Consider the following 44010-nt stretch of genomic DNA (forward strand, 5'->3'; position numbering starts at 1 on the left):
CGCCCAGACGGAGCAGTGGGGCGTGGCCCGGGGTGGCGGTGGCGATGACGAAGGCGTCCACGCCGGAGTCGAGCAGAGCCTGGGGCGTCTCGGCGAAGCCGACCCCGAGCCGGTCCGCCACGCTGTGGGCCGCCTCGGGGAACGCGTCGGTGACGACGAGCTCGTCGACGAAGTCGAGACCCGTCAGCGTCTCCGCATGGAAGGCGCCGATCCGTCCGACGCCCGCAAGCCCGATGCGCATACCCACTCCCTCGTGTCGACGCCGATCGCCGTGCGTCCGATCGTTCTGCCCGTGCGAACAAATGTCAAGCAAATGTCAGGACATTATGATGTCGCTCTGACATGGCCCGGGACGGTGCCCACGATCTGGACGAGGTCGGTCTGACGATTTGCGTCTCGTCGGGACCGCGGCGGTCCGAGAATGCTCTCGAGGAGGCGATGTCGTTGACCTCGGACCCGCTGACCGGCATCTCTGGAGTACTCGCCCGGATGAATGTGCTGCTCGACACCCTGCCGCCCGAGCTCGACTCCCAGGCCACCTTCCTCGCCACGTACCGCCGCACCACCGTCGCCGTCGGTGAGCAGGTGGAGCAGGGCCGGTTCGAGGACCCGGGCTGGGTGGACCGGTGGGACGTCGCGTTCGCCGACCTCTACGTCAGCGCGCTCGAGGCCCGGGTGGCGGGCGCCGAGGTGGCCCGGCCGTGGCGGTTGGCGTTCGCGGCGCCGAGGGACCTGCCGCCGCTGCGCCGGCTGCTGCTGGGGATCAACGCGCACATTAACGACGACCTGCCGCAGTCGCTCATCGCGGTGATCAGTCCCGAGGAGTTCGACCGGGCTGCGATCCTGGCCCGGCGGCAGCGAGACCACGAGCGGATCGACGCGATCCTGTCCGGCCGGGTGTCGGCCGAGGACGCCGAGCTCTCCTCGGCGTCGAGGCGGTCCGTCCTCGACCGGGTGCTGCAGCCCCTCAACCGAGCCGGCTCGAAGCGGTTCCTGCGCGAGGCCCGCCAGAAGGTCTGGCACAACACCCGCGAGCTGAACGCGGCCCGGCTGGGCGGACCCGAGGCGTACGCGACCCGGCTGGCCGAGCTCGAGATTCTCAGTGCCGCCAAGATCGGCGACCTGCTCGCGCCGGGGCAGGTGGTGCTCCGGCTGGCCGTTGGCGGCTTCGGGGTGACCCTGCCCCCGCCGGGCTGAGCTCTCGGTGGAGCAAAGTCAGCGTCAGAGCACCAACTTCGCTCCACCCTGAGTGTTCGCTCGTGATCGTGGTGACGAGCTGACCCCAGAGGGTCGACAATGCACCACGATCCTGACGGACGTTGCCTGGGAGCGTCAGTCGGCGGTCGTGGGGCAGCACCAGCGGTAGACCTGGCCCTCGCGCAGCTCGACCTCGGTCGGCGGGTCGAGGGTCTCGCACATCCGGAGCAGCGCGATCACCTTGGTCCGCCCGCGCGTGGTGCGCCCGTACTCGTCGGTGAAGCGCAGGTAGGGGTGCAGGACGCGCCGCAGCGCGACCCAGTCATCGCCCGCGACGGCGCCGATCACCGTCGTCACGTAGCGCTCGACGGCGATCTCAGACAGCGGCGTTGTCCTTCGCCCACATCTCGAGCAAGCCGCGGAAGTGGGCCATGAACTGCTCCCGCTCGTGCTCGGGGTAGGTCGCGTCCACCGTCTCGCGCAGGATCCGGTCGAAGTCGGGGGACGTGACCCAGTCGTGGACCTGCTCCGGCAGGTGAGGGAGGTACTCCTCGCAGAACTGCCAGTAGCGGTCCGTCGAGTAGTGCTCGTTGGCCAGTGCGAGGTAGGCGGCGATCTTGCTGTCGTAGGACAGCGACTCGTCGTCGGCGATGGCAAAGTACCGCTCGGTGTGCAGGTCGACCGACATTGTCCGGCCGGTGACCAGGGAGTAGACCGACCAGCGCACCAGGGCGGTGATGGCCCAGGGGAAGTAGTAGTGCAGCGAGGTGACCGCCACATCGGGACAGGCGTTGGCGTAGTCGATGGGGTAGACCTCGTCCCCGGTGACGAGCATCTCGGCGGAGTTGAACTCCCAGCCGAAGAAGGCGTTGATGATCTTGCTGATCGCCGCGCACTCCGAGCCCGCCTTGGGCGACAGGAAGCCGTGCGAGACCGCATACCGGTTGTGCATCGGCTCATCCGGCCGGAAGTCCATGACCATCGTCTCGGGCCCGATCGAGAGGGCCCGGGCGAACTTGTCGTAGTCGACGGTCGCCTGCAGGTGCATGAGCATCTCGCCGGACTCGTCGTAGGCCTGGTGCAGGTCGTCCTGGTTGTTGATCCGCGAGACGCCCCGCCAGCCGCCGCCGTCGAACGGCTTCATGTAGAGCGGGTACCCGAGGTCGGCGGCGATGGTGTCGAGGTCGAACGACTGGTTGTACTTCGCCGCCGTATAGGCCCACCGGGTGTTGTCGACCGGGTTCTTGTACGGGACCAGCACGGTGCGAGGGATCTTCAGTCCGAGCCGCACCATCGCGCAGTAGGCCGAGTGCTTCTCCATGGACTGGAACGTGAACGGGCTGTTGAGCAGGTAGGTGCCGTCCATCAGCGCGGCCTTCTTGAGCCACTCGCGGGGGTGGTAGTACCAGTACGCGAGGCGGTCGATCACCAGGCCCGGGCGCACCGGGTCGGTCAGCTCGAACGGCTCGATGGTGAGCCGCTCGGACTCGACGTCGTGGACGACTCCCGAGGCGTCGGTGACCGGGCCGACCCGTCGGAGGATCGCCTCGAACGCCTGCGGCCAGTCCTCCTCGGCGCCGAGGAGCAGTCCGATGAGGTGACGTTGGTGGTCCGGCACGGGAGACCTCCTGGGGCGGAGCGGGCTCGACGAGACGACCGTATCGGGGTCCGGGCGGCGCGGGTAGCGCGGGTTTCGGGCCGTCCACTGTTTACACGCTGGACGCGTGTTGGTCACACACCACGGCACGATCGGCCGGTAGACATGAGGCGAACCCGCAGGCCTTGGGCGACAAGCGCGCAGACAAGGTGAGACCCGGCCAAGTATGAGTTGGCCGGGTCTCGGTGTGTCCGGGTCTGACGGCCCCCGAACGTCGGTCAGCGCGCCTGGTCCCCCCGCGTCGTCCCGCGAGTCCAGCAGATTGCTCCGCTGGTGTGGACCTCGATTGCCGTCCGACCGCCCCTCCTTGCGGAAGGGCGTAGGGAGATTTCTACGCCTCGCCCCTGCCGGTTGGCAAGGGCTGGATCGGACGATTTTCCAACGGGTTTCGGCGAGAGCGGCGTGTCGGCTCGACACGCCGGGTCGCTGGTGTGCGAGTGACGGGAGGTATGACCCGATGGCGTGGGTCCAAGGTCGCTGACGCTGCCGCCCCGGTCAGCCAAGGGGCTCCACGGGGTCGCTGACGTGGATCGAGTGGCCGCCACCGGTCCGCACCAAGCGAGTGCCGAACCAGGTCTTGCGCTCCCACCGTCGGTGCCGCGCCATGGTGCGGATCGGCTCCTTGCCACCCTCGAGGGTGACCGGGTCGAGCGTCGTCATCACGCACCGGTCGCAGGTCTCTGTGGTCCGAAACTCGACATCGCCGATCCGTACCCCAGGCCACCCGTCCTCGGCGAACGGCTGGTCGCCGTCGATGACGATGTTGCCGCGGAACCGGAGGATGTCGAGTGGCTCGCTCACCGGCGAGGCGGCGACATCGCTGATGTCGGCCGGGTCGAGGTCGGCGAGATCCGGTACATCGGACTCCGCCCGGATCCACGCGTTGAGCTGGGCCATCGACGCTTCGCTGACGAGCAGGACCGGCCCGGCGTCGGCGAGATTCATGACGTCACCGGGTCGGCCGCCGTGGGCGCCGGAGATCGGCCGCGAGGTCGGGTCCTCCTGCCAGACCAGCCGCACCCGCGTCCCGACCCGGTCGCTGAGCCAGCGGTTCACGTCCTCGTCCGCGGGTGCGAGGAACGGCTGCCGGGAGAGGCCGACGGGGACCGGCCCGAGCCCCAGCGGGGTGTCGACGAGGATGGACGCGCCGTCGGCCCGGTCCGTGAGCCGGATGGTGTCCTCGTCGACGACCTGCGCCGTGACCCGGAGCAGCTGGTGCACCTCGCGGGCCGTGACCTGGTCGCCCGCATCGTCGACGAGCGCCCAGCGGCGGTCCCCCGCGATCCCGGACGCTTCCACGACCGCGGACTCCACCTCTACGCCGCCGAGGGACTTGACGGGGTAGAGGCGGAGTCCGGTCACGCGCATACGCGCGATGTTGTCACGCGGGGTACGCGCTCACTCGCCGGCGGGCGCCGTTGCCGGCCCGTTCGGAAGGAGCCGGGCCACGACGGCGGACACGACCATGAGGACGACGAGCACGCCGAGGACGATCTCGAAGGCCGGCCCGAACATCTCGCTCGGGACCCCACCCGCGTTGCGCTCGACCACCGAGAAGAAGACGGTGCCCACGACGGCGACGCCCACGGCGCTGCCGAGCTGGCCGGTCGTGCTGAGCAGGCCCGACGCCGACCCCGCGTGGGCGACCGGCACGTCGGTGATCGTGAACATGCCGATCGGGGCGACCATCAGCCCGAACCCGGCGCCGGACACGACGAACCCGGGCACGAACGCCCACGTCGAGGTATCGGCCGTCGCGCCGTGAACCGCGACGAGCAGCAGCAGCGCGCCGACCGCCCAGACGATCGCGCCGACCGGCAGGACGCGCGTGCCGATCCGCGGGACCAGGACTCCCATGCCGACGCCGGCGAAGATCGAGGTCGCGACCGCGAACGGCAGACCGGCGAGGCCGGCGTGGAGGACGGTCCAGCCGAGCCCGGCTTGGAGGTAGACGGTCTGGCAGAGGAACGTGGCGCCCATCGCGACGAACAGCAGCCCGTGTACGCCCGAGCCGGCGCCGAACGACCGCAGCCGGTAGAGGCTCAGGGTGACCAGCGGTTCGCGACCGTCGCGCTCGGTGCGCTGCTGGTGGCGGACGAACGCGACCAGCGTGACGATGCCGGCGGCGATGAGCGCGTAGCCCCAGCCCGGCCAGCCGAGCTCGCGACCCATGGTCAGCGGGTAGAGGACCGCGAGCAGACCGGCCGCCAGGACGAGGACGCCGCGAACGTCGATGCCGGGACGGCGTTCGGAGACCGAGTTCGGCACCCACGTGACAGCGGCGACGATCGCGACGATGCCGACCGGCACGTTGACGAGGAAGATCGAGCGCCAGCCGGTGCCGGCGATGTTCGCGTTGATGAGGACCGCACCCAGCACCGGCCCGAGGACGGCGGTCACGCCGGCCAGCGCCGTGAACAGGCCCATGGCGGCGGCCCGCTCGTTCGGCGCATACATGACCTGGATGCTGGTGAGAACCTGGGGGATCATCGCCGCGGCGGCGAGCCCCTGCAGGGCACGGAACCCGATGAGCGCCTCGGCGCTCGGGGCCAGCCCGCAGGCCGCGGACATCACGGTGAACGCGACCAGGCCGACGACGAACAGCCGCTTGCGGCCCCAGAGGTCGCCGAGCCGCGAACCGGTGATGAGGGCGACGGCAAAGGCCAGCGGGTATGCGGCGACCATCCACTGCAGCTGGGCGGCGGTCGCGCCGAGTCCGGTCGCGATGCTGGGGAGGGCGACGTTGACGATCGTCGTGTCGAGCAGCTCCATGGTCGAGGCGAGAAACAGGCTGAACAGGGCGATCGTGCGCGCGCGGCCGGTCGGCAGGGCGGTGAGGGGGCGGTTCTCGATGGGCGGTGCGTCGGTGAGAGCGGTCATGCGGTGCTCCTTGGTCCGTCGGTGGTCCGGTGGCTTTCCACTCACCACGCTAGGGAGCATTGCGGCCACTTTTTGACCTGATGGTGAGGCATTCTGGAGGCATGGCGAACACCAGCTCGCGGACCCTTCGGCTGCTCTCGTTGCTGCAGACGCACCGGTTCTGGCCGGGACCCGAACTGGCCGACCGGCTGGAGGTGTCGGAGCGGACCCTGCGGCGCGACATCGAGCGGCTGCGTGAGCTGGGGTACCCGGTGGACGCGGCGCGGGGTTCGGAGGGCGGGTACCAGCTGGGGGCGGGCGCGACCATGCCGCCGCTCACCGTCGACGAGGACGAGGCGATCGCCATGGCCGTAGCGCTGAACGGCGCGGCCCAGATGAGCTCCGGGGCCCTGTCGGAGGCGTCGGTCTCGGCGCTGTCCAAGGTGGTCCAGGTGCTGCCGCCACGGCTCCGCCGACGGGCGGAGGCGTTGCGCGCCGTGACGGTGGACTCGCCGTTCTCGTCGGCGCCGCCGGTCCGGGCGGACGTGCTGGCGACCGTGGCCCAGTCGGCCCGGGACACCGAGCGGCTGCGGTTCACGTACCGCGCGGCGGGTGGGGCGTCGGCGGGTTCGGACCTGGGTCGCCACGTGGAGCCGCACCGGCTGGTGACGGTCGGGCGGCGCTGGTACCTCGTGGCGTACGACCTGGACCGGCAGGACTGGCGGTCGTTCCGGCTGGACCGGTTGCGCGAGCCCGTCGGGACTCGGGCGCGGTTCCGGCCGCGTTCGGTGCCGGGCGGGGATGCGGCGGCGTTCGTCCGCGACGGGATGTCGCGCGGGGAGCAGGAGCTGCACGTCGTGGCGCTCGTGTCGGCACGGTCCGACGTGGTGGGGCGGCGGATCGGGCGATGGGGTCAGGTTTCCGTGGTGTCCGACGAGTCGTGCCGGCTGGAGATGTCGGCGCGTGATGCCCGCTGGATCGTCTTCGGCCTGGCGATCGTCGACGCCCCGTTCGAGCTGGTCGAGGCTCCGGAGGCGGTTCGCCACGAGATGGCCGCGTGGGCCGGCCGCTTCGCGGCAGCAGGGAGGTGGACGTCGGGGGGCGGTGCGAGGATTCCGGGATGCTGCTGAGCGAGGTCGTCGCGGCCGCCGCCACGGTCACGGCCACGTCGTCGCGGCTGGCCAAGGTCGAGGCTCTCGCCGACCTGCTCCGCCGGCTCCCTCCCGAGGAGGTCGCGCCGACCGTCGGCTTCCTCATCGGTCGCGCCCGTCAGGGGCGGGTCGGCGTGGGGTACCGGACCGTCTCCGGCCTCATGGGCGAACCGGCCGAGGCGCCGAGCCTCACCGTGGCTGACCTCGACCATCTGCTCGACGACCTCCTCGCCGCCACCGGGACCGGGTCGGCCGCCCTGCGCCAGGACACCCTCCAGACCCTCGGCCGGCGGGCCACCGCCGGCGAGCAACAGTTCGTGACCCGCGTCCTCATCGGCGAGATGCGGACCGGCGCGCTCGAGGGGGTCCTCGTCGACGCGGTCGCCAAGGCCTCCGAGGTCCCCGGTGCCACCGTCCGTCGCGCGGTCATGCTGAGCGGCGACCTCGGCGAGACCGCGCGCCTCGCGCTGACCGGCGGGGCCGACGCGCTGGAGCAGGTCGGCCTCGCGGTCGGCACTCCGGTCCTCCCGATGCTCGCCTCTACCGCCGCCGCCCCCGCGGCCGCGCTCGCCATCACGGGGGAGGCCTCGGTCGAGTACAAGCTCGACGGCGCCCGCATCCAGGTCCATCGCGACGGCGACGACGTCCACGTCTACACGCGCAGCCTCGCCGAGATCACCCATCGGGTGCCGGAGGTCGTCGAGGTGGTGAGGACCTTCCCGGCCACGCAGCTCATCCTCGACGGCGAGACGCTCTCGCTCGACGAGGACGGCGGCCCGCGCCCCTTCCAGGACACGATGTCGCGGTTCGGAGCGGAGGCGCAGCGCAGCACGGTGCTCAAACCCTGGTTCTTCGACATCCTCCACGTCGACGGCGAGGACCTCATCGACCGGCCGCTCAGCGAGCGGCTGCCGATCCTCGAGAAGGTCGTCGGCGCATACCGGATCCCCGGCGAGGTCACCGCCGACCCGGCCACCGCCGAGCGCGTCTCGCGTGACGCGCTCGCGGCGGGCCACGAGGGCATCGTCGTCAAGGGTGTGGACTCCGTGTATGCGGCCGGTCGCCGCGGCAAGAGCTGGGTCAAGGTCAAGCCGGTGCACACCTACGACCTCGTCGTGCTCGGGGTCGAGTGGGGGTCCGGCCGTCGGACGGGATGGCTGTCGAACCTGCACCTCGGCGCCTACGACCCGACGGGCGAGTTCGGCGAACCGGGGGAGTTCGTCATGGTCGGCAAGACGTTCAAGGGCCTCACCGACGCGCTGTTGCGCTGGCAGACCGAGCACTTCCCGACCATCGAGACCCGGTCGACCAAGCACGTCGTGTTCGTCGAACCGGTCACCGTCGTCGAGATCGCCATCGACGGCGTCCAGCGGTCCAGCCGATACCCCGGCGGGATCGCACTCCGGTTCGCCCGCGTCAAGCAGTACCGCGAGGACAAGCGCCCCGACGACGCCGACACCATCCAGACCCTCCGGGCGATGCTGCCCAGCGGCTAGGAATGCGGGTCAGCGCGGCGGCATCCGCAGGGCGCCGTCGAGCCGGATCACCTCGCCGTTGAGCATCCCGTTGTCGACGACGTGCCGCACCAGCGCCGCGTACTCCTCGGGTCTGCCCAACCGCGACGGGTGCGGGATTCCGGCCTCGAGCGCCGCAGTGGCCTCGTCCGGGAGGCCGGCCAGCATCGGCGTCGCGAAGGTGCCCGGGGCGATGGTGACCACGCGGACGAGCTTGTCGGCGAGATCCCGCGCCGCGGACAGAGTGAGCGCGACGATGCCGCCCTTGCTGGCCGCATACGCCGCCTGGCCGATCTGCCCGTCGTAGGCCGCGATGCTGGCGGTCATGACGATGACGCCGCGGTCGTCGTCGACCGGCTCGTTACCGAGCATCGCCGCCGCGGCCAGGCGCATGACGTTGAACGTGCCGACGAGGTTGATGTCGATGGTCCGCTGGAAGTCGGCCAGTGCCAGCGGCCCGTTGCGACCGACGACCCGCCCGGCGGTCCCGATGCCCGCGCAGTTGACGGTGATCCGCAGCTCGCCCATCGACTGCGCGGTATCCACGGCCGCCTCCACGGAGGCCTCGTCCCGGACGTCGGCCGGTACGAACCGGACCCGCTCGCCCAGCTCCTCGGCCAGCGCCGCGCCCGGCGAGGACGCGAGGTCGACGATGACGACCTGCGCACCGTCGGCGGCGAGCCGGCGGGTGGTCGCGCCGCCCAGGCCGGACGCACCGCCGGTGACGAGCGCGACGGTGGTGTCGGTGATCCGCAAGAGCGTGCTCCTCAGGTGTTCTTCAGCAGCTGGCGCGAGATGACCAGGCGCTGGATCTGGTTGGTCCCCTCGAAGATCTGGGTGACCTTCGCCTCGCGGAAGTACCGCTCCAGTGGGAAGTCCTGGGTGTAGCCCGCGCCGCCCAGCACCTGGATCGCGTCGGTGGTGACCCGCATCGCGTTGTCGGTGCACACCAGCTTGGCCACGGCCGCCTGGGTCGAGAACGCCCGCCCGGCGTCGCGCAGCCGGGCCGCGTGCAGGTAGGTCGCCCGGGCGCTGGTCACGGCGGCCTCCATGTCGGCCAGCATGAACGCGATCCCCTGGAAGTCGCCGATCGGCCGCCCGAACTGCTCGCGCTCCTTGGCGTATGCGGTCGCCGCGTCGAGCGCGGCCTGCGCGAGTCCCGTTGCGGCGGCAGCGATCCCGAGCCGTCCGGAGTCGAGCGCGGCCAGCGCGATGGCCATCCCCTGACCCTCCTCACCGACGCGCCGGTCGGCGTCGACTGGCGTGCCGTCGAAGACCACCTGTCGCACCGTGTCGGAGGCGAGGCCCATCTTGCGCTCGGCCGGCGCGAACTCGATCCCCGCCGCGTCCGCCGGCACGACGAAGCAGGACAGCCCGCGGCTGCCGTCGTCGGAGGTCCGCACGAACGATGTGTAGAAGTCCGCGTGACCGGCGTGCGAGATCCAGGCCTTGGTCCCCCTGATCCGGTATGCGTCGCCGCTCGGCTCGAGGGTCGCGCGGGTGGTCATCGACCCGACGTCGGAGCCGGACATCGGCTCGCTGAGGCAGTACGCCCCGAGCTGGTCGCCGCCGAGCATGCCGGGCAGGAGCGCCTCGCGCTGGGCGACGGTAGCCCAGGAGGCGACCGGGTAGCAGGTCAGCGAGTGGACGCTCACGCCGACGGCGACGCTCATCCAGACCGTGGCGATCTCCTCGACGACCTGGAGGTAGACCTCGTAGGGCTGGCCTCCTCCGCCGTACTCCTCGGGGTACGGCAGCGACAGCAGCCCGGTCTTGCCGAGCAACCGGAACGCGTCGCGCGGGAACTCCGCTGCCCGCTCCATCTCGTCGACCTGCGGTGCGAGGTCCTTCGCGCAGATCTCACGCGTCAGGTCGATGAGGTCCTGCGCGTCCTCGGTCGGCAGCAGACGGACGGCGGGCATGTCGGCATGCTACCGAGGTCGTCCCACATGCTGGACCACGCCGGGTCAGGCGAACGGGGACCGGGTCGTATCGGTCGGAATTCCGGCCGCTCGTGCCCGCTCCCACTCGTGCCCGCGCCCACTCGTGACCGCTCCACTCGTGGCGTGGCCAACCGGCAGGGTCAGGGCCGCGGGGGCTGGTCCTGGGGCCAGCCGGTTCCGGAGTGGGGTTCGTCGATGGGCTCGGGCCGGTCGATGGGGTCCGGACGGTACGGCTCGGGCCGGTAGGTCCCCGCCGCCGTGCCACCAGCCGCCGGGCCTGACGCATACCCGCTGCCGGCGGGGCTGCCAGGGGGCGTCGCGCCGGGCGGAGTCGGACCGCCGGGCCGCTGCTCGGCGAGCTTGTCGACGCCGCCGGCCACCGTTTCCTTGGCCTTGGCGACCTTGTCGGCGTACTTGCCCTCGGTGCGCTCGTCGATCTTGGCGCCGGCCTTGTCGAGGTTCTCGCGGATCTTGCCGCGGTTGTCGTCGGCCAGCTCGGCCGCCTTGTCCTTGGCGTCGTGGGCGACCTTGTCGAGCTCGGCGGCGACCTTCTCCGCCTTACCCTGGACGTCCCATTCCACGGCCTTGTGTTTCACCCGGCGAGACACGTCGTCGAAGAAGCCCATGGCTGCTGCCTTCCTGGTCGGCACCGTTGTCGTCCGAACCAACGCTTCTTCGCGGATCGGAGGTTCCCGGACTTGATCCTCACGCCCCGGAAGGTTCTAGCGTGCAGGACGTGGGCGACCAGCGCGAGACGCACGAGGTGCGTGAACAGGTCCGAATCGGGGACGTGGCCCGACGCACCGGGCTGACCGTCCGCACGCTGCGCTACTACGAGGAGATCGGCCTGCTCCAGCCGTCCGAACGACTGGCCGGCGGTCACCGCGTCTACGGCGAGGACGACATCCGCCGTCTGCACCGCGTCAACCTGCTTCGCCACGTCGGCGTCCCGCTGGCGCAGATCCCGGAGGCCCTCGATGCGCCGCTGGAGCAGCTCGCCGACGCGGTCGAGCGCCACCTCGCCGTCCTCGACGGGCGGCTCGCGGCGATGGGCCGGCTGCGCGAACGGGTTCGGACGGTGGGCGAGAGCCTGCGGGTCGCACCGGACGGACCGGACGAACGCGAGCTGGTCGAGGTCATGGAGGGACTGGGCGAGATGGACCCGAGCGTCACGCAGCGGCTGACCCTGCTGGTCTACGACGACATCGAGGCCGTCCACGACCATCTCGTGACGGTGTTCGGCTTCGGACCGGGCCGGCTGTCCCGAGACGAGACCGGTCGCGTCGTGCACGGCGAGCTCCACGTCGGCGACGGCCTCGTCTGGCTGCACCCGTCCTCGGAGGAGCACGGTCTGGCCTCGCCGGCGAGTCTCGGCGTAGCGACGCACTGCATGGCCGTGATGGTCGACGACGTGGACGCCCACCACGCCCGGGCGGTCGCGGCCGGTGCCGAGGTGGTCGGCGAACCACGCGACGAGAGCTACGGCTACCGCGAGTACGACGCCCGCGACCTCGAAGGCGGGCTGTGGTCGTTCATGTCACCACTGGAAGGAGCAGGCGATGGGTGAGATCCGCCCGTACGTGTGCACGAAGGACGCCCGAGCGGCGATCGACTGGTACGTCGCGTCGATGGGAGCGGAGGTCACCGAGGGCCCGATCGTCATGGACGACGGGCGGATCGGCCACGTCGAGCTGTCGTTCGGCGGTGCGCCGCTGATGATGTCCGACGCCTATCCCGCTCTCCACGTCGAGGCACCGGCCGAGGGTCGCGGCGCCGCGGTCACGCTCTACCTCACGGCCGACGACGTCGACGCGCTCACCTCCCGTGCGGTCGACGGCGGAGCCACGCTGGACCGCGGACCCGAGGACAGCGACCACGGACGGACCGCGGTGTTCCGCGACCCGTTCGGCCACCGCTGGATGCTCGGCAGCGCCGGCTGAGGTCACCCGCTGGGTCGTATGCTGACCGGAGGCGTCCAGGTCGCCCCCGGTCTGCGGGAAGGGGCTCAGCCTCCCTGGAGCACGGCAGTGACCGAGCAGGACCGACCTCCTTTCGGCCCGACAGAGCAGACAGCGGGTGAGTGAGAGGAGGCCGTCATGGCCGCGTCCCTGCCCAACAACCCGTCGCTCGACCGGTTCCGTCGCGACGCCCGCCGGCTGCAGCGCGCCGTCCGGGCCGGCGTCCCCCACGCGGTCTCGCTCGTCGAGCGCCACCACCCGGACGGTATGCGGGTCGACCGGTCGGCGTTCACGCTCACCGACGCCCAGCTGGTCGTGGCTCGGGGGTACGGGTTCGCCAGCTGGCCGAGGCTCAAGCGCTACCTCGAGATCGCCGCCGAGCTCCGCCGCGACCCGGTCGACGCCCGGCCTCGCGACGACGCCGAGCGGTTCTGCGCCCTCGCCTGCCTCCAGTACTCCGCGGCGGACGAGCCCGCCCGCTGGGCCGAAGCCGCTGATCTCCTTACCGTACAACCGGATCTGCCGGCGCGGAGCATCTATGCCGCCGCGGTCGTGGGTGACCCGGAGGCGGTTCGGGCGCACCTCGCCGCCGACCGGTCAGCCGCCACGCGTGACGGCGGTCCGTTCCGCTGGGTGCCGTTGGTCTACCTCGTCTACTCCCGGGTCGCGCAGAGCGACGCCGTCGCCACCGCCCGGGTGCTCCTCGACTCGGGTGCCGACCCGGCCTCGGGGTACCTCTGGCAGGGGCTGCCCACGCCGTTCACCGCCCTGACCGGCTGCTTCGGCGAGGGGGAGCAGGGACCCGGACGCCAACCGCGCCACCCGCAATGGGAGCCGCTGGCCCGGCTGCTCCTCGAGCGCGGCGCCGACCCGAACGACGGCCAGACGCTCTACAACCGGATGTTCGGACGCGACGACAGCCACCTCGAGCTGCTGTTCGACTACGGCCTCGGGACCGGTGACGGCGGCGCCTGGCGGCAGCGGCTCGGCGACGCCACCGAGTCGCCGGCCGAGATGATGCGGCGCCAGGTCGACTGGGCGCAGGCGCACGGGTTCGACCGACGGCTGGCGCTGCTGGCGCGGCACGGCTTCGCCCCGGACACCGCTCCATCGTCGACGGCTGCGCCGCGACCCCCGAGCGTTCACGCCGCCGGCTCTCCGGAGGCCGTCGCCGCGGCGGTCCGCGCCGGAGCCCACGTCGACGCCTACGAGGACGGTCACTCCGCCCTGCACCAGCAGGCGTGGATCGGTGACGTCGAGATGGTCCGCGCGCTGCTGGCCGCCGGAGCGAACCCGGACCTGCTCGACGACATGTTTGGGATGACGCCGCTCGCCTGGGCCGAGTACGCCCGTCAGCCGGGGACGGCCGCGATCCTCAGGTCCGTGACTGGCTCCACTCGGTGACCGGCCGTGCGATCCGTTCGCCGTCGACGATGTAGTCGGTGTGCTCGGCGTAGAACGACAGCATTCCGCGGACCGGCGCGGCCTCGTGGCGCGGGTCGTCGTAGGTCCACACGATGTCCTCCACGTCGCCGTAGGACCAGTAGGACGCCTGTCCCTTGTAGGCGCAGATGGTGTGCGAGTCGGAGGGTGCGAGGAGGTCCATCCGGACGTCCTCGCGCGGGATGTACCACCGGGCGGGCAGCGTGGTCTCGACCAGCATCACCGCGCGGGTCGTGTCGGCGAGGACCTGCCCGTCGACCTCGACGACCACGTGCCGGTCCGATGGTAGGCACCGGATCGAGTGGAACGGCTCGCGCGGATGCCCCCGGACCTCCTCGCCCTCCTCGAACCAGCGGGTGAACGCGTCCCAGTTGAGCACCGCGTAGCCCTCGAGGTCGGGGTCGTCGAGCACGAAGGCCGCGTCGTGCACGGTCCCGGCCGCCGTCTCGACGTCGTATGCGGTACCGGCCGCCGAGTGCACGGCGAACCCCTGGCGCGGGCTGAGCACCGGTGGCAGCGAACGCACCTCGGGCGAGACCGTTCGGGGGTTCACGAGCGTCCCGCCGATGTCGGCGACCGGAACCGCATACGCGGAGACGATCCGGCGCGGCTCCCAGACCAGGCGCGCGGCGAACGTGTCGACCACGGTGGTCCCGTCCTTCTCGGCCCGCACCCGGACGGCGGCGGGGTGCTGGCGCAGGTCTCGCATCGCGCCGGCGAGGACTGACATCATCTGAACGGACATGCCCTCCAGGATACGAGCCCGCGTAGGGCATCCTCGGATGCGTGACCGAACCCCGGGAGTGGCTGCTCACTCGGACCGAGCGCGGGAACCTGAGCACGCGGCTGGACGACCGCCACGAGGGTGACCACGCCTGGTCGGAGGGGAACCTCGTCACCCCGCTCGTGCACGGGTCGGCCTACTTCGGAGCGCTCCACGCGGTGCTGTCGGCGACCCGCGAGGGCGACCTCGTGCTCTTCACCGACTGGCAGGGCGACGCGGACGAACGACTGACGGGAGAGCCGGGCTCGGAGGTGCTCGAGGTGCTGGGCGCCGCGGACGAGCGCGGCGTCGACGTCCGGGGCCTGGTGTGGCGTTCGCACCTCGACCAGACCGGCTTCTTCGCCACCGAGAACCGGCACCTGGGCGAGCAGCTCCAGCGCCGGGGGGCCGAAGTGCTGCTGGACATGCGGGTTCGGGCCGGCGGCTCGCACCACCAGAAGTTCGTGGTCGTCCGGCACCGCGACGACCCCTCCCGCGATGTGGCCTTCGTCGGCGGCATCGACCTGGCCCACAACCGCCGCGACGACGCCGACCACCGCGGCGACCCGCAGGCCCAGCCGCTCACCGACGAGTACGGGCCGAACCCGCCCTGGCACGACCTCCAGGTGCGGATCCAGGGCCCGGCGGTCCACGACGTCGAGACCGTGTTCCGGGAGCGGTGGGAGGACCCCACCCCGCTCAGCCGAAGCCCGCTGCGCCGGCTCTCCGACCGGGTTCGTGGCCTGGACGTCCGGCCCGGCCCGCTGCCGGCGCAACAGCCACCACCGCCGCGGGCCGGTGCGCATACGGTCCAGCTGCTGCGGACCTATCCGAACCTGCGGCACGGCCGCGACTTCCCGTTCGCCCGCCGCGGCGAGCGCAGCGTGGCGCGGGGCTACACCAAGGCGATCGCACGGGCCAGCGGCCTGGTCTACGTCGAGGACCAGTACTTCTGGGGGCACGACGTCGCCGAACCGTTCCTCACCGCGCTGCGGAACCATCCCGACCTGCGCCTCGTCGTGGTGATCCCGCTGGTCCCGGACGTCGACGGCCTCGCCCGGGTCCCCGAGCTGCTCGGGCGCCACCGGGCGTTCCGGGCCGTCCGGTCGGTGGCACCAGGTCGGGTGGCGGCCTACGGCATCGAGAACCATGACGGCACACCGGTGTACGTACACGCCAAGGTCTGCGTCATCGACGACGTCTGGGCCAGCGTCGGGTCCGACAACTTCAACCGGCGCTCGTGGACGCACGACTCCGAGCTGTCCTGCGTGGTTCTTGATGCGGACTACGCGCGGTCCCTCCGGCTCACCCTGGCCGCCGAGCATCTCGACCGCCTCGACGACGCGGCGACCAACGGCCTGGACGGGGCGATGGCCGACTGCGTCGAGCCCGCCGGTCTGTTCGACGCCTACGCCGCCAGTGCCGGTCGGCTGGATGCCTGGCACGCCTCTGGTCGGGTGGGGGAGCGGCCGCCGGGACGGCTGCGGCGCCTGCCGCTGCCGGAGCTGACCGCGTGGCAGCGAGGGTGGGCCAAGGTGCCGCTGGAGGTGCTGCACGACCCCGACGGACGCCCCGGCCCCATCCGCGGCGGCCAGGACTACTGAGTTCACCCCACGAAGTTCTCCGCTCCGCTCCGATACTTCGCGGGGACCCCGAGGAGCATCGCTCGCGTCAGCTGAAGGCGTTCTCGCCGGTCAGCGCCTTGCCGACCACGAGGGTGTGGACCTCCGTGGTGCCCTCGTAGGTCAGGACGCTCTCGAGGTTGGCCGCGTGGCGGATCGGGCTGTACTCCAAGGAGATCCCGTTGGCGCCGAGGATCGTCCGGGCCTCCCGAGCGATCGCCAGGGACTTCCGGACGTTGTTGAGCTTGCCCACGCTGACCTGCTCCGGCGTGATCGTCCCCGCCTCCTTGAGCCGGCCGAGGTGCATCGCCAGCAGCATGCCGTTGCCCAGCTCGACGGCCATGTCGGCGAGCTTCTGCTGCGTGAGCTGGTACGCGGCGAGGGGCTTGTCGAACACCTCACGGGTCTTTGCATAGTCCAGGGCGGTTTCGAGGCTGTCGCGGGCGGCGCCCAGCGAGCCGAAGATGATCCCGAACCGCGCCTCGTTGAGACACCCGAGCGGGCCGCCCAGACCCGCGGCGCCCGGCAGCACGGCGTCCGCGGGCAGCCGGAGGTCGTCGAGGACCAGCTCACTGGAGACGCTGGCGCGCAGAGACAGCTTCTGGTGGATCTCGTTGGCCGAGAACCCGTTCGAGTCGGTCGGGACGACGAACCCGCGGATCCGGTCGTCGGTGCGGGCCCACACGATGGCGACGTCGGCGACCGACCCGTTGGTGATCCAGAGCTTCGTGCCGTTGAGCACCCAGTCACCGGAGGCGTCGCGCTTCGCGGACGTGCGCATACCCGCGGGGTTGGAGCCGGCGTCCGGCTCGGTGAGCCCGAAGCAGCCGAGCTTCTCACCCGCGGCCATGCCCGGGAGCCACTCCTGCTTCTGCTCCTCGCTGCCGTAGGCGTGGATGGCGTACATCGCCAGCGAGCCCTGCACCGAGACGAGGGAGCGCAGCCCGGAGTCGACGGCCTCCATCTCCTGACAGGCCAGCCCGTAGGCAACGGCACCGGTTCCCGCGCAGCCGTACCCCTTGAGGTGCATCCCGAGGATGCCGAGGGCGCCGAGCTGCTTCGCGAGGTCGCGGGCCGGGACCCGACCCTCGTCGAACCAGGTCGCGATGTGGGGCCGCAGCTCCTTGGCGCCGAAGTCGCGGACGGTGTCGCGGATCGCGCGCTCCTCGTCGGTGAGCAGCCCGTCGATGGCGTACAGCTCGAAGGGGTCCATCATGCGTCCTTCCGTTCGAGTGGGGTGACCTCAGGGCGCTTCGCGGTGAGCAGGTCGCCCGAGGACTCGCCGCGCAGCCGGCGCTGGACCCAGGGGGCGAGGTACTCGCGGGCCCAGCGGGCGTTGCCGGCCATGGCTTCTCGGCGCGGCACCGGCGCGGCCGCCGGCAGCGGCGTACGCCAGTCCGACTCGTCGGTGGCGTGCCCGAGCGTCCAGAGGGCCGCGAGGGCGACCCGCCGATGGCCCTCGGCGGTCATGTGGATGCGGTCGTCAGCCCACATCCGCCAGTCGCGGAGGGCGACCAGGCTCCACTGGTCGAGGACGCGCGCGCCGTGCCGCTGGGCGATCCCCCACACCAGCGCGGCGAAGGCTCCGGCCCGTCCGCGGGTGGCTCGCACCAGCGGCGCGCCGACGGGGTCGAACGGCGTGACCATGAGCACGTCGGCGCCGGTGGCCCGGATGCGCATGACGGCGTCCTCCAGCTTGCCGGCGAGCCCGTCGACGTCGGCGCTGGGGCGCAGGATGTCGTTACCACCGCCGACGATGCTGACGAGGTCCGGCTCCAGGGCCAGGGCCGCGTCCAGCTGTGGACCGACGATGTCGGCGAGCAGCCGCCCGCGGACGGCAAGGTTGGCGTAGCCGAACTGCTGCCCGGAGTCCGCCGCATACCGGGCCAGGTCGACCGCGAGGCGGTCGGCCCACCCGACGTAGCGGTCCGGGATCTCCGGGTCCGGGTCGGACATCCCCTCGGTGAACGAGTCCCCGACGGCCACGTAGCGGGTCCAGATGCGGGGTTCCGGTTGCGGGTCGGTCACGTCAACCTCCAGTCGACGGGCTGGCCACCGGCGGCGACCAGCAGCGAGTTGGCCCGGCTGAACGGGCGCGAGCCGAAGAACCCCGAATGGGCCGACAGCGGTGAGGGGTGGGCCGACTCGACGCGGGGGACGCCGCCGAGCATGGGGGCGAGCGACTGGGCCTGGCGACCCCAGAGGACCGCGACGAGCGGGCCGCCCCGCGCCACCAGCGCCTCGATGGCGGCCGTCGTGACCGTCTCCCAGCCCTTCCCCTGGTGGCTGCCCGACTTTCCCGGGCTGACGGTGAGGACGCGGTTCAGCAGCAGCACGCCCTGCTCGGTCCACGGCGTGAGGTCGCCGCTCACGGGTGGCGTCTCGCCGAGGTCGCTGCGCATCTCCGTGTAGATGTTCACCAGGCTGCGCGGCAGCGGCCGGACATCGGGAGCGACCGAGAAGCAGAGGCCGACCGGGTGCCCGGGCGTGGGGTACGGGTCCTGGCCGACGATGAGGACGCGCACGTCGTCGAGCGGCTGCCGGAACGCCCGCAGGATGTTGTCGCCGCTCGGCAGGTACCCGCGCCCGGCCGCGACCTCCGCCCGGAGGAAGTCACCGAGCTCGGCGATGACCGTTGCGACCGGGGCCAGTGCGGGAACCCAGGTGACGTCGACGAGCTCCTCCAGCGGTCGTGCGGCCACGGGGGTCACGCTATCCGGCCGCGAAATGGGCTGGACGTCGGCTGCGGTATGCCGGTCGACTTGCTTCTCGTGGACCCTGACGCGCATCCGCGCATGCACGATGACGAGCTGGCGATCGACGCCGATCTCGTGCGGCGGCTGGTGGCGGAGCAGCTGCCGGCGTGGGCGGAGCTGCCGGTTCGCCCGGTCGGTCGGGGAACCGTAAACGCGATGTTCCGCCTCGGCGACGACCTGGCCGTCCGGCTGCCGAGGACCGCCGAGTGGGCAGGCGACCTGGAACGGGAACGCGTCTGGTTGCCCCGGCTGGGCGAGCGGATCTCGTTGCGGGTGCCGGAACCGGTGGCCGAAGGGCGGCCGACCGACGCCTACCCGCTGCCGTGGGCGGTCTACCGGTGGGTCGACGGCCACCAGTACGACGACGGCCTGGTGGACGACGAGGTGTCGGCAGCCCTCGACCTGGCGCGGTTCGTGCGCGAGCTGCGTGCAGGCTCGGTCGATGGCGCGCCCGCAACCGGACGCCGACCACTGGCCGAGCTCGACGGTGCGACCCGGGCGGCGATCGTCGAGGCCGGGGACCTGCTCGACCGTTCTGCCGTCCTCGCCGCGTGGGACCGCGCCCTCGAGGCGCCCACCTTCACCGGCGAGAAGGTCTGGATCCACACCGACCTGCTCCGTCCGAACCTGCTGGTCCGCGGCGGTGCGCTCGCCGCGGTGATCGACTTCGGCGCGGTCGGCGTGGGCGACCCGGCGGCCGACGTGATCCCGGCGTGGACGGTGTTCGGGGCCGCCGGGCGGCCCCGCTACCGGGAGGCGCTCGACGTCGACGACGGCACCTGGGAGCGGGCCCGGGGCTACGCGCTGACCCAGGCGGCCCTGATCGTGCCGTACTACCGCGAGACCAACCCGGCGTTCACGGCGTCGGCTCTACGGACCATCGGCGAGGTGCTGGCCGACCGGGAGCGGCCGCATACCTAGGCTGGGCGCTCGTGCCCCCCACCCCCCGCTGGCCCTACGTCGTCTTCGACCTCGACGGGACACTGGTCGACACGATCGGCCTGATCGTCGACTCGTACCAGCACGCCTTCACCACCGTGCTCGGGGCGCCGGAGGACGAGGTCGTGATCCGCTCGTGGATCGGGCAGCCGCTGATCCGCGCCTTCCGCGAGCGCTCGCCGGAGCGGGCCGACGACCTGTTCGCGACGTACATCGCGTGGAACCACGCCAACACCGAGCGGCTGATCCGCCGGTATGCCGGTGTCGATGGCCTGCTCGCCGATCTCGTTGTTGCGGGCGTCCGGTGCGCGGCGGCGACGTCCAAGCTACGTGGACCCGCGGAGGCCGCCCTGCGGCTGACCGGACTCGACGCCTACCTGAGCGGACCGCAGGCCCTGGTCACCCTGGAGGACACCGCTGAGCACAAGCCCGACCCGGCGCCGCTGCTGCTCGCGGTCGAGCGGATGGGCGGCACGCCGGGCGAGGCGGTCTACGTCGGCGACGCCGTCGTCGACGTGCAGGCGGCGCGGGCCGCGGGGATGGCCGCCGTCGGAGTCACGTGGGGTGCCGGGTCGCGGTCCGACGTCGTTGCGGCGGGGCCCGACGTCGTGGCCGACACGGTCGACGACCTGCGTACCGCCCTCCTCGGCTGAGGTCGTTCCGGGTCGACGTATCGCCGAGGAGCACTGCGGGCTCTTGCTGGGGCATGAGCCCCCTCTCTCCCACCCCTGCTCCCGACACCCACTACGACGCGATCGTCTACGGCTCCGGCGCGGCCGGACTGACCTGCGCCCTGACCCTCGCCCAGCAGGGCGCCAAGGTCGCCCTCCTCGAGAAGAACGCCTACGTCGGCGGCTACGCCCACGGCGACGGGGAGCAGGGCTTCTACTGGGACCACGGCGGGCACATCCTGCTGGCCTACCGGCTCGGTATGCAGCCGCGTGAGGTGTTCGAGCGGCTGGGCATCCCGCGCCGGATCGCCATGGTCCCGGACCGCCAGGACTTCCAGTGCGTCTTCCCCGACGAGCGCCTCGAGCTGCCCGCCGACCTGACCGAGGCCGCGGACGTGCTCGCCGACCGGTTCCCCCATGAGCGGCGCGGCATCGCGAAGGTGTTCCTCGCCATGGAGCAGATGGTCGCGGACCTCGACAAGGTGGTGCCGTCGTTCCGGGTTGCCGACCGCCCCGGTCGCGGCAAGGCGATCGACAAGCTGCTGGTCCAGTTCCAGAAGCCGTGGCTCAGCGACCTGATGAACCCGATGGCCCAGGCCCTGAAGTTCCCCGGCCACACGCTGCTGAAGTACCAGAACCTCACCCTCAAGGACCTGCTCGACGAGCACCTGACCGACCCGCTGGCCAAGGCGTACCTCGCGCAGCTGGCCGTCGGGATCGGCACGCCTCCTGGCCAGCTGTCGGCGGCCATCGCCGGTGTCTTCCTCACCCACGCGCTGCGCACCATGTGGATGCCGGCCGGCGGGTTCGGGCGGCTGGCCGAGACGCTGCGCGAGATGTACCTCGAGGCCGGCGGCACCGTCATCACCAGCGCCGAGGTCTCACGGGTCGTGGTGCGGGGCGGCAAGGCGCGTGGCGTCGAGACCGTCGACGGGCGGGTCTTCTCCGCCAAGGCCGTGGTCTGCGCGTCGGACGCGCGGCGGCTCTACCTCGACCAGCTCCCGGCGTCGGTCGTGCCGGGCAAGCTCCGGGAGCGGTTGCCGCAGCTGCCCACCACGCCGTCGTTCTTCCAGGTCCAGCTCGGCGTCGACATGGACCTCACGCCCTACCGCGACCAGATCAAGCGGCTCAACTTCGTCTACGACGGACACGACCTCGACGAGGCGATGGCCCAGTTCCCCAGCGGGAACGTCGAGAAGGCCGCCTTCTACGTCTACGTCGCGACGTTCCACCAGCCCGACCTGGCGCCCCCCGGCATGGCGTCGGTCAAGCTCGAGTGCCCGACGACACTGGTCTCCGGCGACCTCGACTGGGAGCGTGACAAGGAGTGGATCGCCGACACCTTCATCCGTCGCGCCGAGCAGGTCATCCCCGGTCTGCGCGACCACATCGTCGTGCGCCGGGTCCGGACCCCGCTGGACATGGTCCGCGACACCGGCAACTCCGACGGCGCCTTCGCCGGCTGGGCGCTCGTGCCCCAGATGCTCTCGCGCCAGCGGCCGCCGCAGCGCACGGTCGTCCCCGGCCTGTACGCCGCGGGACAGTGGACCACGCCGAACGCCGGGCTGCCATGGGTCATGGTGTCCGGGTACAACACGGCCGGCATGGTGCTGCGGGACGCGCTCGGTCGCGAGGAGTGGCAGGAGTACGCCGCGCCGGTTCCGGCCGTCGCGGCCGTGGAAGCCGCCGAGGTGTCAGAGTCGGTGAGCGCGGCCGCCTGACCGCCTACGGCAGGTCGACGGGGCTACGCAGAGCGTGGACGGTTTCTGACCCACTTGGGTCCTTGGAAACCGTCCACGGTCACGTCGAGCCGCCGAACGAGAAGCTCTCGCCCGACTCGTCCACGCCGAACACGACCATGCTCGACGGCAGCTCCCGCTCCCGCAGGATGCCGGCCGGGTGGACACCGTGCTCCATCGCCCGCCGGACCAGGTGCGCCGTGGCGGCCCGACCCCGGTCGCCGGGTCGAAGGACGGTGCCCGTCGGGTGCTCGCGGCGGTCGACGTCCTCTCCCGCAGCGCGCCGTCTCGCGATGTCGGCGGTGACCGCGTCGATACGGTGCTGCCACTCGCGCTCGTTGTCGTAGACGCCGACGACGACGTGCCGTCGCTCGTGACGCTCGGGGTCGAACCGGTAGTGGCGCGCGACCCAGCGGGTGATCGAGTCGTCGTCCTCGTCCACCTCGGCCATCTCGGGACGGTAGCGCCGGTCGACCTTCGGCAGCACCCGGTTTGCGGGGTCGGGGCTGGTCGGGACGCACCGTGGACGGTTCTCAACCCCAGGCGGTCGAGAACCGTCCACGCTGTCGAACGCGAACCGCCCGGGGCGGTGAGGCGACCCGCATACGATCGGCCGGTGCACCGCTTCGACCAGCCGCTCGCGCCGGCCGACGTGGACGCGATCCTCGCCTACGCGGCCGACCGGCTCAGCCTCGACCCCGTTCCGTTGGACGGGCCTCTGGACGAGCAGGAGCTGCGGGACGAGGCCGGGGTCACGGTGACCCCCGCCGGACTCGGGGCGGCCCGCGCCCTCGACGTCTTCGCCGACGTCCTGGCGCCGTCCTGCCTGTCGACCGACCATCCTCGGTACCTGTCGTTCATCCCGTGCGCCCCGACCCAGGAGGCCGCGGCGTTCGACGTCGTCGTCGGCGCCTCGTCGATCTACGGGGGCTCGTGGCTCGAGGGCTCGGGTGCCGTCCACGCGGAGAACGAGACGCTCCGCTGGATCGCCGACCTCGCCGGGCTGCCACCGGAAGCCGGCGGCGCGTTCGTGCCCGGTGGCACCATCGGGAACCTGTCCGCGCTCGTCGCCGCCCGGCATACTGCCCGGCACCACGCGCTGGAGGCCGGTTCGGACGTCCGGCCCTGGCGGGTCGCCACGACCTACGGCGCGCACTCGTCGATCCAGTCCGCCTGCGACGTCATGGACGCCCAGCTGATGACCGTGTACGCCGACGACCACTGGCGGCTGACCGGTGCCCACCTCCGACGGACCCTCGAGGACAACGACCCCAGGACGTTCTTCGCCGTCGTCGCCACGGCCGGGACCACGAACTTCGGCATCGTCGACGACCTGGCGTCGGTGGCCGAGGTCTGCGCGGAGTTCGGCATCTGGTTCCACGTGGACGGGGCCTACGGCGGCGCGGCGCTCGCGGCCCCCTCGGCCCGGTCGCTCTTCGACGGCGTGGAACGGGCGGACTCGTTCATCGTGGACCCGCACAAGTGGCTCTTCGCGCCGTTCGACTGCTGCGCCCTGATCTACCGCGAACCCGCCCTGGCCCGTGCGGCGCATACCCAGCACGCGGGGTACCTGGACGTCCTCACCGAGGCCCCCGACTGGAACCCCACCGACTACTCCGTCGGCCTCACCCGCCGGGCCCGCGGGCTGCCGCTGTGGTTCTCGCTCGCGGTCCACGGGACCGAGGCGTACAGCCGAGCGGTGGAGCGGACCCTGGAGGTCGCGCGCTTCGCCGAGGCCGAGATTCGCCGCCGAGAGCGCCTGGAGCTGCTGCGCGACCGCGACCTGTCGGTGATGGTGTTCCGCCGGGTCGGCTGGGCGCGCGAGGACTACCAGGCGTGGTCCGACCGGCTGCTGGCCGACGAGTTCGCGTTCGTCGTCCCCACGACGCACGAGGGGGAGACGGTGACCCGGTTCGCGATCGTCAACCCGACGACCACCGAGGACGACATCCTGGCGATCCTCGACACGATGTCCTGACCCGCCCGTAGGCGAATGACACGCCTGTCATTTCCCCCTATAGTGTCGCCATCATGGACGCGCAGCGACACGAGGAGCAAGGCCGTTCGACCGACGGTGTCCTCGCGACCCGTGACCGGGAGATCCTCGCCTTCGAGCGCCAGTGGTGGAAGTACGCCGGGGCCAAGGAGCAGGCGATCAAGGAGCTCTTCGACATGAGCGCCACCCGCTACTACCAGGTGCTCAACGCGCTGATCGACACGCAGGAGGCCCTCGAGGCCGACCCGATGCTGGTCAAGCGGCTGCGCCGGCTGCGCGCCTCGCGGCAGCGGGCCCGGAGCGCCCGCCGCCTCGGCATCAACGTCTGAGCTCGCCGCCCAAGGCTGAGGCTCTAGCCTGCGGAGCGTGACGCTCCAGCCCGGCCCCACGAACTCGCTCACCGACGTCGCCGGCCTCAAGGTCGGCCACTCGACCCGCCGCGACCCGGGCTGGCTCACCGGGACCACCGTGATCCTGGCCCCTCACGGCGGCGCCGTCTGCGGCGTGGACGTGCGGGGCGGGGGGCCGGGCACGCGGGAGACCGACCTGCTCGACCCGCGCAACCTCGTCGACCGCGTCAACGCCGTCATGCTCGGCGGAGGTTCGGCCCTGGGCCTCGCGGCCGCCGACGGCATCGTCCAGAGCCTGCTCGCGGACGGTCACGGCTGGCAGATCGGCGGGCCCGGGCAGGTCGTCCCGATCGTCCCCGGCGCGATCCTGTTCGACCTCGGCCGCGGGGGTGCGTTCCACCACCACCCCACCCGCAAGGACGGCAAGGTCGCGTACGCGTCGGCGTCCGACGGTCCGGTCGAGCAGGGGGTCGTCGGGGCGGCCACGGGTTCGTCCTCGGGCGGCTTCAAGGGGGGCATCGGGTCGGCCAGCGTGGTGCTCCCGTCGGGCACGACGGTCGCGGCTATCGTCGCCGTCAACTCGGTCGGCTCGCCCGTCGACCCGAGGACTGGGCAGCTGTATGCGGTCCGGCACGGCCTGGACGGGGAGTTCGACCACATCGGGATGCCCAGCGCCGCCGAGGTGGCGGCCGCGCAGGCCTACGCCGAGGCGGCCGCTGCCCGGGGGATGCGGCCGGCGCAGGCCACGACGATCGGCCTTATCGCCACCGATGCGACGCTGACCAAGGCGCAGTGCCAGAAGGTCGCCGGGATGGGGCACGACGGCATGGCGCGGGCGATCAACCCGGTCCACACGCTCTACGACGGCGACACGCTGTTCACCATGGCGACCGGCGCCCGCCCGGAGCCCGACCTCACCGAGCTGTTCCTCCTGATGATGGCCGCCGGGGACTGTGTGACCCGGGCCATCGCGCACGGCCTGCTCGCCGCCGAGTCCGTCGACGAGACGGAGTCAGGGGGCGTCGCGATCCGCTCGTGGCGGGACGCCTTCCCGTCGGCGAACCGCTGACGGGGGTCGCGCCACGGTGTCAGGCCGCGAGAGGTCAACTTCGGTTGGTAAACGCGGCTGTTGACGACAGAAGTTGGCCTCTCGGCGGGTGAGGCGGGTCGTCGGCGGGTGGCCGGGTCGTCGGGTGGGGCGCAGCACGCCCCAGGTCTCACCCAGTCGGTCAGGATGTGGGCGTGATCAGCCCGGCCCATAGGTAGCGGCGCAGGATGGACGGGTGACCCGGCAGGACACCTACACCCACGGCCACCACGAGTCGGTGCTGCGCTCGCACCAGTGGCGGTCGGCGGCCAACTCCGCCGCATACCTCCTGCCGCACCTGGCCCCCGGCATGAGCCTGCTCGACATCGGGTGCGGACCGGGGACCATCACCCTCGACCTGGCCGAGGTCGTGGCGCCGGGCCGGGTCGTCGGCCTCGACGTCGTCGCGGACCCGCTGGACGTCGCCCGGGTCAACGCCGAGGCGCGGGGCGACACGACGACCGAGTTCGGGATCGGCGACGTCTACGACCTCGACCTGCCCGACGACTCGGTCGACGTCGTCCACGCGCACCAGGTGCTCCAGCATCTCAGCGACCCGGTGGCCGCCCTGCGGGAGATGCGTCGGGTATGCCGGCCGGGCGGGCTCGTCGCCGTGCGTGACGCCGACTACGCGGCGATGGTCTGGTACCCCGCCTCAGCGCGCCTCGACGACTGGCTCACCGTCTACGAGGACGTCGCCCGCAGCAACGACGCCGAACCGTCGGCCGCCCGGCACCTGCTGGCCTGGGCGCATACCGCGGGGTTCGAGGACGTCACGTCGTCGGCGACCACCTGGTGCTACGCCACTCCGGAGGAGCGGGACTGGTGGGGTGGCCTGTGGGCCGACCGGATCACCCAGTCGGCACTCGCGCAGCAGGCGCTCGAGCGGGGGCTCGCCACGCCCGAGCTGCTCGACGAGCTGGCCCGCGCCTGGCGCGAGTGGGCGGCGCACCCCGACGGCTGGTTCGTCGTCGTCAACGGGGAGATTCTCGCTCGCGCCTGACCGCGCCGGGACGTACCGAGACGTGACGTGGGACAGTGCTGACCATGTCCCATGGACGCATCCGTACGAGGTGGGAGCGGCTGGACGAGCGGTTCGCGCCGATCGGTGGCGACCGCTTCGTGGAGGTTCTGTTCGAGGACGGCCGCTGGCTGGAGGGACCGGCGTACTCCCCGCTCTGGCGCAGCGTGCTGTTCAGCGACATCCCCAACGACCGCGTCATGCGCTGGGACGAGACCACCGGCGTCGTCGGCGTCTGGCGCTCGCCCGCCGGCTACGCGAACGGCCGGATCGTCGACCGGCAGGGCCGCGTCGTCCACTGCCACCACGGCAGCCGTTCGGTCTCCCGGGTGGAACCGGACGGCAGCGTGACGACGCTGGCCGACGCGTACGAGGGTCGCCGGCTCAACAGCCCGAACGACCTCGTCGAGCGCGCGGACGGCTCGGTCTGGTTCACCGACCCCAGCTACGGCATCCACAGCGACTACGAGGGCCATCAGGGCGAGAGCGAGACCGACGGCTGCCACGTCTACCGGGTCGACGCCGACGGCTCGGTCTCTCGGGTGGCCGACGACTTCGCGCAGCCGAACGGGCTGGCCTTCTCGGCGGACGAGCGGGAGCTGTACGTCGTCGACTCCGAGAGGAACCATGTGCGGCGGTTCGACGTGGCCGGCGAGGGGGCGCTCTCGGGTGGCGAGGTGCTGGTGACCGCGGACACCGGCGGCTACGACGGGGTACGGGTCGACGACGCCGGCCGGCTCTGGCTGGCCGGGCACGACGGGCTGCACTGCGTCCACCCCGACGGGACGCTGCTCGGCAAGCTGCTCCTGCCCGAGGTATGCAGCAACCTCACGTTCGGCGGTGCGCAGGGAAACGTCCTGTTCGTCACCGCGACCACCCTGCTGCTGTCGATCCGGGTCACCTGCCGCGGGGCGTCCTACCCCGGCTGAGCCGAGTACCGAGCCGTGTCAGGCTCTGGACGTGTCCGTCCCTCCCGCCGCGCTGCTGGTCCCGGCCGGTGTCGTGGCCGGACTGGTTGGCAGTGCCGGCGGCATCACGTCACTGATCTCCTACCCCGCGCTGCTGGCCGCCGGGGTGCCGCCGCTGCCGGCCAACGTCGGCAACATCGTGGCCGCCGTGGCCATCGGGCCGGGCTCGGCGATCAGCTCACGGGCCGAGCTGGCAGGGACGCGGCCGTTGCTGCTCCGGCTGCTGCCGGTGGCGGCGGTCGGCAGCGTGGCGGGGGCGTTGCTTCTGCTCGCGACGCCGCCGGGCGTCTTCGCTCACGTCGTGCCGTTCCTCGTGGCGCTCGGCTCGCTGGTCCTGCTGCTGCAGCCGGTCATCGTGTCGTGGGGTAACGGCGCGGAGCTGGGCGTCGGCGCGCTCGGCGTGCTGGTCGGCCTGGTGTCGGTCTACGGCGGGTACTTCGGCGCGGGGTCAGGGGTGATGTTCCTGGCGGCCGTGCTGTTCTACGAGTCCCGGGTCCCGCGGGCCAACGCGGTCAAGAACGTCGTCGTCGCGGCGACCTGCGCGGCCGCCGCGCTCGTCCTCGTCCTCGTCACACCGGTCCCGTGGGCGTCGGTGGTACCCCTGGCTGCCGGCCTGCTCGTCGGCAGTGCCCTCGGACCGGTGCTGGTCCGCCGGATGCCGGGCAGCCTCGTCCGCTGGCTGGCGGCCGCTCTGGGGTTCGGGCTGGCGGTCTACCTCTGGTTCGAGGCCACCTGAGGTCCGATGACGACGTCGGCGACCACCGGTCGGTGGTCCGACGGCGCGGCCTCGCCCGGCGGGCCGGCCTCGACCCAGGCGTCGGACACGGCGATGTCCGGGGTCACGAGCACCCAGTCGATCTGCCGGCCCCCGCCCTCGAAGTCCGGGTCGACGCCGATGAACGTGCCGAGCCGTCGCGAGCGACGGTCGCGTGGGGCCAGCGCGTCCACGAGCCCGGACGTCGTGAGGATCCGGTATGCCTCGGAGCCCTCCGCCGGGTCGTTGACGTCGCCCAGCACGACCGTCGGCCCGTCGCTCGCCTCCGCGGCCACGATCGCCGCGCCCTCCGCCCGGGCCCGCACGCCGAGGTGGTCCAGGTGCGTGCAGACCACCGTGAACGTGCTGCCGGCCTCGCGGTCGTGGAACCGTGCCGCAGTCAGCATCCGGGGCAGGTCGGCGTCGGACGCCATCGAGCCGGGCACCTCCGGCGTCGAGGACAGCCAGCGGTGGCGCAGGTCGAGCAGGGTGAGGGCACTGGTGTCGTAGACCACCGCCCCCTGCTCGTCGTGACCCTCGCCACCACGGCCCTCGCCGACCCACCGGTACCGCTGCGGCAGCCGGGACACGAGGTCGTCCAGCATCGCCCGTGAGCCCTCCTGCGTACCCAGGACCGCCGGCGCCAGGTCGGCCACCCCGGCCGCGACCACCGGGCCGCGGACCGACCACGGCGGTGCGTCCACCGACGTCTCGGTCAGCAGGTTCCACGTCATGACGCGCACGGGTCAGCTCGCGCGCGTCACCGACACCGATCCGTCGGGCGGCCGTCGCAGCGACTGCCACACCACGCAGTACCGCTCGGTGAGCTTGGCCAGTGCGGCCAGCTGGTCGTCCGTCGCATCGGTGTCGACGTCGAACGACAGCCGAATCTCGCGGAACCCGACCGGCGCGTCCTTGGACACCGCGAGCGTCCCGCGGAAGTCCAGGTCGCCCTCGGCCCGGACCGACCCGCCGCGCAGATCCAGTCCCATCGAGGTCGCCACGGCGCGCATCGTCACGCCGGCACAGGCCACCAGGGCCTCGAGGAGCATGTCGCCGGAGCACAGCTGGCTGCCGTCGCCCCCGGCCGCGGGGTGCAGGCCCGCCTCGGCCAGCGCGCGCCCGGTGTCGAGGGAGCACGACACCCCTTCGCCGAGCCGCCCACTCGCGCGGAGAGTGACGAGGGCGGCGTCCGGGTCGTCCCGGTACGACGCCTTGAGCGGGGCCTGCAGGGTGGCGAGAGCGTCCTGGTCCATGACCCGACGCTAACGCCATCAGGTCCGGCGGGCTGTGCGAGGCTGGCGCTCATGACGGCCGCCTGGAGCACACCCGAGGAGCTCGACGCCGCGCGGGAGACCATCGCCGCGTCCATCGAGGGCTGGACGCGGCCCGCGGCATACGCCGTCGGTCTCACCTCCGCGACGTCGTCGGCGGAGTACGAGTTCCCGGTCATCAACGTCGGCGACCACTACCTGCCGGCAGTCGTCCTCGCCAAGACCATCGGGTACGCCAGTGGCACCTCCACGCACGTCCTGTCGGTCGCCGAGCTGACCCACGCGATCAACGGGCTGGCGCCGGCCGAGGCGACCACCTCGATGGACCACCCCAACCTGCGCGCGTGGCGCGAGATGCTCGCCGAGGTCGAGTCGAACCCCTACCGCGGGATCGTGGCCGTGTTCATCGGCGACCTCGACGACCCGGTGTCGTCGGAGGCCGACGGCTCGCTGCGGACCCAGCTGCCCGACTGACGTGGCGAGCGCCGCCGCCGCGAAGGCCTGCGTCTTCTGTCAGATCGTCGCCGGCGAGGTCCCGGCTCAGATCGTGCTCGACGAGCCCGACCTGGTCGGCTTCCTCGACGCGCGCCCGGTGTTCAAGGGCCACGTGCTGCTCGTGCCCCGCGAACACGTCGACGCGCTCCCCGACCTGCCCGCGCGGCTGCGCGACCCGTTGCTCGAGGCCACCCAGCGGCTGGCCCGGGCCGTGGTCGACGGGCTCGGCGCTCAGGGGTCGTTCGTCGCGACCAACACCGTCGTCAGCCAGTCGGTGCCGCACCTGCACGTCCACGTGGTGCCGCGGACCAAGGGCGACGGCCTTCGCGGGTTCTTCTGGCCGCGCACCAAGTACGCCTCCGACGACGAGGCGGCCGAGTATGCGTCGCGCCTCGCCGCGGTGCTCGAGCCGCCGCCGGCTCGCTGAGCCGTCGCCTGCCGGGCGTCTCTGGGGAGTCTTCTCCGCGTCAGCACACCGAAAGGTCTCCCCCAAACGGGCGTACGACTCAGACCACTCCGGACAGCTGGGCGTAGCCACGGGCGAACGCGTCGGCCAGCCACGGCAGCGGGTACGGCAGCCGCTCGTCGGCCTCGCGCTGCACCTGCGCCAGCGGGACGCCCGCGGCGTGCCGCTCACGGATGACCTCGGCGAGGGCGGCCATCTCGTCCCGTTGCCGGGCGACGAACGCCGTGTCGACCAGCGTCCCGTGGCTGGGAACCACCACGGCGTCCGGAGGGACGGCGTGCAGGTGCCGGTCCAGGGTGGCCGCCCACTCCAACGGCCACGAGTCCGACCCGAGCGACGGGTCGGCGGACTCCTCGATGAGGTCGCCGAGGAAGACCACGCCGGCGTCCGGCACCCAGATCCGGATGTCGCCGTCGGTGTGCCCGCGCCCCGCGTACGCGAGGTGCACCACCCGGCCGCCCAGATCGACGTTCGCCGTGGTCGCGAAGGTGACGTCCGGCCCCCGGGGCTCGGTGTCGAGCAGGTCGCGCACGTCCTCGGTGCTGTAGCTCGCGTCGGGACCCGGCTCCGGGTCCGCGCGGAACCGGGCCTTGAGCCGTTCGGCGTCGGCGTCGAAGGTCTGCCCGACCCGCTGGTGCGCATGGATGGTGGCCGAGTCGAAGGCCCGGTTGCCGAAGGTGTGGTCGTAGTGCACGTGCGTGTTGACCACGACGGTCACCGGCACCGGAAGCGCGAGGCGGGCGAGGTCGTCGAGAACCTCGCGGCCCTGGACCTCGGTGCCGCGAGTGTCGACGGCCAGCGCCCGCTCGCGGCCCACGACCAGGCCGACGCACACGTCCCACTGCGGGTACCGGGCGAAGTGGACCCCGTCCCCGATCTCGACGAAGCCGCCGGCCCCACGCATACCGGCGAGTCTGTCAGCCGGGCTGCTTCTCGACGAGGACGAGCCAGTTCCCGGAGTTGTCACGGATGACCGCCTCGACGCCGTAGGGGCGCTCGGCCGGCTCCTGGAGGAACTCGACACCCTTGGCCGAGAGCTCTGCGTAGGTGGCCCGACAGTCGTCGACCTGCAGGCCGAGGCCGCCCATGGCGCCCTTGCCGAGCTGGTCGCGGACGAACGCCGCGGCCTCGTCGCTGAGCGGGGGACCCGGGAGCATCAGCGTGATCTCGAGCTCCGGGTGGTCGCGGTGGCCGACGGTCACCCAGCGGGCGCCCGGCCACATCTCGGCGTCGACCCGAGGCTCGAACCCGAGCACGTCGACGTAGAAGTCGCGCGCTGCCGTTTGGTCGAGGCAGTAGATCGTGGTGAGGGAGACGTTGGTGATCATGGCCGCCACGCTAGGCGGGAGGGTGCACGGCGGGCTTCTCCGAGGTTGCGGACGTCGACGAGATCACGCCCATCATGAACAGGTAGCAGCCCGGTATGCGGGGACCGCCCGTCGCCGCCCACCGGTCGCGGTACTGGGTGGGGGACTCGCCGACGAGCGCCGAGAACCGCGTGGAGAACGACCCGAGGCTGCTGAACCCGACGGCCATGCAGATCTCGGTCACCGTGAGGTTCGCCGACCGCAACAGGTCCTGGGCCCGCTCGATCCGTCGGCGAGTGAGGTACCGGATCGGGGTCTCGCCGTAGGCCGCCTCGAAGGACCGGGCGAAGTGGTACTTGGAGACCCCGGCGACGGCGGCGAGGCCCGCGAGGTCGAGGTCCGCTGCATACCGGCGGTCGATATGGTCGCGGGCCCGGCGCAGGTGCGGCAGGAGGGCTGTGCTCACCCCCGGCGCGGCCGTCGTCACCCGGCTCACGATAGGCGACACCTCGTTTGCACTCTCCCCCGTCGAGTGCCAATAATGGCGTTAGCACTCTCGACATGAGAGTGACAACTCGACCATCTGGGCGAGGGCCGGAGAGCGCACGGAACCTGAGCGTGCGGGACCCGGGCCGTCCGTCGCGGGCGCCCACCTGGTCTCCACATCGATTCGCGTGGGAGGAACCACCCGAATGGCCAAGATCATCGCATTCGATGAAGAGGCACGCCGCGGCCTCGAGCGAGGAATGAACATTCTCGCCGACGCGGTCAAGGTGACGTTGGGCCCTAAGGGTCGCAACGTCGTGCTCGAGAAGAAGTGGGGCGCTCCCACGATCACCAACGACGGTGTCAGCATCGCCAAGGAGATCGAGCTCGAGGACCCCTACGAGAAGATCGGCGCCGAGCTCGTCAAGGAGGTCGCCAAGAAGACCGACGACGTCGCCGGTGACGGCACGACGACGGCCACCGTCATCGCCCAGGCGATGGTGCGCGAGGGTCTGCGCAACGTGGCGGCCGGCGCCAACCCGATGGCGCTCAAGCGCGGCATCGAGAAGGCCGTCCAGGCCGTCTCCGACGAGCTGCTCGCCTCGGCCACCGAGGTCGAGACGCGCGAGCAGATCGCCCAGACCGCCTCCATCTCCGCCGCCGACGAGCAGATCGGCGAGCTCATCGCCGAGGCGATGGACAAGGTGGGCAAGGAAGGCGTCATCACCGTCGAGGACTCCAACACCATGGGCCTCGAGCTGGAGCTGACGGAGGGGATGCGGTTCGACAAGGGCTACATCTCGCACTACTTCGTCACCGACACCGAGCGTATGGAGACGGTGCTCGACGACGCCTACGTGCTGGTCGTCAACAGCAAGATCTCGTCGGTCAAGGACCTGCTGCCGGTGCTCGAGAAGGTCATGCAGAGCGGCAAGCCGCTGCTGATCATCGCCGAGGACGTCGACGGCGAGGCCCTGGCGACGCTGATCGTCAACAAGATCCGCGGCACCTTCAAGTCGGTCGCGGTCAAGGCGCCCGGCTTCGGTGACCGTCGCAAGGCCATGCTCGGCGACATCGCCATCCTCACCGGTGGCCAGGTCGTGTCCGAGGAGGTCGGTCTCAAGCTCGAGAACGCCGACCTCGACCTGCTCGGCAAGGCCCGCAAGGTCGTCGTCACCAAGGACGACACGACCATCGTCGAGGACCAGGAGGACCGGTCCGCGATCGAGGGCCGGATCAACCAGATCAAGGCGGAGATCGAGAAGTCGGACTCCGACTACGACCGGGAGAAGCTCCAGGAGCGTCTCGCCAAGCTCGCCGGCGGCGTCGCCGTCATCAAGGCGGGCGCGGCCACCGAGGTCGAGCTCAAGGAGCGCAAGCACCGCATCGAGGACGCCGTCCGCAACGCCAAGGCGGCCGTCGAGGAGGGCATCGTCGCCGGTGGCGGCGTCGCGCTGCTCCAGGCCACCAACCGGGTCTTCGAGAAGCTCGACCTGCAGGGTGACGAGGCCACCGGCGCGAACATCGTCCGCGTCGCGGCCGAGGCTCCGCTGAAGCAGATCGCCATCAACGCCGGTCACGAGGGCGGCGTCGTCGCCGAGCGCGTCCGGGGTCTCGACCGGGGCCACGGCCTCAACGCGGCCAGCGGTGAGTACGTCGACATGCTCAAGGCCGGCATCAACGACCCCGTCAAGGTGACCCGGTCCGCGCTGCAGAACGCCGCGAGCATCGCGGCGCTGTTCCTCACCACCGAGGCGGTCATCGCCGACAAGCCCGAGAAGGCCGCACCGGCCATGCCGGGTGGCGACGGCGGTATGGGCGGCATGGACTTCTGAGTCCGACGCTCCCGCACCACTGAGGTACCCGAAGGCGGCTCCCCGAGAGGGGGGCCGCCTTCTGGCTGTGTCCCGTCTTGTCGACCGGCCGCCCCAACCGGCAGCCCCAGCCGCAACCCCAGCCGCCAGCCGCCAGCTGCGAGCCAGGAGCCGCGAACCAGGAGCCGCGAGCGGGGAGCTCAGAAGCGCCTGCCTGGCTCTCGGCCCCGCGCTCCCTGACGAACCTGACGGTCTTCTGAATCGTCCGGCTCACGGTCCGCACCAGGGCTACGTTTCGCCTGTCGTCCGTCCCTGGACCGACGGCGTCGAAGCCGTGGCATCGAGCACGGTGCCGCTGGTGGGTACCCCAGACGAGCCGGCGTGACCTCGCGTTTCCCCGAGACCGGGGCGTCTGGCGCTCAGTGTGCGAACAGTCCCCGCACCCCCTGCTCGGTCTCGGCGTAGCTGCCACTGGCGCGCGAGGTGAGGGCGGCGATCTGGGCGAGGTCGGCACGGACCCGCCCCTGCAGCGCGGTCCACTCGCTCACCAGGCCCTGGAACTCGGTCGCCGCGGCGCCGGTCCACGAGCCTTCCAGCGAGGTGAGGCGGGCGTGCATGGCGGCCACGGACGACTCGATCTCGCCGGCGATGCCGGACATGTCGGAGGCGGCGGCCTGGATGCGGTCGGTGTCGACGGTGAACATGGTTCCTCCTGAAGGGTTCGCTCTGACGGGGTGGTTCCTCATGCCGACGCTAGGACCGCGGCGCCACCGGACCTGCCGGTTGTCCACAGGCCCACTAGCGTGAGCCGCGATGACCATCTGGATCGACCAGCCGATCTGGCCCCGCCACGGCACCGTCTTCGCGCACCTCATCAGCGACACGTCGCTCGACGAGCTGCATGCCTTCGCCCACCGGGTCGGCCTGCACCCCCGCTCGTTCGAGGGCGACCACTACGACGTGCCGCAGGAGCGCTACGCGCTGGTGGTCTCCGCCGGCGCCACCTCGACGACCGGCGCCGACGTCGTCCGACGGCTCATCGGGAGCGGGCTGCGGCTGCGCAAGCGGCGCGGGGACCGGCCGGTGGCCCGCATACCCGCCATGGTCTTCCCCGACGGCACCCACGCCTCCGTGGACCTCATCGCCTCGGACTCCCCGGTGACTGCGAGCGGCGTCTTCGCCGCCATGTGCTTCGTGCAGGACGGCCAGGACTGTTTCGCGGTCGTCCACTCGCCGCGCCGCGACGCCTGGGGGTCGCCGGGAGGCTGGCGCGAAGACGGGGAGGCGGTGGTCGACGCCGCGGTGCGCGAGGTCCGGGAGGAGACCGGGCTCGTCGTCGCGGCCGGCGACCTCGAGGTATGCGCGTACGAGCGGTTCACGGTCGACGGCGAGGTCCGCGGTCGGTGGCTTCCGGGTCGGAGCTACCTGCAGGTGTTCCGGACCCGGGTCGCGGGGAGCGCGCCGTCGATGGCGGCGAGCGAGGACGACGTCGACGGGTGGCACTGGGTGGACCGCGCCGAGTTCGAGCGGCTGTGCGGGGCCGACTTCTGGTGGCCGCTCGTGCCGCGGCTGTTCGACTAGCTGTCGTCGGCGGGGCCTAGCGTCGTCGCCATGGCGATGACGATCGGGATGTCCTTTCCTCGCGAGTGCTCGGCCTCGGGGGTGACGGAGTTCGCGCAACGGCTCGAGGCGGGCGCGATCGACGAGCTCTGGCTGGTCGAGGACTGCTTCTTCACGACGGCGCCCCCGCTGGCCGCCGCGGCGCTCGCGACGACGGAGCGCCTGACGGTGGGGCTCGGGATCCTGCCCGCCGTCGCGCGGACCGCGGCCGTCACGGCCATGGAGATCGCGACCCTCGCCAGCCTCGCCCCGGGACGGGTGGTCGGCGGGATCGGGCACGGGATCCAGTCCTGGATGGCCCAGATGGGCGCGGCGACGGCGTCACCGCTCACCACGCTGGACGAGGTCATCTCCGCGGTGCGGCGGCTGCTCCGCGGCGAGACGGTCACCTTCCAGGGCCGCGAGGTGGCGCTCGACGAGGTGCGCCTGACGCACGTACCCGACCCGGTCCCGCTCGTGCTGGCCGGCGTGGGCGGCCCGAAGTCGCTGGCCCTCGCCGCCCGGGTCGCCGACGGCGTCATTCTCGGCGGGCCGAGCACCGTCCCGCACTGCCGGGCGGCGCGACAGGCCGGCCACGACCACGAGCCCGGCTGGCAGCTCGAGACGTTGGTGACCATGGCTGTCGCCGCCGACGCCCGCGATGCCTACCGGCAGATGGCGCCGACCGTGGCCGAGCACCTGGGCTCCGTGGGGTTCCGACACCTGCCGTTCCTGGACGACCTGCGCGGGCGTCACGAGACCGACGGGCTGGCCGGCATCGTCGGCATGCCGCGCGACTGGTGGCTGCAGATCGGCGCGATCGGTACGCGGGACGACGCCGTGGAGCATCTGGCGCTGCTCGAGGCGGAGGGCGTCACCGGGGCGGCGTTCTTCCCGGCGCCGGACCTCGAGACCGCCCGCGGTCAGATCGACGACGTCATCGCGATCGCGGCGGCCCGTTGACGCCGGGCCTCATCCACCACTGACGCTGATGTCGCCCGAGCCGGTCTGGACCTCGATCTTCCGATCGGAGGTGCTCTGCTGAGGGACGTTGATGTCCGTGTCGCCCGAGCCCGTCCTGAACGCCACGGCGTAGCTCTGGTTGTTCGGCACCTTGATGTCGACGTCTCCTGACCCGGAGTGGGCGGACAGCAGGCTGGGGGCGTTGCCGAGCCGAAGTTCCATGTCCCCGCTGCCGGTGCGGGTGGTGATGCTGTCGGCGGCCGCGACGTCCCCGTCGATGTCACCCGAACCGGTCTGCAGGGACACGGTGCCCAGTCCGCCGTCGAGCTCGATGTCGCCCGACCCGGTCTTGGCCGTGACGTCGACCCCGGCAGGCACCCTGATCTCGTAGTCGATGTCGCCGCAGCCTTCGCAGTCCCCCAGGAGGGTCAGCGTGTTGCCCTCCCAGCTGGTCGCTCCCAGCGGGGTGAGCCCCCCGGCCGACCGTGTCTTGCGGGTCACCTCGACGGTACCCGGCGCGCCGCCGGTGCGGACAGTGACGTCGCCACCTCCGGTGTTGACGGTCAGGGCCGAGATCTGGTGGGTCAGGAGGTCGTGCTGCTCGACGCGCTGGCCCAGGCCCGCCAGCGCGACCGCCGCTCCGGCCCCTACCAGGACCAGCACTCCGGCCGCGGCCCCGGCGATGCGTCGAGGGTGGGTCGGTCGTCGCCGGCTCGGTGGCGCAGCGGGAGGCGGTGACGCGGGTGTCGGCGGTGACGCGGGTGTCGGCAGTGACGCGGGTGTCGGCAGTGCTGGTGCGGCCTGGGCTTCGGGGCGATCCTGGGGACCCGGCTGGGCGGGCGGCCAGACGGGACTGTCCTGCGGTCCTGACGTCGTCACCCGGTCACCACACCCTCTCCCCGTCGGTCATCGAGTGTCCCATCATCACTCCCCGGCAGCTCATGGGTGCCGGCTGGCTCGGCACAGTCAGGGTCATCCCGGATCCCTTGGGCGTTCGAGCCGCCGGTCGTCTGCCCGAGCTGTACGTCGGTGGTCGGCGCTGCGGCGGACCGGTGGACAGGAACGAGTCCGGTTTCCGCTCGGTTTGGGCCCGATGTCGGCGTTCGTTCCTGTCCGGCTGTCCGCCACTCGCGCCAGGCCGGCAGCGGTCGTCGGGGAGCTGCGGCTACGACAGCCGGGCCAGCTCGCGGTCGAGGTTGTCGCGGGCCTGACCGTCCCAGTGCGTGCGGCCGTACTCGGTGAGGTAGATCCCCTCGGCGCCGACGAGGTCGCGGAGGATCCGGGACCGGGCGACGCGGAAGAGCTCGTCCGGCACCGCCGCATACTCCTCACGCACCTGGCCGCAGTACTCGTCGAACCGCTGCTCCGGGGCGGCGAGGATCCACAGGTCGGCGTCGTGGAACGCCCGGTGCAGGGCGGAGTCGTGGCGCACCGCGTGGTCGACGGTCATCCGGACCAGCTCGACGACCGTTGCCACCGACCCGCGGTCCACGCGGACCCGGGGGAGCAGCGTCTCGGCCAGCTCGGCACTGGCCGACTCGTTGGCCCCGACGTCGGCGGAGGGCTCGTAGACCGCGTCGTGCAGCCACGCCGCCACCCGCCCGAGGGTGGCGTCCGTGTCGGACAGCTCGCCCGCGTCAGTGAGGTCCTCCAGCGCCCAGAACATCTCCACCAGGTGTCTGGTCGAGTGGTACCGGCGCTGCGGCTCGGTCCATCGTTCCAGCAGGTCGCCACCGGTGGCCGCGACCTCGAGCGGGTCGGCGCGGGGGCTCAGCGCCGTGACGTCCTGGGTCCACCACCTGATGAGCGCCGGCACGCGGCCGAGTCTTTCAGAGGCTGAGTATGCGCGTCAGAGCTCGATGAGCTGCCGGACCGCTCGCCCGGCGGCGAGCTCGTCCATCGCCCGGTTGACGTCATCGAGCCCGATCCGGGCGGAGACCAGCGCCTCGACGGGCAACCGGCCCTCGCGCCACCACTGGGCGAAGATCGGGATGTCACGGGACGGCACCGCTGAGCCGAGGTAGCTGCCGATGACCGTCCTGGCCTCGGCGACGAGCTGCAGCGGTGACACGCTCGCTCGCGCCGCCGCGTTGGGAAGACCGACCGTGACCGTGCGGCCGCCCGGGAGGGTGGCCGCCAGCGCGGCCTCGAACGCGCGCGCGTTGCCCGCGGCCTCGACGACGACATCGGCCTTCACCCCACGGCTCTCCAGCTCGGCCGGGTCGAGGGCCATCGTGACGCCGAGCTCCCGGGCCTGGTTCCGCTTGGCCTCGACCCCGTCGACCACCACGACCTCGCCGGCGCCGAGCGCGATGGCGGTCAGCGCCGAGGCCATGCCGACCCCGCCCAGGCCGACGACCATGACGCTCTGGCCAGGCTCGGGGGGCGCGGCGTTGAGGAGTGCGCCGCCGCCGGTGAGCACGGCGCACCCGAGGACCGTCGCCACCGCCGTGGTGACGTCGTCGTCCACGGCGACCACGGACCGGGTGTCCACGACCGCGTGCGTGGCGAACGCGGACACGCCGAGATGGTGGTAGATCGGACTCCCGTCGCGGCTGAGGCGGCTCCCGCCGCCGAGCATCTCGCCGGCGTTGTTGCTCGCTGATCCTGGACCGCACGGCATTCGGCCGTCGGTGGCGCAGCCGGCGCAGTGGCCGCAACGGGGGAGGAACGTCATGACGACGCGTTGGCCGACCTGGAGGTCCGTCACGCCTGCGCCGAGCTCGGTCACGCGACCGCACGCCTCGTGGCCGAGCAGCATGGGGACGGGACGAGGTCGGTTGCCGTCGACCACCGACAGGTCGGAGTGGCAGACCCCGGCGGCTTCCACCTGGACCAGCACCTCTCCGGCGTGGGGACCTTCGAGGTCCAGCTCACCGACGGTCAGTGGTCTCGTCTCCGCCCAGGGCCCGGGACGACCGACCTGCTCGAGCACCGCGCCAGTGATCCTCATGTCCGAACCCTCTCAGCGGTTTCGAGGAGCTCGCGCACCGCCGCGGGGATGGGCACGGGGGAGCGAGAGGCGCGGTCGATGTAGACGTGGACCCAGTGCCCGACGGCGGCCGGGGCGCCCTGCTCGGCGCCGAACAGGCCGAGCGCGTACGTGATGCTGCTCCGGCCCAGACGCTCGACCCGAACGCCCACGTCGAGCAGCCCCGGGTACTCCAGCTCCCGGAAGAATCGGCAGCCGGACTCGGCGACGACCCCCAGCTCGGGAAGGGCCAGGACGTCGGCGCCGGCGCCGGTGATCAGCCAGCCGTTGATCGCCGAGTCGAACAGCTCGTAGTAGACGGCGTTGTTGAGGTGGCCGTACATGTCGTTGTCCGACCATCGCGTCGTCGCCGGTACGACGACGTCGAAGTGCTTCCGGGTCAGCGTCCGTGGGTCGCGCGTCGTGGCCGCGGGGCCGTCAGCGGCGGCCGTCATGCTCTCGCCTGCCCCGCCTCCTGACGAGCGGCCTCGTCCTTACGGAGCTGCGTTCGTGGCATGAGGACCAGGGCGATCATCGAGAGCACACAGCACCCGATGATGTACCAGCTGATCCCGGTGCTGGACTTGGTGTTCTGGAGGATGGCGGCAGCGATCAGCGGGGCCGGCCCACCGGCGATGACCGACGCGAGCTGGTAGCCGATCCCTGCCCCGCTGTAGCGCAGGTTGGTGCCGAAGCTCTCCGCGATGAGCGCGGCCTGGGGGCCGTACATCATGTCGTGGAAGATCAGCGACACGACGATGCTCACGAGGACGAGCCCGGCCACCTTGGTGTTGAGCAGCCCGAAGTACGGGAAGGCGAACAGCGCCGTGCAGACGATCCCGATGCCGTACATGAGCCGGCGCCCGATCCGGTCGGAGAGGTAGCCGAAGAGCGGAACGCTGATGAACCCGACGGCGGCGGCCACCAGCGTGTAGTTGAGCAGCTCGTTCCGCTCGATCTCGAGGATCGTCGTCCCGTAGGTGAGAACGAACGTGATGAAGATGTAGAACGGCGCCTGCTCGGCCATCCGGACGAAGGCCGAGGTGAGGATCTCCATCGGGTGCTCCTTGAGCACCTCGACGAACGGCCGTTTGACGACCGCGTCGGCCTTCTTGACCTCACGGAACTCCGGACTCTCCAGCACCCGCAGCCGGACGTAGAGGCCGATGAGGACCAGGACGAAGCTCAGCAGGAAGGGCACCCGCCATCCCCAGCTGTCGAAGTCCTCGGGGCTCAGGACGCCGGTCATCAGCCGGATCATCGCCGTCGACAGGAGCAGCCCGATCGGCACGCCCAGCTGCGGGAAGCTGGCCATCAGCCCCTTGCGGTTGCTGTCACCCCACTCCATCGACATGAGGACGGAGCCGCCCCACTCGCCGCCGACGCCGATGCCCTGGGCGATCCGCAACAGGGTCAGCAGGATCGGCGCCGCGACGCCGATGGTGTTGTAGCCGGGAAGCAGGCCGATGAGGAACGTCGCCACGCCCATGAGGACGAGCGTCGTCACCAGCGTGGCCTTCCGACCCACCCGGTCGCCGTAGTGACCGAAGATCGCCGCGCCGACCGGACGGGCGGCGAACCCGACGAACAGGGTCGAGAAGGAGAGCAGGACGCCGGCGAACGGCGAGCTCCCGGGGAAGAACAGCTTCGGGAAGACCAGCGCCGCGGCGGTGCCGTAGAGGAAGAAGTCGTACCACTCGATGCTCGTGCCGACGGTACTGGCGAGTACCGCCCGGCGACGGTTGACGGGGGTGCTGTCCGTCGTTGCGCTTGCCGACATGAAAACCTGCCTCGGGATTGTCGCGAGCCGTCTGGCGAACCCCCGCCGCCCCGCGGATCGTCCTGGCCGGGTTGCCAGGCGGCCCGAGTCTTCGACGTAGGCCCGGACCTGTCAACCCGAAACGGGTTGTCAGCGCCGGTCGTGAGGATCTCCCAGGGCACCCGGAAGGTCCCTCGAGTGCACGACGGTCAGCTCCGAGACGGCTCGGGTGAGCACGACGTACAGGCGCCGCAGCCCGGTTCGCTCGTCCGGCTCGTCCGCGGCGATGACCGTGGGTTCGACCACCACGACCCGGTCGAACTCGAGGCCCTTCGCCACGGTGGCCGGGACCACGTCGACCTGGTGGTCGACGTCCCCGTGGTCGGCGCCCAGGATGCCGTGCCCGATCCCGGCCCTGGTCAGCGACGTCGAGACGGCGGTGACCAGGGAGGCCGGCGCGATCACGCCGACCGAACCCGGCTCCCCGGCGAGACGCGCCACGACCACCGCCACCTCGGCCGCGACGGCCGCCGCCGGCACGCGGACCAGGTCCAGGCGGCCCGGGTTCTCGCGGACCGACACCGGTGCACCCAGCCCCGGCGCCATCGACGGCAGCAGCCGCGCCGCGAAGTCGATCACCGTCGCCGGCACCCGGAACCCCCGGTCCAGGATCTCGATGTGGCCGTCCGGCTTCCCGAGGTGCGACAGTGACGACGCCCACGAGTCGGTCGCCCACGGCGTCGTCCCCTGCGCGATGTCGCCGAGGACCGTGGCCGAACCGGTCGAGCAGCGCCGCCCGACCGCGCGCAGCTGCATCGGCGACAGGTCCTGCGCCTCGTCCAGCACGACGTGGCCCAGGCTCGGCGTCCGCTCGAGGAGGTCGGCCAGCTCGTCGAGGAGCACCAGGTCCGCGGCCGACCACCGGGCGGCGCTCTTGGACCGCGGCGGCGTCCGCCAGCGCAGCCGCTCCTGCTCGCCGGGCGTCAGAAGCCCGTCGCCGTGTTCGGCCAGCGCCTCGGCCGACGAGAGCAGGTCGAACAGCACCTGCCGCGGGTCGAGCTTCGGCCACACCGTCGCCGCGTAGGCGCGCACCGCCGGGGACCGGGCGACCGAGTCCTGGACCCGGTCGTCCGGTGAGTCGCCACTGCGCTCCATCGCGAGCAGGACGTGGTGCGCCAGCCGCTGTGGGAGCACCAGCCGCGCCGCCTCGTAGCGGATGGTTCGCCCGCGCAGCTCCTCGAGAACCTCGGTGACGTCGTACGCGGGTACCCGCCACTTCCGGGCGCCGCGGGGCACGACCAGAGGCTCGGTGGCGGACCGGACATGGGCCCACACCACCCGCTCCAGCACCGCGGCCAGCCGCGCGTCGCCCTTGAGGACGGCCACCCCCGTCGCGTCGACGCCGCGCACTCGCGTGTCGCCGGCGACCAGCTCCTCGGCCGTGGTGTGGCGCACCTCGACCTCGCCGAGGGCGGGCAGCACCGCGCCGATGTGCTCGAGGAAGGCGCGGTTGGGACCGACGACGAGCACGCCGGACCGCAGCAGCCGGTCGCGGAACGCATAGAGCAGCCACGCCGCCCGGTGCAGGCCGACCGCGGTCTTGCCGGTCCCCGGCGCCCCTTGCACGCATACCGTCGTCGCGGCATCGGCGCGGACGATCTCGTCCTGCTCCGGCTGGATCGTGGCGACGATGTCGCGCATCGGGCCGACCCGCGGTCGCTCGATCTCGTCGACGAGGATCTGGCTGCGCCCGACGTCGCCCGCCTCGGGGGCGACGAGGTGCTCGTCCTCGTAGGCGGTCAGCCGTCCGCGGTCCACGCCGAACCTACGACGGAGCCGCACGCCCATCGGGTGGCCGCGAGAGGCCCGGTAGAACGCCCCGGAGAGGTCGGCGCGCCAGTCGATGACCACCGGGTCGCCCAGCTCGTCGTTGACGTGCCGCCGCCCGATGTACCAACGCTCCTGGCCGTGCTCCTCATGGGTGAGGTCGAGGCGGCCGAAGAACAGCGCCGTGGTGGGGTCGTCGACGAGCTGGGCGGCGCGCCGCTGCAGGGTGTTCGCCAGGAACTCGTCGGACACCCGGTCGCCGCCCGACGCTCGGGCCGACAGGGTCTTCTCGCGCATCCGCGCCAGCTCGCGACGGGCGTTCTCGAGGTATGCCTGTTCCCGGGCCAGGTCGTCGGTCACGACCGTGTCGTCAGGCATGCGAAAGGGGCCTTCCACAGGTGGCGCTCCTTCAGGGGAAGCGTCAATCTACCTGTGGAAGGCCCCAGTGGGGCAACCGGTTCCGCGAACCAGGGAAAGGCGGAACCGGTCGCCTAACCCTCAGCCGGGACGGGCGGCGAGGGTGACCTTGAGGTCCTGCTTCTGCGAGCCGCGGATGACGGTGATGGTCACCGTGTCCCCGACCTTGTGCTCGTGGATGTTGGCGACGAGCGCCTCCGAGGAGTCGATCGGCTTGCCGTCGATGGCGATGACGGCGTCCTTC

The 44010-nt window shown here is 71.8% G+C and carries 47 protein-coding genes; 21 read left to right on the forward strand and 26 right to left on the reverse strand.

Features of this window, described 5'->3' with window-relative positions; translation table 11 throughout:
- Nucleotides 1-241, reverse strand: a 241-nt coding sequence (locus VIG79_RS17220; protein ID WP_331887837.1) for a Gfo/Idh/MocA family oxidoreductase, incomplete at its 3' end; no start/stop codon positions are given.
- A gap of 197 nt (nucleotides 242-438) precedes the next feature.
- Here VIG79_RS17220 and VIG79_RS17225 point away from each other — a divergent pair.
- On the forward strand, nucleotides 439-1197 hold the full coding sequence (locus VIG79_RS17225) for a DUF5995 family protein (RefSeq protein WP_331887839.1): 759 nt from the start codon (nucleotides 439-441) through the stop codon (nucleotides 1195-1197).
- A 135-nt stretch (nucleotides 1198-1332) separates the two neighbouring features.
- Here VIG79_RS17225 and VIG79_RS17230 read toward each other — a convergent pair whose 3' ends face one another.
- From VIG79_RS17230 to VIG79_RS17245, 4 genes are all read right to left on the reverse strand, one after another.
- A complete protein-coding gene (locus tag VIG79_RS17230) occupies nucleotides 1333-1554 on the reverse strand; it encodes a hypothetical protein (RefSeq protein ID WP_331887841.1) in 222 nt (73 codons plus the stop codon).
- Nucleotides 1555-1573: 19 nt separating this feature from the next.
- Complete coding sequence (locus VIG79_RS17235) at nucleotides 1574-2815, reverse strand: hypothetical protein (protein WP_331887843.1); 1242 nt, start codon at nucleotides 2813-2815, stop codon at nucleotides 1574-1576.
- 534 nt (nucleotides 2816-3349) lie between these two features.
- A complete protein-coding gene (locus tag VIG79_RS17240; RefSeq protein ID WP_331887845.1) occupies nucleotides 3350-4222 on the reverse strand; it encodes an MOSC domain-containing protein in 873 nt (290 codons plus the stop codon).
- Nucleotides 4223-4252: 30 nt separating this feature from the next.
- The gene (locus tag VIG79_RS17245; RefSeq protein ID WP_331887847.1) at nucleotides 4253-5734 is read right to left on the reverse strand and encodes an MFS transporter; all 1482 of its coding nucleotides are present in this window, start codon (nucleotides 5732-5734) and stop codon (nucleotides 4253-4255) included.
- A gap of 101 nt (nucleotides 5735-5835) precedes the next feature.
- On the opposite strand from VIG79_RS17245, the gene VIG79_RS17250 reads away from it, so the two are divergent.
- Together VIG79_RS17250 and VIG79_RS17255 are read left to right on the forward strand one after the other, a co-directional pair.
- Nucleotides 5836-6843, forward strand: coding sequence for a YafY family protein (locus VIG79_RS17250; RefSeq protein WP_331887849.1), 1008 nt, complete (start codon nucleotides 5836-5838; stop codon nucleotides 6841-6843).
- The gene (locus VIG79_RS17255) at nucleotides 6834-8360 is read left to right on the forward strand and encodes an ATP-dependent DNA ligase (protein WP_331887851.1); all 1527 of its coding nucleotides are present in this window, start codon (nucleotides 6834-6836) and stop codon (nucleotides 8358-8360) included. The genes VIG79_RS17250 and VIG79_RS17255 overlap by 10 nt, the downstream gene beginning before the upstream one ends.
- A gap of 9 nt (nucleotides 8361-8369) precedes the next feature.
- Here VIG79_RS17255 and VIG79_RS17260 read toward each other — a convergent pair whose 3' ends face one another.
- The 3 genes from VIG79_RS17260 to VIG79_RS17270 all read right to left on the reverse strand — a co-directional run bounded on the left by VIG79_RS17260 (nucleotide 8370) and on the right by VIG79_RS17270 (nucleotide 10971).
- Nucleotides 8370-9134 carry an SDR family NAD(P)-dependent oxidoreductase gene (locus VIG79_RS17260; protein WP_331887853.1) on the reverse strand — a complete coding sequence of 255 codons (765 nt, stop codon included), beginning with the start codon at nucleotides 9132-9134 and terminating at the stop codon, nucleotides 8370-8372.
- 11 nt (nucleotides 9135-9145) lie between these two features.
- Nucleotides 9146-10300 carry an acyl-CoA dehydrogenase family protein gene (locus VIG79_RS17265; protein ID WP_331887855.1) on the reverse strand — a complete coding sequence of 385 codons (1155 nt, stop codon included), beginning with the start codon at nucleotides 10298-10300 and terminating at the stop codon, nucleotides 9146-9148.
- Between the two features lie 161 nt (nucleotides 10301-10461).
- Nucleotides 10462-10971 (reverse strand): antitoxin, encoded by a 510-nt coding sequence (locus VIG79_RS17270; RefSeq protein WP_331887857.1) that lies wholly within the window; start codon nucleotides 10969-10971, stop codon nucleotides 10462-10464.
- Nucleotides 10972-11057: 86 nt separating this feature from the next.
- On the opposite strand from VIG79_RS17270, the gene VIG79_RS17275 reads away from it, so the two are divergent.
- The 3 genes from VIG79_RS17275 (at nucleotide 11058) to VIG79_RS17285 (ending at nucleotide 13683) form a co-directional block, all read left to right on the forward strand.
- Complete coding sequence (locus VIG79_RS17275) at nucleotides 11058-11888, forward strand: MerR family transcriptional regulator (RefSeq protein ID WP_331887859.1); 831 nt, start codon at nucleotides 11058-11060, stop codon at nucleotides 11886-11888.
- On the forward strand, nucleotides 11881-12261 hold the full coding sequence (locus VIG79_RS17280; protein WP_331887861.1) for a VOC family protein: 381 nt from the start codon (nucleotides 11881-11883) through the stop codon (nucleotides 12259-12261). The genes VIG79_RS17275 and VIG79_RS17280 overlap by 8 nt, the downstream gene beginning before the upstream one ends.
- A 156-nt stretch (nucleotides 12262-12417) precedes the next feature.
- A complete protein-coding gene (locus tag VIG79_RS17285) occupies nucleotides 12418-13683 on the forward strand; it encodes an ankyrin repeat domain-containing protein (RefSeq protein ID WP_331887863.1) in 1266 nt (421 codons plus the stop codon).
- On the opposite strand, the gene VIG79_RS17290 is transcribed toward VIG79_RS17285, so the two are convergent.
- The gene (locus tag VIG79_RS17290) at nucleotides 13655-14467 is read right to left on the reverse strand and encodes a DUF427 domain-containing protein (RefSeq protein ID WP_331887865.1); all 813 of its coding nucleotides are present in this window, start codon (nucleotides 14465-14467) and stop codon (nucleotides 13655-13657) included. The two genes, VIG79_RS17285 and VIG79_RS17290, sit on opposite strands and share 29 nt — an antisense overlap.
- Before the next feature lie 41 nt (nucleotides 14468-14508).
- Here VIG79_RS17290 and VIG79_RS17295 point away from each other — a divergent pair, with 41 nt between their 5' ends.
- On the forward strand, nucleotides 14509-16089 hold the full coding sequence (locus tag VIG79_RS17295) for a phospholipase D family protein (RefSeq protein WP_331887868.1): 1581 nt from the start codon (nucleotides 14509-14511) through the stop codon (nucleotides 16087-16089).
- Nucleotides 16090-16156: 67 nt separating this feature from the next.
- On the opposite strand, the gene VIG79_RS17300 is transcribed toward VIG79_RS17295, so the two are convergent.
- The 3 genes from VIG79_RS17300 to VIG79_RS17310 are packed head-to-tail and all read right to left on the reverse strand — an operon-like array spanning nucleotide 16157 to nucleotide 18809.
- Entirely contained in the window at nucleotides 16157-17320 is a 1164-nt protein-coding gene (locus VIG79_RS17300; RefSeq protein WP_331887870.1) for an acyl-CoA dehydrogenase family protein, read from the reverse strand.
- Nucleotides 17320-18135 carry an SGNH/GDSL hydrolase family protein gene (locus VIG79_RS17305; protein WP_331887872.1) on the reverse strand — a complete coding sequence of 272 codons (816 nt, stop codon included), beginning with the start codon at nucleotides 18133-18135 and terminating at the stop codon, nucleotides 17320-17322. The genes VIG79_RS17300 and VIG79_RS17305 overlap by 1 nt, the downstream gene beginning before the upstream one ends.
- Nucleotides 18132-18809, reverse strand: a complete 678-nt coding sequence (locus tag VIG79_RS17310; protein ID WP_331887874.1) for a uracil-DNA glycosylase — start codon at nucleotides 18807-18809, stop codon at nucleotides 18132-18134. Before VIG79_RS17310 ends, VIG79_RS17305 begins: the two co-directional genes overlap by 4 nt.
- 93 nt (nucleotides 18810-18902) lie before the next feature.
- Here VIG79_RS17310 and VIG79_RS17315 point away from each other — a divergent pair, with 93 nt between their 5' ends.
- The 3 genes from VIG79_RS17315 to VIG79_RS17325 are packed head-to-tail and all read left to right on the forward strand — an operon-like array spanning nucleotide 18903 to nucleotide 22194.
- Nucleotides 18903-19784 carry an aminoglycoside phosphotransferase family protein gene (locus VIG79_RS17315; protein WP_331887876.1) on the forward strand — a complete coding sequence of 294 codons (882 nt, stop codon included), beginning with the start codon at nucleotides 18903-18905 and terminating at the stop codon, nucleotides 19782-19784.
- A gap of 11 nt (nucleotides 19785-19795) precedes the next feature.
- Nucleotides 19796-20455: an HAD-IA family hydrolase gene (locus tag VIG79_RS17320; protein WP_331887878.1), complete on the forward strand. Its 660-nt coding sequence runs from the start codon at nucleotides 19796-19798 to the stop codon at nucleotides 20453-20455.
- 53 nt (nucleotides 20456-20508) lie between these two features.
- On the forward strand, nucleotides 20509-22194 hold the full coding sequence (locus VIG79_RS17325; protein ID WP_331887880.1) for an NAD(P)/FAD-dependent oxidoreductase: 1686 nt from the start codon (nucleotides 20509-20511) through the stop codon (nucleotides 22192-22194).
- A 79-nt stretch (nucleotides 22195-22273) separates the two neighbouring features.
- Here the strand turns inward: VIG79_RS17325 and VIG79_RS17330 are convergent, their stop codons facing one another.
- Complete coding sequence (locus VIG79_RS17330) at nucleotides 22274-22663, reverse strand: hypothetical protein (protein ID WP_331887882.1); 390 nt, start codon at nucleotides 22661-22663, stop codon at nucleotides 22274-22276.
- A gap of 165 nt (nucleotides 22664-22828) precedes the next feature.
- On the opposite strand from VIG79_RS17330, the gene VIG79_RS17335 reads away from it, so the two are divergent.
- The 6 genes from VIG79_RS17335 to VIG79_RS17360 all read left to right on the forward strand — a co-directional run bounded on the left by VIG79_RS17335 (nucleotide 22829) and on the right by VIG79_RS17360 (nucleotide 28370).
- Complete coding sequence (locus VIG79_RS17335; protein ID WP_331887884.1) at nucleotides 22829-24190, forward strand: pyridoxal phosphate-dependent decarboxylase family protein; 1362 nt, start codon at nucleotides 22829-22831, stop codon at nucleotides 24188-24190.
- 53 nt (nucleotides 24191-24243) lie between these two features.
- Nucleotides 24244-24537, forward strand: a complete 294-nt coding sequence (locus VIG79_RS17340) for a DUF3263 domain-containing protein (RefSeq protein WP_331887886.1) — start codon at nucleotides 24244-24246, stop codon at nucleotides 24535-24537.
- A 37-nt stretch (nucleotides 24538-24574) separates the two neighbouring features.
- Complete coding sequence (locus VIG79_RS17345) at nucleotides 24575-25627, forward strand: P1 family peptidase (RefSeq protein WP_331887888.1); 1053 nt, start codon at nucleotides 24575-24577, stop codon at nucleotides 25625-25627.
- A 214-nt stretch (nucleotides 25628-25841) separates the two neighbouring features.
- A complete protein-coding gene (locus VIG79_RS17350) occupies nucleotides 25842-26648 on the forward strand; it encodes a methyltransferase domain-containing protein (protein WP_331887890.1) in 807 nt (268 codons plus the stop codon).
- A 44-nt stretch (nucleotides 26649-26692) separates the two neighbouring features.
- Nucleotides 26693-27595 (forward strand): SMP-30/gluconolactonase/LRE family protein, encoded by a 903-nt coding sequence (locus VIG79_RS17355; protein WP_331887892.1) that lies wholly within the window; start codon nucleotides 26693-26695, stop codon nucleotides 27593-27595.
- Nucleotides 27596-27626: 31 nt separating this feature from the next.
- Nucleotides 27627-28370, forward strand: a complete 744-nt coding sequence (locus tag VIG79_RS17360) for a sulfite exporter TauE/SafE family protein (protein ID WP_331887894.1) — start codon at nucleotides 27627-27629, stop codon at nucleotides 28368-28370.
- Here the strand turns inward: VIG79_RS17360 and VIG79_RS17365 are convergent.
- Together VIG79_RS17365 and VIG79_RS17370 are read right to left on the reverse strand one after the other, a co-directional pair.
- Nucleotides 28346-29122 (reverse strand): endonuclease/exonuclease/phosphatase family protein, encoded by a 777-nt coding sequence (locus tag VIG79_RS17365; RefSeq protein WP_331887896.1) that lies wholly within the window; start codon nucleotides 29120-29122, stop codon nucleotides 28346-28348. The genes VIG79_RS17360 and VIG79_RS17365 overlap by 25 nt on opposite strands.
- A 12-nt stretch (nucleotides 29123-29134) precedes the next feature.
- Nucleotides 29135-29644: an OsmC family protein gene (locus VIG79_RS17370; protein ID WP_331887898.1), complete on the reverse strand. Its 510-nt coding sequence runs from the start codon at nucleotides 29642-29644 to the stop codon at nucleotides 29135-29137.
- 51 nt (nucleotides 29645-29695) lie between these two features.
- Here VIG79_RS17370 and VIG79_RS17375 point away from each other — a divergent pair, with 51 nt between their 5' ends.
- Together VIG79_RS17375 and VIG79_RS17380 are read left to right on the forward strand one after the other, a co-directional pair.
- Nucleotides 29696-30136: a hypothetical protein gene (locus tag VIG79_RS17375; protein ID WP_331887900.1), complete on the forward strand. Its 441-nt coding sequence runs from the start codon at nucleotides 29696-29698 to the stop codon at nucleotides 30134-30136.
- A gap of 1 nt (nucleotide 30137) precedes the next feature.
- Nucleotides 30138-30584 carry an HIT family protein gene (locus VIG79_RS17380; RefSeq protein WP_331887902.1) on the forward strand — a complete coding sequence of 149 codons (447 nt, stop codon included), beginning with the start codon at nucleotides 30138-30140 and terminating at the stop codon, nucleotides 30582-30584.
- Between the two features lie 79 nt (nucleotides 30585-30663).
- On the opposite strand, the gene VIG79_RS17385 is transcribed toward VIG79_RS17380, so the two are convergent.
- From VIG79_RS17385 to VIG79_RS17395, 3 genes are read right to left on the reverse strand one after another with little or no spacing between them, the layout of a single operon-like run.
- Nucleotides 30664-31527 (reverse strand): MBL fold metallo-hydrolase, encoded by an 864-nt coding sequence (locus VIG79_RS17385; RefSeq protein WP_331887904.1) that lies wholly within the window; start codon nucleotides 31525-31527, stop codon nucleotides 30664-30666.
- A gap of 13 nt (nucleotides 31528-31540) precedes the next feature.
- Entirely contained in the window at nucleotides 31541-31951 is a 411-nt protein-coding gene (locus tag VIG79_RS17390; protein ID WP_331887906.1) for a VOC family protein, read from the reverse strand.
- A gap of 10 nt (nucleotides 31952-31961) precedes the next feature.
- Nucleotides 31962-32417 carry an AraC family transcriptional regulator gene (locus VIG79_RS17395; protein ID WP_331887908.1) on the reverse strand — a complete coding sequence of 152 codons (456 nt, stop codon included), beginning with the start codon at nucleotides 32415-32417 and terminating at the stop codon, nucleotides 31962-31964.
- A 205-nt stretch (nucleotides 32418-32622) separates the two neighbouring features.
- On the opposite strand from VIG79_RS17395, the gene groL reads away from it, so the two are divergent.
- The gene (gene groL / locus VIG79_RS17400) at nucleotides 32623-34251 is read left to right on the forward strand and encodes a chaperonin GroEL (RefSeq protein WP_331887910.1); all 1629 of its coding nucleotides are present in this window, start codon (nucleotides 32623-32625) and stop codon (nucleotides 34249-34251) included.
- A 398-nt stretch (nucleotides 34252-34649) separates the two neighbouring features.
- Here the strand turns inward: groL and VIG79_RS17405 are convergent, their stop codons facing one another.
- Complete coding sequence (locus VIG79_RS17405; protein WP_331887912.1) at nucleotides 34650-34934, reverse strand: WXG100 family type VII secretion target; 285 nt, start codon at nucleotides 34932-34934, stop codon at nucleotides 34650-34652.
- 109 nt (nucleotides 34935-35043) lie between these two features.
- Here VIG79_RS17405 and VIG79_RS17410 point away from each other — a divergent pair, with 109 nt between their 5' ends.
- Nucleotides 35044-35811, forward strand: a complete 768-nt coding sequence (locus VIG79_RS17410; RefSeq protein WP_331887914.1) for a DUF4031 domain-containing protein — start codon at nucleotides 35044-35046, stop codon at nucleotides 35809-35811.
- 30 nt (nucleotides 35812-35841) lie between these two features.
- Nucleotides 35842-36792: an LLM class flavin-dependent oxidoreductase gene (locus VIG79_RS17415; RefSeq protein WP_331887916.1), complete on the forward strand. Its 951-nt coding sequence runs from the start codon at nucleotides 35842-35844 to the stop codon at nucleotides 36790-36792.
- Between the two features lie 9 nt (nucleotides 36793-36801).
- Here the strand turns inward: VIG79_RS17415 and VIG79_RS17420 are convergent, their stop codons facing one another.
- The 7 genes from VIG79_RS17420 to VIG79_RS19900 all read right to left on the reverse strand — a co-directional run bounded on the left by VIG79_RS17420 (nucleotide 36802) and on the right by VIG79_RS19900 (nucleotide 43997).
- On the reverse strand, nucleotides 36802-37455 hold the full coding sequence (locus VIG79_RS17420; protein ID WP_331887918.1) for a DUF4097 family beta strand repeat-containing protein: 654 nt from the start codon (nucleotides 37453-37455) through the stop codon (nucleotides 36802-36804).
- 502 nt (nucleotides 37456-37957) lie between these two features.
- Nucleotides 37958-38608, reverse strand: coding sequence for a hypothetical protein (locus VIG79_RS17425; RefSeq protein ID WP_331887920.1), 651 nt, complete (start codon nucleotides 38606-38608; stop codon nucleotides 37958-37960).
- A gap of 33 nt (nucleotides 38609-38641) precedes the next feature.
- Nucleotides 38642-39745, reverse strand: a complete 1104-nt coding sequence (locus VIG79_RS17430; RefSeq protein ID WP_331887922.1) for an alcohol dehydrogenase catalytic domain-containing protein — start codon at nucleotides 39743-39745, stop codon at nucleotides 38642-38644.
- Nucleotides 39742-40218 (reverse strand): thioesterase family protein, encoded by a 477-nt coding sequence (locus tag VIG79_RS17435; RefSeq protein ID WP_331887924.1) that lies wholly within the window; start codon nucleotides 40216-40218, stop codon nucleotides 39742-39744. Before VIG79_RS17435 ends, VIG79_RS17430 begins: the two co-directional genes overlap by 4 nt.
- A complete protein-coding gene (locus VIG79_RS17440) occupies nucleotides 40215-41543 on the reverse strand; it encodes an MFS transporter (protein WP_331887926.1) in 1329 nt (442 codons plus the stop codon). The genes VIG79_RS17435 and VIG79_RS17440 overlap by 4 nt, the downstream gene beginning before the upstream one ends.
- A gap of 129 nt (nucleotides 41544-41672) precedes the next feature.
- Nucleotides 41673-43727, reverse strand: a complete 2055-nt coding sequence (locus VIG79_RS17445) for an ATP-binding domain-containing protein (protein ID WP_331887928.1) — start codon at nucleotides 43725-43727, stop codon at nucleotides 41673-41675.
- A 120-nt stretch (nucleotides 43728-43847) separates the two neighbouring features.
- Nucleotides 43848-43997 carry a PDZ domain-containing protein gene (locus VIG79_RS19900; RefSeq protein WP_414672650.1) on the reverse strand — a complete coding sequence of 50 codons (150 nt, stop codon included), beginning with the start codon at nucleotides 43995-43997 and terminating at the stop codon, nucleotides 43848-43850.
- Nucleotides 43998-44010 lie beyond the last annotated feature (13 nt).

Source organism: Lapillicoccus sp., from assembly GCF_036559105.1.
Classification (GTDB): Bacteria; Actinomycetota; Actinomycetes; order Actinomycetales; family Dermatophilaceae; genus Lapillicoccus.

Coding starts and splice junctions, on each gene's coding strand:
- VIG79_RS17240 (WP_331887845.1), bottom strand. CDS start 4,222: ATGCGCGTGACCGGACTCCGCCTCTACCCCGTCAAGTCCCTCGGCGGC.
- VIG79_RS17355 (WP_331887892.1), top strand. CDS start 26,693: ATGTCCCATGGACGCATCCGTACGAGGTGGGAGCGGCTGGACGAGCGG.
- VIG79_RS17290 (WP_331887865.1), bottom strand. CDS start 14,467: ATGTCCGTTCAGATGATGTCAGTCCTCGCCGGCGCGATGCGAGACCTG.
- VIG79_RS17325 (WP_331887880.1), top strand. CDS start 20,509: ATGAGCCCCCTCTCTCCCACCCCTGCTCCCGACACCCACTACGACGCG.
- VIG79_RS17285 (WP_331887863.1), top strand. CDS start 12,418: ATGGCCGCGTCCCTGCCCAACAACCCGTCGCTCGACCGGTTCCGTCGC.
- VIG79_RS17435 (WP_331887924.1), bottom strand. CDS start 40,218: ATGACGGCCGCCGCTGACGGCCCCGCGGCCACGACGCGCGACCCACGG.
- VIG79_RS17280 (WP_331887861.1), top strand. CDS start 11,881: ATGGGTGAGATCCGCCCGTACGTGTGCACGAAGGACGCCCGAGCGGCG.
- VIG79_RS17315 (WP_331887876.1), top strand. CDS start 18,903: ATGCACGATGACGAGCTGGCGATCGACGCCGATCTCGTGCGGCGGCTG.
- VIG79_RS17255 (WP_331887851.1), top strand. CDS start 6,834: ATGCTGCTGAGCGAGGTCGTCGCGGCCGCCGCCACGGTCACGGCCACG.
- VIG79_RS17340 (WP_331887886.1), top strand. CDS start 24,244: ATGGACGCGCAGCGACACGAGGAGCAAGGCCGTTCGACCGACGGTGTC.
- VIG79_RS17330 (WP_331887882.1), bottom strand. CDS start 22,663: ATGGCCGAGGTGGACGAGGACGACGACTCGATCACCCGCTGGGTCGCG.
- VIG79_RS17245 (WP_331887847.1), bottom strand. CDS start 5,734: ATGACCGCTCTCACCGACGCACCGCCCATCGAGAACCGCCCCCTCACC.
- VIG79_RS17405 (WP_331887912.1), bottom strand. CDS start 34,934: ATGTTCACCGTCGACACCGACCGCATCCAGGCCGCCGCCTCCGACATG.
- VIG79_RS17225 (WP_331887839.1), top strand. CDS start 439: ATGTCGTTGACCTCGGACCCGCTGACCGGCATCTCTGGAGTACTCGCC.
- VIG79_RS17430 (WP_331887922.1), bottom strand. CDS start 39,745: ATGAGGATCACTGGCGCGGTGCTCGAGCAGGTCGGTCGTCCCGGGCCC.
- VIG79_RS17365 (WP_331887896.1), bottom strand. CDS start 29,122: ATGACGTGGAACCTGCTGACCGAGACGTCGGTGGACGCACCGCCGTGG.
- VIG79_RS17440 (WP_331887926.1), bottom strand. CDS start 41,543: ATGTCGGCAAGCGCAACGACGGACAGCACCCCCGTCAACCGTCGCCGG.
- VIG79_RS17390 (WP_331887906.1), bottom strand. CDS start 31,951: ATGATCACCAACGTCTCCCTCACCACGATCTACTGCCTCGACCAAACG.
- VIG79_RS17370 (WP_331887898.1), bottom strand. CDS start 29,644: ATGGACCAGGACGCTCTCGCCACCCTGCAGGCCCCGCTCAAGGCGTCG.
- groL (WP_331887910.1), top strand. CDS start 32,623: ATGGCCAAGATCATCGCATTCGATGAAGAGGCACGCCGCGGCCTCGAG.
- VIG79_RS17300 (WP_331887870.1), bottom strand. CDS start 17,320: ATGGACCCCTTCGAGCTGTACGCCATCGACGGGCTGCTCACCGACGAG.
- VIG79_RS17375 (WP_331887900.1), top strand. CDS start 29,696: ATGACGGCCGCCTGGAGCACACCCGAGGAGCTCGACGCCGCGCGGGAG.
- VIG79_RS17385 (WP_331887904.1), bottom strand. CDS start 31,527: ATGCGTGGGGCCGGCGGCTTCGTCGAGATCGGGGACGGGGTCCACTTC.
- VIG79_RS17415 (WP_331887916.1), top strand. CDS start 35,842: ATGGCGATGACGATCGGGATGTCCTTTCCTCGCGAGTGCTCGGCCTCG.
- VIG79_RS17410 (WP_331887914.1), top strand. CDS start 35,044: ATGACCATCTGGATCGACCAGCCGATCTGGCCCCGCCACGGCACCGTC.
- VIG79_RS17445 (WP_331887928.1), bottom strand. CDS start 43,727: ATGCCTGACGACACGGTCGTGACCGACGACCTGGCCCGGGAACAGGCA.
- VIG79_RS17265 (WP_331887855.1), bottom strand. CDS start 10,300: ATGCCCGCCGTCCGTCTGCTGCCGACCGAGGACGCGCAGGACCTCATC.
- VIG79_RS17250 (WP_331887849.1), top strand. CDS start 5,836: ATGGCGAACACCAGCTCGCGGACCCTTCGGCTGCTCTCGTTGCTGCAG.